This is a genomic window from Kitasatospora sp. NPDC101447 (genome assembly GCF_044767225.1).
GTDB lineage: Bacteria > Actinomycetota > Actinomycetes > Streptomycetales > Streptomycetaceae > Kitasatospora.
The window spans coordinates 103193-149667 of the sequence record NZ_JBIWNL010000011.1 but is presented as its reverse complement, the minus strand read 5'-3'; the positions used below and the strand labels follow the sequence as shown (position 1 = coordinate 149667).

The following is a 46475-nucleotide window of genomic DNA, read 5'->3' as shown; positions in this document are numbered from 1 at the left end:
GCCCCCGCCCGGGCGCTGCGTCCTGCCCTGCCCCCCCGGGGGGGGGGCGGGGCGGGCGGGCCCGCCCCCCCCCCCCCCCCCGCGCGGGGGCCCCCCCCCCCCGGCTCGTTCGGGCGCGCGGGCGCCGGCGCCGGGCGCGGCGGTCCGCCACACGCCGCCCGGCGGGGCCCGAGCCGGTCAGCGCTTGCGGAGCCGGCCGGCGAAGGCCTCCAGGGCCGGGCCCGGGTCGCGCCGGCCGATGCCGAGGCGGAAGCGGTCGGTCGGGGTGGGCGTCAGTTCGGAGCGGAAGGTGCTCGCGGGCAGCAGGATGACGCCCGCCTGCTCGACCAGCCCGGCGCAGAAGTCCTCCACGCCGTCCGCCCCGAGGTAGCGCGGGAAGGCGACGCAGCCGCCGTCCGGGGCCCGCCACTCGAAGAGGTCAGCGAACTCGGCGAAGAAGGCGTCGAAGAGCGGCAGGTTCTCGGCGATGATGCCGCGGTTGCGCGCCAGGATCCGCTCGCGGGCCGTGATCGCGATCCGGGCCAGCACCTCGCTCGGCGCCGAGTTGCAGATCGTGGTGTAGTGCTTGGCCCGTTCCAGGCGGGAGCGCACCTCGCGGTCCCGGCAGGCGATCCAGCCGATCCGCAGGCCGGGCAGGCCGAGCGACTTGGAGGTGACGTTGAGCGAGAGGGCCCGCTCGGAGAGGTCGGCGGCCTGCGGCAGGGTGCGGGCCGGATCCCGCTCCAGGCCGCGGTAGACCTCGTCCGAGAAGAGCCGGATGCCGCGCTCGTCGCAGAGTTCGACGAGCCGGGCGAAGTCGGCGGCGTCGATCAGCGCGCCGGTGGGGTTGTTGGGGAAGTTGACCGACAGCACCCTGGTGTTCGGGCGCAGCGCCGCCTCGACGGCGTCGAGGTCGAGCGCCCAGTCCCTCCGGTCGTCCAGGGCGACGCCGGTGACCTCGCACAGGGAGAGCGGGACGGTCTCGGCGGACTGGTAGCCGGGGGTCACCACCACCGCGTGGTCGCCCGGTTCGAGCAGCACCTGCATGGCGAGGTTGAGCCCCTCCTGGGCCCCGGCGAAGCAGATCAGGTCGTCCTCGTCGACCCGCTCGTACGTCCCGGCGATCGCCCGGCGGAGCCCGGGGTCGCCGAAGGTCTCGGTGTAGCCGAGGGCGAGGGTGTCCCAGGCCTCGCGGTCCTCGGGGCCGGCCAGGGCGAGCAGCTCGGCCATCGTCATGGTCTGGGCGTCGGAGGCGGTGAGGTGGTGGGGTGCGGTGAACTCCCAGCGCGAGAGGTGGGTTTCGAGCCGGAAGTCGGGGAGCTGGGGCATGGGGGCCGTTCCTTCCTGGGGCCTGGGGTGCTGCGGGGCCGTCGGGCCTTGCGGTCCTACGGCCTTACGGGCCGGCGGGGTGCTTGAGCTCGGCGAGCAGGCTGTAGGCGGTCGAGCGGGATATCCGCAGCGCCGTGGCGACGACCGGGACGGCCCGGCGGACGGCGAACACCCCGGCCTGGTCGAGTTCGCGCAGCACGGCCAGCCGGTCCTCGCGGGTGAAGCGCTCCAGCGGGCGCCCCCGGGCGCGGGCGTGGCCGGCGATCACGTCGTTCATCCGCTCCGTCCAGTCGCGTTCGAAGAGCGGCTCGGGGCGCGGTGCGCTGGGGGCGGCGAAGCCGGCGAGGAGGGCGGCGGCCTGCTCCAGCGGGCCCCGGTCGAGGTTGACGCAGAGCACCGCCGAGGGCTGTCCGGCGTCGTCGCGCAGCACGGCGCTGACGGCGGAGAGCCGGCGGCCGTCGGGCAGCGCCTTCTCGTACGGGCCGTAGACGTCGGGGGCGGTGGGGTCGACCTCGTCCAGTTCGCCGAGCATCGACGGGTCGCCCGGGGCGCGGGGGGTCATCGGGTTCCAGATGGCGAGCACCCGGTCGGTGGCGATGTCGTGCAGCACCACCTCGGCGTACGGGCCGAGCAGCAGGGCCACCGCGCGGCAGGCCGGGGCGAAGGTCCGGACGCGCGGGTCGGGGTTCTCCGAGGGCATGTTCGGACTGTACGTCCGGCCCGGACACTTCGTCCAGGACCACCGACGGCGGAGGCCCTGCCGGACGGGCCGGGGGTCCGGCAGGACTCCCGGGTTCCGGCAGGGCCTCCGCGCCGCGGTTCGACGGCGGGTACTGGGTGCAGGCGGGTGCTACGGACAAGGCGGGTGCTACGTGCAGGTGATCGACAGTCCGAGGACGGAGGAGCAGCTGCGGGTGTCCCGGCTGGTGGTGGGCGACGGGTCGGCGGGGGTGCCTGCGGTGCGGGCCACGGTGACGTCCCAGCTGCGGATCAGCGAGAGCACTCCGACCTGGATCGTGAAGTGCCGGGTGACGGTCGCGCCCTTGGCGAGCGGGGCGGCCAGCGTGCAGGTGAGCTTCCCGGCGGCCACGGTGCAGTCGGTGGAGGTGGTGGTCAGGCCGCTGGGCAGGCCGGCGGTGACGGTGGCCGCGGTGATCGGGTCGGGGCCCTGGTTGGTGAGCGTGACCGTGTAGTCGACGCGGCTGGCGAGCAGTTGGGTGACCGGGGTCGCGGTGAGCGCCACGGCCAGGTGGGCGCTGGGCGCGGCGTAGGTGAAGCGGTCGGCGGCGACGGCCGCGCTGGTGCCGCCGGGCGTGGTGACCCGGACGTCCACCGGTCCGGTCACGGCGGTGGCGGGGGCGGTCGCGGTGCAGCTGGTCCTGGTGCAGCTGAACGCGGTGGCCGGGCCGGCCGCGCCGAAGGTCACCGCGGTGGCGCCGTTCAGGTCGGTGCCGGTGATCGTCACCACGGTGCCGCCCGTCCCGGAGCCGCTGCTCGGGGCGATCGCGGTCACGGCCGGTACGGGCAGCGGGAAGTTCAGCACCTGCACGGCGCTGCCGGCGAAGTCGGCCAGGTAGCCGTGCCGCCCGTCGGCGGCCAGCGCCAGGGTGTACGGGCTCGCGCCGACCGGCACGGTCGCGGTGACGGTGCGGGTGGCGGTGTCCACCACGCTCAGCGTGTTGTCGGCGTAGTCGGACACGTACGCGGTCGCACCGTCGGGGGCGACGGTGACGGCGTACGGGCCGGATCCGACCTGGACGGTGCCGAGGAGCGTGTTCGCCGCGGTGTCGATCACGGCGGCCGTGCTGTCGTCGCCGTCGGCCACCCAGAGCCGGCTGCCGTCCGGGGCGAGTGCCAGGCCGAAGGCGCTGTGGCCGACGGGAACGGTGGCGCTCACCGTGCTGCCCACGGTGTCGACGACGTTCACCGCCTTGTCACCGGAGGCCGCGACGTACAGCCGCTTGCCGTCGGGCGAGACGGCCAGCCCGTGCGGCTCGGCGCCGACCGGGACGGTCGCGGTCACGGTGTTCGAGGAGGTGTCCAGCACGCTCACCGTGTTGGCGGAGGCGTTGCTCACGTAGGCGCGCGAGCCGTCCGGGGAGAGGGCGAGGCCCCAGGGCTGGGTGCCGACCGGGACGGTCGCGGTCACCGTGTTCGTCGCGGTGTCCACGACGCTGACCGTGTTGTCCAGGTGGTGCGTCAGGTAGGCGCGGTGCCCGTCCGGCGCGAGGGCGACCGCGTAGGAGCCGGTGCCGGCGGTGAAGCTGCCGGACACCGTGTTGTTCGCGGTGTCCAGGACGCTCACGGTGCCGCTGCTCTGGCTGGTCACGTAGGCGTGGCCGCCGTCCGGCGTCAGGGCGACGCCCGCCGGGTAGGGGGCCACCGGCACCTGGGCGGTGACGGCCGGCGGCGGGGCGGCGGCCCCGGCGGTGGTGGCGGGCAGGGACAGCAGTGCGGCCGTGGCCGCGGCTATCGCGGTCACGGCCGTCGGGGTTCGACGGGGTGCTCGGCGTGTTCTCACGGTCTCTCCGTTCGGTCGGCGGTCGGCGGTCGGGGTGGCGCTCGGTACGGGCGGTGCGGTGCGGCACGGGCCGTGCTGCTCGTACGGGTGGTGCGGTACGGGTGGTGCGGCTGTGCCGTGCGTCACGCGCGGGGCGGGCCCCGGGCCGCACGAAGCGTAGAAGCCGCCCTGACCACCCGTCAGGGAGTGACCGCTAATGTCGCCAACTGTTCAGATTCGACCGGTTCTTCGGGCAGCTTCCGGACCACCCCGGTCGGGGTCGTGCAGAAAATTGGAATTGTGGAGTCGCATTCGATAGCGTTTCGAACGTGAGGCTGACCAAGAGCACCGACATCGCCCTCCGCATCGCCATGCGGCTGGCGGTCCTCGCCGAGGGCGACACCCCGACCACCCGCGAGGTGGCCGAGTCGGTCGGCGTGCCGTACACCCACGCGGCGAAGGTGGTCAGCCGCCTGCAGCACCTCGGGGTGGTGGAGGCCCGGCGCGGTCGCGGCGGCGGGCTGATGATCACCTTCGCCGGGCGGACCGGTTCGCTCGGACTGCTGCTGCGGGAGCTGGAAGGCGTCGGCGACGTGGTCGGCTGCGAGGACGACCCGCCGTGCCCGCTGCGGGCCGCGTGCCGGCTGCGCGGGGTGCTGCGCAACGCCCAGGAGGCGTTCTTCGCCACGCTCGACCCGTACTGCATCGACGACCTGGTGGCCGCCCCCACCGGACCGGTCCTGCTCAGCCTCACGATCCGCCCCACCGACTGACCCGCCCCACCGACCGATCCACCCCACCGACCGGTCCGCGCCCCTGCGGCCGCTCGGTACCGTACGGCCTTAAATACGAATCTCAGATACCAGTTAGGAGCCCGACCGATGCTGTCCGCGAAGTCCGCCGAGGTCATCGAAGCCACCCTGCCCGCCGTGGGCGCCGCCATCGGCGACATCACCCCGCGCTTCTACGACCGGCTGTTCGCCGCCCACCCCGAGCTGCTGCGCGACCTCTTCAACCGCGGCAACCAGGCCAACGGCACCCAGCGTCAGGCGCTGGCCGGCTCGATAGCCACCTTCGCCACCGCGCTGCTCGCCCACCCGGACCAGCGCCCCGACGCGATGCTCGCGCGGATCGCCCACAAGCACGTCTCGGTCGGCATCGCCGACGATCAGTACAAGATCGTCCACGAGCACCTGTTCGCCGCGATCGTGGAGGTCCTCGGCGAGGCCGTCACCCCCGAGGTCGCCGCCGCCTGGGACGAGGTCTACTGGCTGATGGCCAACGCGCTGATCGCCGTCGAGGACCGGCTGCGCACCGAGGCCGCCGCGGGCGGCGACCCGGCCGACCTGTGGCGCCCCTACACCGTGGTCACCCGCTACCAGGAGACCGACAGCGTCACCAGCTACCTCGTCCGCCCGGCCGACGACCGCCCCGTGCCGGCCTCCCGCCCCGGCCAGTACGTCTCCGTGCGCACCGAACTGCCCGACGGCGCCCGGCAGATCCGCCAGTACAGCCTCTCCGGCGGGGCCGACGGCGCGCTGCGCTTCACCGTCAAGCGCGAGGCCGGCGGCGAGGTCTCCGGCCACCTCCAGGACCACCTGCGCACCGGCGACACCGTCGAGCTCTCCGCCCCGATGGGCGACGTCTTCCTCGCCGAGGGCGACGGCCCGGTCCTGCTCGCCTCGGCCGGCATCGGCAACACCCCGATGACCGCGATGCTCGACCACCTCGCCGCCACCGGCTCCACCCGCCGGATCGTCTCGGTGCACGGCGACCGCGACCAGCTCAGCCACGCCTTCCGCGCCGACCTGGAGCAGCTGACCGCCAAGCTGCCGAACGCCACCTCCCACGTCTTCTACGAGCGGCCGCTCGGCGAGTGGCCGGCCGAGCGCACCGGACTGGTGAACCTCGCCTCGGTCGAGATCCCGGCCGGCACCACCGCCTACCTCTGCGGCCCGCTGCCCTTCCTGCGCGCCGTGCGCGAGCAGCTGCTGACCGCCGGAGTCCCGGCGGCGGACATCCACTACGAGGTGTTCGGCCCGGACCTCTGGCTCGGCGCCTGATCCCGGGAACCCCGGCCTGACCGGGCTCCCCGCACCGGCACCGGTCCGCCCGTACGACGACGGGCGGGCCGGTGCCGCAGTGCTGCGGGTTCCCCACGGGCTCCGGGTTCCGTACGGCTGCGGGTTCCGTACCGCTCCGGGTTCCGCACGGCATCAGGCCCTGCCGGGCCGGTTCACGCGGGGGCCGGGGCCGGCCTGAGCTCCAGGGTGCAGCACTTGGCCCCGCCGCCGCCCTTCAGCAGCTCGGAGACGTCCACCGGGATCGGCTCGTAGCCGTGGTCGGCGAGCCGGCCCGCCAGGTTCTTGGCCGTCTCCGGCAGCATCACCCGGCGCCCGTCCGAGACCGCGTTGAGCCCGAACGCCTCGGCGTCCGCGCGGTCGGCGAGGACGGCGTCCGGGTAGAGCGTGCGCAGCGCGGCGCGGCTGTCGGCGTCGAACGCCTCCGGGTAGTACATGACGTGGTCGTCCGCGAGCACGGCCAGCGCGGTGTCCAGGTGGTAGAAGCGCGGGTCGACCAGGGTCAGGCTGACCACCGGGACGCCGAACAGCTCGCCCGCCTCGGCGTGCGCGGCGCGCGAGCTGCGGAAGCCCGTCCCGGCGAGCACCCGGCGGCCCACCACCAGGTGGTCGCCCTCGCCCTCGTTGACCTGCCCGGCGCGGCGCACCTCGCGGTAGCCGCGCGCCCGGAACCAGGCCTGGTAGGCGTCCGACTCGGCGGCGCGCTGCGGGTGGCGGAAGGTCGCCACCAGCACCCGGCCGTCCAGCACGGTCGCGCCGTTGGCGGCGTAGACCATGTCGGGCAGGCCGGGCAGCGGGTCGATCAGCTCGACGGTGTGGCCGAGGCGGCGGTACGTCCAGTACAGCCGCTCCCACTGGCGGAGCGCGAGCGCGGTGTCGGTGGGCTGGGACGGATCCATCCACGGATTGATCGCGTAGTCCACGGTGAAGTGCGTCGGCCTGCACATCAGGTAGCGCCGCGGCCGGGCGGTGCGCTCCGGGGTCTGCGTGGGCATGGCTCAACCGTCCTTGGATCGCGGGGAGCTCGGGGTTCCGCCGGTACGGAACACCTCTCTGTTGCAGAGGCGGCTGCCCCGGCGGCACCGTTCGCACACCAGCGCGGGCGCCCCCGGTGGACGCACGCCCCCGCGCACCCGGCGCGAGCACCGGCGCACGTGTCCTCCGGTGCTACCGGCGGGTCCGCGCGCGGACCGCGGTCGGCGCGGCGGCGCGGGGCCCGTTACCAGCGGCGCCTCGGTGCCCGTACCAGCGGCGCCGCAGGACCCGCACCCTGCCGCGCCCCGGGGCCCGCTACCAGCGGACCGCGGCGAAGTCCACCGGCGCGGACCGCAGCTTGCGGCAGCGCTCGGCCAGCGAGCGCAGCCGGCGGTCCGCCTCCTCGGCGGGCATCCGGCGCCGCTCCCCGTGCCCGGGGAGCAGCCACTCGAAGCGGAGCACGCCCAGGCTGCGCTCCAGCGAGGCCGCCTGCTCCTCGATCGAGTACCAGGTGATGGCCTCGTGCACCTCCACGTCCCCGGTGGTGCGGGACCAGTACAGGCTGTCGCCGCTGAAGCAGTACCGCTCGTCGGCGACGAAGAGCACGCTGCCGCGGGTGTGGCCGGGGAGCGGGTGGGCGACCAGGCCGGGACCGATCTCCACCGGCTCGGTGCCGCGCAGCACCCGGTCCGCGTCGGGGGCGGCGTCGAGGTCGCCCTCGTGGATCCAGAGCCGGGCGCCGAGCCGGTCGGCGTACTCCCGGCCGTGCCGGGCGTGGTCACGGTGGGTCAGCAGGACGTCGGTGACCGGGCCGAGCGCGGCGTAGCGGGCGGCGAGCTCCTCGCTGTAGCGGGGCGTGTCGACCATCACCCAGCCGGTGGGGCGGCGGCAGAGGTAGGAGTTGGCGCCCGCCGTGAGGCGGGAGTTGTGGCCGAGCAGCAGTACGCCGTCGTCGAGGGCGAGCGGGAAGGGGTCGTCGGCCGGGTCGAGCCGGCCGGAGCCGGGGCGGACGGAGCGGGTCGGGCAGGCGTGGGCGGCGGCCAGCAGCTGTCGGCGTTCGGCCTCGTCGCGCGGCTGGTGGACCAGCTCGGAGCGGCCGGCGCGCTCGCGGACCAGGTCGGGGGCGAGCTGGCGGGCGACGTCGCAGTTGGTGCAGCGGTCGTCGATCGACCAGTTCTCGGGCACGTCGGAACGCGGGTTCGTGGCCATGGATGTCTTCCCCCAGATGGACGGCGGCCGGGGCGGCCGCTCCCTCGAAGCATCGGCCGCACGGGCCCGAAAGCGGAAGGGGGTGCGGTTCTTGTGCTTTGCCGGGCACGGCGCTCTGAGCCGCCGCGCGGGGCCGACGAGGGTACGTGGTCCATCTCACGTGCCGCCACGGTCACCTACGGTGGCGTAGGTCACTTGATTAGGTGAACTATCTCTTTCATGCCGAACCTCCAGGAGACCCTCGACCTCAATTCGTACGCCGCCCTCGGGGACAGCTTCACCGAAGGCCTGAACGACCCCGGTGTCGACGGCAGGTTCGCCGGATGGGCCGACCGCCTGGCCGCGATGCTCGCCGACGGGCGTCCGCCGGGCGACTTCCGCTACGCCAACCTCGCGGTGCGCGGCCGGCTGCTGGACCAGATCACGGCCGAGCAGGTGCCGGAGGTCCGTCGCCTCCAGCCCGACCTGGTCACCTTCTGCGCCGGCGGCAACGACATCCTGCGGCCGGGCGCCGACCCGGACGAGGTCGCCGAGCGCTTCGAGGCGGCCGTCGTCCAACTCGCCGAATCCGCCGGGACGGTGCTGATCTGCACCGGCTTCGACACCCGCGACGTTCCGCTGCTGAAGCACCTGCGCGGCAAGATCGCCACCTACAACGGGCACATGCGGGCCGTCGCCGACCGCAACGGCTGCAAGGTGGCCGACCTCTGGTCGCTGCGCGCGGTGCAGGACCGCCGCGCGTGGAGCGAGGACCGCCTGCACCTGTCCCCCGAGGGCCACCAGCGGGTCGCCCTGCTGGCCGCCCGCTCGCTGGGCCTGGCCACCGGGCAGGACCCGGAGGCGCCGTGGCCGGACGCCCCCGTGCTCACCTCCGCCGACCAGCGGCGCGAGAACCTCCAGTGGGCCCGTGAGCACCTGATCCCGTGGGTCGGCCGGCGCCTGCGCGGCGAGTCCTCGGGCGACCACGTCGAGCCCAAGCGGCCCGACCTGATGCCACTCTGACGGATCGTCAGCCCTGTCGGGCCGCTCCACCGGCCGCCGCGGGACGCACGCCCCGCGCCGCCCGGTGGAGCAGCGCGGCACCGGCCGCGCCAACCAGGTACCAGAGCAGGTCCGGCGGGTTGAACGTCGAGCCGAGGACGAGCCGGGCCAGGACGCTGCGGCGGCCCCACGCGTCCGGCAGGCCGGTGAGCTGGAACAGCTCCACCGCCCAGCTCAGCCCGGCCGCCCACGCGGCGGCCCGGACGGGGCGCACCCGCGGCGCGGCGAGCAGGACCAGGCAGTACAGCAGGACGGTGTAGAGCGCGTCCCCCGCGTACTTGGTGACGTCCCCGTCCGCCACCGCCCGCACGCCCAGGCCCGCGGCCACCGTCGCCACTGCTGCCGCGCCTGCGGCCGTACGCGCACGCAGGTTCCCCCGAAGATCGTCCATCCGGCCCACGCTACCGGCCGCCCGGCCGGGCGCCGCACGCACCACCCGACGCGCCCGGGCCCGGCGGAGCGGGCAGAGCAGGCAGATCGGGCAGAGCAGGCAGAGCAGCCGGAACGGGTCGGGTGCGGCCGCCGGTCCGGGGGCGAGACCAACCCCACCCGCCCCGCCGGAACCACCACGCGGCCCCGGACGTCACTCCCCCCGATGAATCACCATCCGCGCAGGTCGCGGGCGGGTAAGGACCGGAAGGGACGGGCGGGGCGCGGTGGCGCGGATGACCGAGGCAGTGGACGGGGCGGAGCCGGGAGCAGCGACGGGGGGCCGGGGCGGGCTGCCGGGCGTCGTGGCGCAGCGCAGTGCGCCCGGTGCGGGCGGCCCGGAGGGGCGGGCCCGGCGCGGGTTCGCGGTGGCCGGGTTCGCCCCGGCCCAGGACGGGCAGGCGCGGGAGCGCGGCAAGGAGCTGCGGGCGCGGATGCCCCGGGAGCGGCACGCGGAGTTCGCCGTCGCCGCCGGGCGGCCGACGGCCGTGGAGGCGCTGGAGGCGTCGAACGCCGGCCGGATCGCCGAGCTGGTGGCGATCCGGGTGGGGCGGATGGCCGCCACGCCGTTCGCCTTCCTGCGCGGATCGGCCGGCCTGATGGCGGCCGACCTCGCGGGCACGCCGGTCACCGGGGTCGGCGCCCAGCTGTGCGGGGACGCGCACGCCGCCAACTTCGGGCTGTACGGTGACGCGCGCGGCCAGCTCGTCATGGACATCAACGACTTCGACGAGACCGTGCACGGCCCCTGGGAGTGGGACCTCAAGCGGCTCGCCGCCAGCCTGGTGCTGGCCGCCCGGGAGACCGGCGCGCGCGAGAGCACCGCACGCGAGGCCGCCGAGCACGCGGCCGGCTCCTACCGCCGGACCATGCGGACGCTGGCCAAGCTGCCCGCCCTGGACGCCTGGAACGCCGTCGCCGACGAGCAGTTGGTGTCCTTCGCCGAGGCGCACGACCTCGCGGACGTGCTGCGCAAGGTCGGCGCCAAGGCGCTCGGCAACACCAGCGCGAAGTTCGCGGCGCGCAGTACCACCCGCACGCCGGACGGCGGTTGGCGCTTCACGGCCGCTCCCCCGGTGCTCACCGAGGTGACCGACGCGACCGCCCGGGCCGTCGCCCACGCGCTCGGCGCGTACGTGGAGACGGTGCCCGCCGAGGTGCGCACGCTGCTGTCCCGGTACCGGGTGCAGGACGTGGCGTTCCGGGTCGTGGGCACCGGCAGCGTGGGCACCCGCTCGTACGTGGTGCTGCTCACCGACCACCGGGACCAGCCGCTGGTGCTGCAGGTGAAGGAGGCCCGCCCGTCCGCGCTGCTGCCGTACCTGCCGCAGGCGGAACAGGACGGCCACGAGGGCCGCCGGGTGGTGCTCGGCCAGAAGCACATGCAGGTGGTCAGCGACACCCTGCTCGGCTGGACGACCGTCGACGGACTCCCCTACCAGGTGCGGCAGTTCCGCAACCGCAAGGGCAGCGTCGACCCGGCCGCGCTGCAGCCCTCGCAGCTGGACGACTACGCGCGGATCACCGGCGCGCTGCTGGCCCGGGCGCACGCCCACACCGCCGACCCCGGTCTGCTGGCCGGGTACTGCGGCAAGGGCGAGGCGCTGGACGAGGCGGTCGCGGCCTTCGCCGTCGCCTACGCGGACCGCACCGAGGCGGACCACGCCGACCTGCTCACGGCGGTGCGCAGCGGGCGGCTGCCCGTCGAGCACGGCGTGTAGCCAACCCGACCGGTCGCAGGGCCGTTCCGGCGGGCCGGGCAGCCGCCCCGAGCGGTCGCACCGGCCGTTCCGGCGGGACGGGTAGCCGCCCCGAGTGGAGGGGGGGGGGGGGGCGCGCGGGGGCCCCCCCGGGGGGGGCCCCCCCCCCCCCCCCCCCCCCCCCCCCCCCCCCCCCCCCCCCCCGCCCCCCGCCCCCCCCCCCCGCGGGGGGGGGGGGGGGGGGGGGGGGGGGGGGGGGGGGGGGGGGCGGGGGGGGGGGGGGGGGCGCGGGGGCGCGGGCGGGGGCCCCCCCCCCCCCCCCCCCCACGCCGGTGGTCACTCCGACAGGAACGGCGCCACCACGGCGACGAACTCCTCGGGCCGGGCACCGTGCACCAGGTGCCCGGCCTCGATCGTGACGAGGCGGCAGTCCGGGATCCGCCGGGCGAGTTCGGCGATCCGCTCCTGGGGGACGTGGCTGGCCGCGCCGCCCGCCACCACCAGGGTGCGGGCGGTGATCCCCGCCAGCCCCTCCCGCCAGGCCGGGTCGGGGTCGTCGAGCTGGGCCCGGACGGCCCGGACCATCGCCCAGTCGAAGTGGACGTCCTCGTCCGGCTCGTCCGGCAGCGCGCTCGCGGGGCGCGGGTACAGGGCGGGGATGTCCTCCAGGACGAGCCGGTGGACGCGCTGCGGCGCGGCCTGGGCGAGGAGGTACGCGACGGCCCCGCCCATCGAGTGGCCGACCAGGTCGACGCGGTCCAGCCCGAGCGCGTCGAGGAAGGCCAGCACGTCGTCGCGCATCTCCGGCAGGCCGTAGGCGCCCGGCCGGCCGCTGTCGCCGTGGCCGCGCAGGTCGAGCGCGTGGACGTGGTGGCCGGGGGCGAGAGCGGGCAGCACCACGTCCCAGTCGGAGGCGCGCTCGCCGAGCGCGTGCAGCAGGACCAGCGGCGGGCCGTCGGCGGGCCCGCTCTCACGGTAGGCGAGCGTCACATCGGGCAGGTCCACGGTCCGTACGTCGGTCATGGCGACCACCGTACGGACCGCGGGCCGGTCAGCGGACCGGCGTTCGCCCCGGGCGCAGCGCGACCGGCTCCTCCCCGTGCCGCTCCTCCCCGTGCTGCTCGTCCTCGTGCCGCTCGTCCTCGTGCCGCTCCCGGGCGGTGGCGCGACCCGCGAGGACCGAGGCCAGCACGGCGACGCCGGCCACCGCCGCGCAGACCGTGCTCGCGGTGAGGTAGGCGGTGCGGTGCCCGCCGCCCCCGGCGGTCTCCCGCAGGTAGACGCCGGACAGCGCCGACACGGCGACGGCCGCCGCGATCCGCTGCGCCATCTGCAGGATCGCCCCGCTCACCCCGGCCGCCTCGGCGGGTGCGTGGCGCAGCACGAAGGCCTGGTTGGTGGAGCCCATCAGGCCGATCGAGGCGCCGCCGAGGAGCTGCAGCAGCGCCAGCAGCCAGGGCAGGACGGCGGCGGACGCCCAGTGCGCGACCAGGCCGCCGGCGAGCATGGCCAGGGCGGAGCCGGCCATGCCGACGGTGACGGTGCGTCGGCCGAAGCGCTGGACGACCCGCCAGGCGAGCGCGGAGGCCACGCCCATCGCGACGGCGGAGGGCAGCGCGACCAGCGCGGCGCCCATCGGGGAGAGTCCGAGGCCGTCCTGGAGGAACATGGTCAGGACCAGTGACGCCGCGAGCGAGGAGCCGAACTGGGCCATCGCCGTCGCCGTGCCGAGCGCGTACGGCGCGGAGCGGGTGAGCGCGGGGTGGATCAGCGGGTGGCCGCCGGAGCGGGCGTAGCGGCGCTGCCACCCGGCGAGCGCGCCGAGCAGGAGGACGGCGGCGGTCGCGAAGGCCGCCCAGCCGGTCCAGCCGGGGGGCCGGACGAACGGCAGCATCAGGGCGAGGGTGAGCGCGCCGACCAGCAGCAGTCCGACCAGGTCGAGATCGGCGTGCCGGGCGCTGGGGCGGGGCCTGGGCAGGTGGCGGGCGGCCAGGGCGACGGTGGCCAGGCCGAACGGCACGTTGAGCAGGAAGGTCAGCCGCCAGCCGTGCTCGGGGCCGACCGCCGCCAGCACCGCGCCGCCGATCGGCGGGCCCAGGGCGAAGGCGAGCCCTCCGGTGACGGCGTACATGCCGAGGGCGCGGGCCCGCAGCTGGCCCTCGAAGACGTCCTGGAGGGTGCCGATCATCTGGGAGTTGACCAGGCCCGCGCCCGCCCCCTGCACCAGCCGGGCGGCGATCAGCACCGCGGGCTCGGTCGCGGTCGCCGAGACCAGGCTGACCAGCGTGAACAGGGCGAGCCCGGAGACGAAGAACCACTTGCGGCCCTTGACGTCGCCGAGCCGCCCGCCGGGGATCAGCGCCAGGCCGAAGGCGAGCGAGTACCCGGCGACGATCCACTGCAGGTCGGCGGGCCCGGCGTGCAGGCTCTCGCGCAGCGCGGGGATGGAGGTGTTGAGCACGGACTGGTCGAGCAGCGTGGTGAAGCCGCCCGCGACGCAGACCAGCAGGACGCGGCGCCCGGCGGCGTCGAAGCGCTGCTCGGCTATCGGGCCGGTGGCGCTCACGGCTCGACCACCACCAGGGCGTACCGGGCGTCGCCGGGGCCGAGGCTGCGGAAGCGGCTGGTGGCGCCGACGTAGCGCAGGCAGTCGCCGGGGGCGAGCAGTTGCGCCGCGCCGTCCACGGTCAGCTCCAACGCCCCCTCGAACAGCCAGAGGTGGTGCTCCCGGCCGGGCGTGCAGGCGCGGTCGTACGCGATGTCGGCGCCGGCGGGCAGCCGCCCCTCGATGATCTCGGCCCGCAGCGAGCCGTGCGGCGGCGAGACCGAACGGCGCACGAAGCCGGTGCTGTCGTCCCGCCACACCTGCTGCTCCCCGGCCCGCACCAGCCCGGCCGGGCCCGCCGCCTCCACCTCGGCGAGCAGCCGCGACATCGACCGCCCGTAGACGGCGCACAGCCGCCCGAGCAACGCCGCCGTCGGGCTGACCTCCGCCCGCTCCACCCGCGACAGCGTCGAGCGGCTGATGTCCGCCAGCCGCGCCAACTCCTCCAACGTCCACCCTCGTTCGAGCCTCAGCTCGGCGAGCCGTTGCGCCAGCCGCTCGTCGACGGCCGTATCGATTCCCATATTCGCGATGCTATCCCGGATATGAGATCCACTCCCCCGGATATCCCGGTCCCGATCGGCGACGCGGCCACGCCGGTCCCGTACTCCCGCCCGTACTCCCGCCCGTCCGACCGGCCCGGGACGCCGCCCATCTTTGTGGCTTCGACCAGTACGGCGCCCTGGCCGGCGTGCGGTTGACTGCCCGCCAGGGGCCGCGACCCGTCCCGACGACGCGGCCGCGACCACGGATCCGACGGAAGGACGACGCGATGGGCGTGCAGCAGTACGACGGGATCGGCGAGGCGTTCGAGGGCTTCAAGTCCCTGCCCCTGATGCGCTTCGGCGAGGTGCCGAGCTTCCTGGGCATGGTCGGGGACGTGCGCGGCAGGTCGGTCCTCGACCTGGCCTGCGGCACCGGCTTCTACAGCCGGGAGTTCAAGCGGCGCGGCGCCGCGGAGGTGTTCGGGGTCGACATCTCCGGCGAGATGATCGCCGCCGCCCGGGGGATCGAGCAGCGCGACCCGCTGGGCGTGGGCTACGAGGTCGGGGACGTCGCCGAACTGCGGCCGCTCGACCGGCGCTTCGACGTCGCCCTGGGCGTGCAGTGCCTCAACTACGCGGGCTCCGTCGCCGAGATGGAGCGGATGTGCCGCAACGTCCACCGGAACCTGGCGCCCGGCGGGGAGTTCTTCCTGCTCGCCCAGAACCCGGACTACCGGTTCGACTGTCCGTCCCTGGAGACGTACGGGTTCCGCTGCGAGCCGCTCGGCGAGGAGAGCGAGACGGGCCCGCGGATCCGGGTCACGGCGCTCCTCGACCCGCGGCCGATCAGCATCGTCGCCACGGCCCCGCGCCGCGAGGTCTACGAGCGGTCGCTGCGGGCCGCCGGGTTCGGCGGGCTGGAGTGGGTGCCGCTGCAGGTGTCCGAGGCCGGACTGCGCGAGTTCGGCGAGGACTTCTGGGCGGACCTCCTCGCGTACCCGCCGCTGGAGATGCTGCGCTGCCGCGCCTGACGACCGCTCGGACCGCCCGGACCGCCGGGAGTACCGGGGCACCGGAGTACCCGGCGAACCCGGAGCTCGCGGAGCTCCCGCCGGCACGATCGTCCCCGCCGGGGAACCGGCCACCCGCTCAGGGGCCTCCTGATCCCCGGGGCTCGGGCCTCGACCGGGGTCGGCCCTCGACCGGGGTCCGGCCTCGTCTCGGGCTCGGCCCAGGCGCGCCGCTGATCATATGATGTGCGGCGAATCGTGGCCGGTCAGCGGCCACAGCGCGAGGGGGACGGGGACGATCGTGTTCGGCATCATCAGACCGTGCAAGCACCGGCTGTCGGAACGGCTGCAGACCTCCTGGATGGCCCACCTGTGCGGGCTCTGCCTCGCACTGCGCGACGACCACGGACAGCTCGCCCGGACCGCCACCAACTACGACGGTCTGATCATCTCCGTCCTGGTCGAGGCCCAGGCCGCCCGGGAGGACTCCTCCTGGCGACGCACGGCCGGGCCGTGCCCGCTGCGCGGCATGCGGACCGCCTCCGTCGCCAAGGGCGAGGGCGCCCGGCTCGCCGCCGCCGTCTCGCTCGCCCTCGCCTCGGTGAAGATCCGCGACCACGTCGAGGACCGCGACGGCGTCTTCGCCCGCCGCCCGGTCGCCGCCGGGGCCCGCGCGGTCACCCGGCGGTGGGACCGGCAGAGCGCCGGCAGTGCCTCGACGGTCGGCTTCGACACCGCCGTCCTGCTCGAAGCGGCTTCCCGGCAGGGCGAGTTGGAGCGCTCGCTGCAGCCCGGCGGGTCCGTCCTGCTGGTCACCGAGCCCACCGAGACGGCCACCGCCGCCGCCTTCGCGCACACGGCCGTGATCGCCGGACGCCCCGGCAACGCCACCCCGCTCGCCGAGGCCGGGCGGCTGTTCGGCCGGCTGGCCCACCTCCTCGACGCCGCCGAGGACCAGGCCGCCGACGCCGCGTCCGGCGCCTGGAACCCGCTCACCGCCACCGGCACCGACCGCGCCGAGGCCGAACGGCTGTGCCGGGACGCCGTCCACGGCATCCGGCTCGCGCTGGGCGAGGTCGAGCTGAGCGACCGGGCACTGGTCCACGTCCTGCTCGCGCACGAGACCGAGCAGGCCGTCGACCGGGTCTTCGGAGCCCGGCACGCGGCGAGCTGCCGCACCAAGGCCGGCGCCGGACACGGCAAGGACCACGGCACCGGGCACGGCCCGGCCGGCGGCGCCGTGGCCGACCACCCGCACCAGGCGCCGCCCCACCAGGCACCGCCCGGCCAGGACCCCGGCGCACCGATGCCGCCGTGGGTGCCGCAGGGTCCCGGCTTCACCCCGCCCGGTTCGAAGCCGCCGCACCCGCGCAACCTGCTCGCCGGGTGCGCGGTGTGGGCACTGATGGCCTGCACGTGCCAACTGCTCTGCTGCGACCACAACGACCCGTTCAGCCGCGAGCGCCGCAAGGGCTTCTGCGAGCGGCACGACTGCTGTGACTGCTGTGACTGCTGCAGCGGGTGCGACGGGTGCGGCGACTGCTGCAGTTGCTGTGACGGTTGCGACGGATGCGACTGCGGCTGCGACTGCTGACCCCCCGTCAGCCGACCTCGGCCGCGGCGCCCGCCGCCCCCTCCTGATCGACCGACGTCGGCCCGGGGTGCCCCCGCAGCACCCCGGGCCGGTCCACGCCCTCGCGTTCCGCCCGCTCACCCCCGCCCTCGCCGCGCCGCCACAGCGGAACCACCGCCACCGGGCGCCACTCGGCGAGCTCAGGCATCGCGCCCCGCCGCCTCCCGGTCCGCCGCCAGCGAGTGCTCCAAACTCGCCAACAACTGCCGGAACCGCTCGGTGTCCTGCTCCGTCATCCGCCCCTCGGGCGCTGCTCCCGGCCACTCGGCCGTTCTGTCGTCCATGCGCCCGAGGCTAGGCGGCGACGATCAATGGCCGATAAACGTCCCCTGGAGCCGGACCCGGCCCCACCCGGGGGCCCGTGGCCCGTTCCGGCCGAGGCGACCGGATCAGCCCGCGAGGGCCGTGTCCAGCAGCAGCCGGGCGGCCTCCTTGGCGTCGGCGGCGGCCGTCGGGTCGCCGTGGACGGCCGCGGTGGTGATGGCCCCCTCGGCGAGCAGGGTGAGGTGCACGGCGGTGGCGGGCGGGGCGCCGGCGGCCTCGGCCAGACCGGCGAGATAGCCGGCGAACTCCTCCTTGTGGTGCCGTGCGACGGCCGCCACCACGGGCGTGGTGGCACCCAGTTCGCCGAAGGAGTTGACGAACGCGCAACCGCGGAAGTCGGGTTCGGCGAACCACTGGCCGAGCCAGTCGAAGACCGCGAGCAGCCGGTCCCGGGGCGGTCCGCCGGTGCGGGAGACGTACGCGGCGAGGCTTTCCCGCCAGCGGCCGTCGCGGCGCAGCAGGTAGGCCTCGACCAGGTCGTTCTTGGACGGGAAGTGCTGGTACAGGCGGCGCATCGTCATGCCGGAGGCGGTCCGGACGGCGTCCATGCCGACCGCCTGGATGCCCTGCCCGTAGAACAGCTCCTCGGCCGCGTCGAGGATGCGGGTCCGCGGGTCTTCGTGCTCCATCTGCCGTGCCCTTTGCGCGAGAACGATAGTTCTCCTATCGTAACCACTGACGCGAGAACGATCGTTCTCACTCGTCGAGTACCCGTCCCGTGGAGTACCCGTCCCGAGGAGTTCACGCATGGCCGACCAGCACGACGGGCAGCGCCCGCCCCTGCCCCCGTTCACCGAGGAGACCGCCCGGCAGAAGGTCCGGGCCGCCGAGGACGCCTGGAACACCCGCGACCCGCAGCGCGTCGCCCTCGCCTACACACCCGACAGCCGCTGGCGCAACCGCGCCGAGTTCCTCACCGGCCGCGAGCGGATCGCCGCGTTCCTCACCCGCAAGTGGCAGCGCGAGCTCGACTACCGGCTGATCAAGGAGCTCTGGGCGTACGACGGCGACCGCATCGCCGTCCGCTTCGCCTACGAGTGGCACGACGACGCCGGGCAGTGGTACCGCTCCTACGGCAACGAGAACTGGGAGTTCGCCCCGGACGGACTGATGGCGCACCGCCACGCCTCCATCAACGACCTGCCGATCACGCCCGAGGAGCGCCTGTTCCACTGGCCGCCCGGCCGCCGCCCCGACGACCACCCGGGCCTCACGGCGCTCGGCCTCTGAGGCGCACACCCGGGCCCTGACGGCCCTGACGGGCCCTCGGCCGGGGGCTGCTGACGCCGCGTCGGCGGCCCGGCGCAGCAGCCCCGGCAGGGCATCGGGGCGGCACGGCGCAACAGGGCGTCAGGGCCTCCGGCCACACTGTTCCACGGCTGTGACACACCGCGAACCGGTCATTGACCTGGCCCTGGGACGCTTCCTTCTCGTAAGCGAACAGCACCCGAGGGGGACCTGGAATGTCCGTGCGCAACAGATTCGGCACCGCCGCCGCGATCGCCCTGATGACCACCGTCGGCGCGGTCCTGCTCTCCGCCTGCGGGCCCGACAGCTCGGACTCCGGTCCCACCGCGGCCCCGACCGGCGCCGTCCCCGGTTCGGCGGCGCCGGGGACGGCTTCGCCCGGGACGGGCTCCCACCCCGGCAGCCCCGCGCCGGGCGGCAAGGAGGTCAACGGCACCTCCGCCGCCAACCACCTCACCATCAGCACGGGCACCCAGACCGTCGCGATGAACGGCGCCACCGTCGACTTCGGCACCACCGTCCGCGACCTCGCGTGGTCCCCCGACGGCAAGAAGGCCGCGTTCGTCAACGGCAACGGCGACCTGGTGACCGCCAACCCGGACGGCACCGGGAAGGTGACCCTCGCCAAGAACCCCGGTGGGGAGACCTGGTCCCACCCCACCTGGCAGCACGCCACCACGGACCCCGGCGTCACCACCGTCCCCGGCGCCCTCGACCGCTTCGACACCATCGTCTTCGCGAGCAGCAAGGGCGGCGCGCTGAAGCTGGAGAAGGTCCCCACCAAGACCCCCGGCGCCACCCCCGAGGTGCTCACCCCGCACAACTCCGAGGGCGGCTCCGAGGACATGCCGCAGCCGCCGCAGACCGGCAACACCTGGGCCAACGCGGGCGGCCACCGCGGCGAGATCGCCTACGCCAACACCCCGGCCGGCGAGGTGTACATCTACGACGACTACATCCGGCCCTCGACCCGCGACCTGGGCAAGGGCTCCCAGCCCGCCCTCTCCCCCGACGGCGAGCACCTGGTCTTCGTCCGCTCGGTGAACGGGCACGACCACCTGTTCACCCGCTCCACCCAGTTCGACCAGAAGGCCGAGAAGGACCTCACCCCCTCGGCCACGACCGACTACACCGAGCCCGCCTGGTCCCCCGACGGCAAGACCATCGCGGCCCGCACCCCGGACGGCGTCAGCACGCTGCCCGCCGACGGCTCCGCCGCGCCGACCCAGGTCTCCACCATCAAGGGCCTGCCCGCCTTCCGGCCGTGAGCCGGGCCCGGCCGCGAGCGGGAGCGGGCAGCGGCGATCACCCGGTCGCCGGCCCCGCTCCCGGCTGCCGCACCCGGCCGGGCTGCGCCAACTCGGCGCGCAGCTCGGCCAGGTGCTCGTCGGCCGACTCGTGCGGCAGGTACTCGACCAGGTCGAGGAAGCGGAACAGCACCCGGCTCTCGGTGACGGCGTACTCGTAGTCGCCGAACCCGACCACCGCGCCCAGCCCGCCGCGCGCCGCCCCGCGGACGGCGGCCGACGTCAGCGCGTCGGCCGTGTCCTCGGCGGTCACCTGCCGGCGGGCGTTCGGGCGCGCCAGGTAGGGGCAGACCATCGACGCGTAGAGCATGCAGGCGCGGTGCCCGGGGCCTTCCATGGTCGGCGCGAGGTTCCGGTACGGGCGCCCGTCCGCCAGCGCCCCGGCGATCGCGGCGCTCTCGGCGGGCCCCACGACCCGCCACACCGGTCCGCGCTCCATGAACCCGCCGCACACCGAACAGCGGCGCTCCAGCGCACAGTTGGCGCTGCGCCCGTGGTCGGTCAGCGCGAACTGGGGCTCACCCCCGTGCCACGGCGTGATCGCCGGCACCGGGTACCCCCGCCCGTCCCGGGGCCGCGCCCCCACACCGTCCGGCATCGGCACAAGTTCGAATCGCACGGCCCTATCGATACCAGGCCCGGGCCCGCCGGGTCGACCCCCGGGCCGGGACCGGCGCAGGGACCGAAGCCGAGCCGGGGCCGGCGCGGCGGGCCCTAACCCTCCCCCGCCTCCTCCTGGACCAGCATCACCTTCCGCAGCAGGTCCGCCAGCGTGCGCCGCTCGTCGGCGGAGAGCACGCCGAGCAGTCGGCGCTCCTCCCGCCCGACCACGTCGAGGGCCTCGTGCCAGGCGGCGCGACCGGCGTCCGTCAGCTCGATGTCGACCTTCCGGCGGTCCGCCGTCGAGGGCGTGCGCACGACGAAGCCCCGCCGTTCCAGGGTCTCCAGGCGGCCGGTGATCGACGCCGGGGCGAGGTTGAGGTCGGCGCGGAGGTCGGAGGGGGCGGCGTGGCCGCCGAGGCCGGCGAGGACGTGCAGGGTGTCGAACTCGTGCTTGTGCAGGCCGTAGTCGGCGACGCCCTGTTCGCGGACCCGGCCGAGGTGACGGGTGAGCCGCGACATCCGGGTGACGGCGGCCTCGATGTCCGGGTCGAGGTCGGGCAGCACCGGCTGCCAGCGGTCGACGTGGCCGTCCGTCCAGTCGCGGGGCGGGGTGTCGTGCTGGTGGAGGTGTTCGGCCATGTCAGGAGTCTACAAACCCTCAGGCAACGAGCAGGCACCGAAATATTCGTTGCCAAAATTTCGGTACCGAAATACAGTGCGCCGCGTGATCGAACACCCCTTGCGCCTGCCCGGCTTCCGCCTGCTCTTCCTCGGCCGCACGATCTCCACCCTCGGCGACGCCGTCGTCCCCGCCGCCCTCGCCATCGCCGTCACCCGGGCCACCGGATCCTCGGCCGCGCTCGCCGTGGTGCTGGGCTGCGCGATGGTGCCGCGACTGTTCCTGCTGCCGTTCGGCGGCGTGGCCGGCGACCGCTTCGACCCGCGCCTCGTCGCGCTCACCACCGACCTGGTGCGGGCCGTCGCCCAGCTTCTCGTCGGCCTGGAACTGCTCGGCGGGCACCCGAGCCTGCCGCACATCGCGATCGCCTCCGCCGTCGGCGGCGCCGCCTCCGCCTTCGCCATGCCCACCGCCTCGCCGCTGGTCGCGGCCACCGTCCCGGGCGAGCACCGGCTGCGGGCCAACGCCCTGCTCGGCACCGCGAGCGGCGCCGCCCGCCTGGCCGGCCCGGCCCTCGCCGGGGTGCTGGTGTACACCGCGGGGCCCGGCTGGGCGTTCCTGCTGGACGGCGCCTCCTTCGTGCTCAGCGCCGCACTGCTCACCCGGCTCACCGTCGAACCCGCCGGCGCGGCCGACGAGACCGACCGCACCCCGGGCGGACCGCGCTCGCTGCGCCGGGACCTTGCCGAGGGCTGGAGCGAGGTGCGCGCCCGGGACTGGTACTGGACCAGCCTGATCGCCCACGGGATCTGGAACGGCGCCAGCGCCGTACTGCTCACCCTCGGCCCGCTGATCGCCGCCACCCGCCTCGGCGGCGACGGCGCCTGGGTGGCGGTGACCCAGGCCGGGGCGGTGGGCCTGCTGGTGGGCTCGCTGATCGCCGGACGGCTCCGCCCGCGGCGCCCGGTGCTGGCCGGCAACCTCGCCCTCGCGCTGTACGGGCTGCCGCTGCTCGCGCTCGCCGTCCCGACGCCGGCGCCCGTCGTGGTGGCCGCGCAGGCGGTGGCGATGGCCGGGCTGGGCTTCCTCAACCCGGTGTGGTCGACGGTGGTGCAGCAGGACTTCCCGGCCGCGACCCTGGCCCGGGTCACCTCGTACGACTGGCTGCTCTCGCTGGGCGCAGCCCCGGTCGGGTACGTCCTGGCACCGCTGGCCGCCGACGCCTGGGGCAGCCGGGTGCCGCTGCTGGCGGCCGCGGCGCTGGTGACGCTGGTCTGCGCGGGCACGGCCGCCGTGCCGGGGGTCCGCCGGCACGGCACACGGCCCGCGGCCGAGCCCGCATCCGGGAACGGCAACGGGAACGCAGCCGGGAACGGCAATGCGGCCGCAACCGCGCCCGGGCCGGCGGCCGAACAGCCACCGGCCCGGGTTCAGGATCAGGAACGGGAGCGCGGTCAGGAACGGGATCGGGATCGGGCACAGGCCCGGATCACGCCCTGACCGCCGCCGCTCAGTTCCAGATGCCGGTGATGTCGCTCGCGGAGGCCGCGTTGCCCGCGTGGCTGCCGGTGCCGGCCAGGTCCTCCAGGGTGCGCAGCACGTTGTAGTGGTTGTAGGTGGTGGCGGAGCTGCTGCCGGGGGTGACGTGGGCGCCGTAGACCACGGTCGGGATCCGGTTGCCGGAGAGGCTGTTGTCCTCGTCGAAGGTGACGACCAGCAGGCTGTTGTGGGTCTGCGCCCAGGTGGCGTAGGCGCCGAGGTTGTTCTTGATCCAGGTGTCGCCGGTGCTGACCGAGCAGTCGTGCATGTCGCTGCAGAGGTTCGGCACCACGAAGGAGACGTTCGGCAGGGTGCTGTAGTCGGTCGGGAACTGCGCGAAGGTCTTGGCGCTGCTGAGCGGGACGTTGCCGAAGCCGAACCACGGGTTGTGCTTCTGCGCGTACTTGCCGCTACTGCAGACTGTGCTGCCCTGGCTGGGCAGGGTCTCGTTGTAGCTGGCCCAGGTCTTGCCGGCGGCGATGACCTCGGAGGCCAGGTTGGCGCTCTGGAAGCCTCCGACCGTCACGCAGCTGTCGTCGACGCGGCCCTGGGTGGAGCCGGAGAACAGCGCGTAGTAGTTCGGCTCGCTCGGGTGGGTGATGCCGAAGGACTGGGTGAGGTTGGCGCCGCCCGCCTTCAGGGAGTTGAGGTACGGGGCGCTGCTGCTCCCGATGACCTGGGTGTAGGCGTGGTTCTCCATCACCACGACGATGATGTGGTCGGGCGTGGGCAGGGCGGCCGCCTGCGCGGTGGTGGCGGTCGCGGCCCACAGGCCGGCGGAGGCGGCGACCAGGGCGACGGCGGAGCCGATCGCGGTGGCGGTGCGGCGGGAGCGGGGGCTCTTGGGCTTTGTGGACGAAGTCATGACAATCCTTGGGTGAGGAGCGGCCCGGCGAGCCGCTCGGCCTGGGGGGTGGGAACGTCTCCCGTACGGCGGGTGCGCGCATCGCTGCCGGCGCAACCGCCCGCGTGAGGACGGCTGGTGACGGCTAGTACGGCGTGCCGTTCGCGAAGTCGCGGGCGACGGTCGACTCGATGGTGTCGAGCACCCCGGAGTCCGTGGTGATCAGGCCCAGCTCGCGGTTGTGGTTCAGCGAGTTGTCGGAGAAGTTCTCCGAGCCCGCGAACACCTTGGCCGAGGCCGTGCCGTAGTCGGCGACGATCGCCTTGGCGTGGACGTACAGGCCGGTGGTCGACGAGTAGGTGACGACCGCGCCGCCCGCCGCGGCCACCTGGTCGAAGTCGTCGGCGTACGAGCTCGGGTTCATGCCGACCACGCGCACCCTGACGCCGCGCGCGGCGGCCGCGGCGACGGCGTCCACCAGGGCAGGGTCGCCGAACTCCAGCTGCTCCAGGTCGAGGCTGGTCCGCGCGCCGTTGATCAGGGCCAGCAGCCGGGACTGCGAGTCGGTGGGCGACCAGACCAGGTTGTCGCCGTCGGCCGGGGTGACGGCGGTCTTGGCGTAGTCGGCGGCGAAGACCCGCTCGATCGCGGCGACGTCGTTGGCGTCGGTGTCGACGACGCCGTAGTCGCGGTCGTTCGCGTAGTAGGTGGAGTCCAGGTTGCCCGTCATGATCAACGACGTGGCGCCGTCCACCGTCACGGTCTTCTGGTGGGTGTAGACGAAGGCCGTGGAGGAGTACGTCACGCCGACCCCGGCGGCCCGCAGGGCCGAGAAGGCGGAGCCGTTGACGGAGGTGTGCGCGCCGTCCAGGATCACCCGGACCTTCACCCCGGCCCGCTGACGGGCGATCAGGGCGTTGACGGCGGTGGTGTCGCGCAGCTCGTACATGGTGACGTCGACGGACCGGGTCGCCGAGTTGACGAGGTTGTCGACCACGGTGTGGTCCTGGTCGGGGAAGACGATCGCGGTGAACCCGGCGGAGGCCGTGGTGGCCGCGTGGGCGTTGCCGGACAGCGGTATCAGACCGGCGGTGGCGAGCAGCAGGGCGCCGGCGCGGCGCGCCAGGGAGGACAGGGGCATGGGGAAGCTCCGTGGTCGGCGAGGGGCTGGCGAGCGGAAGCTGGGGCGGGGCAGGGCGGCGCTGGGGCGGGGCGTCGGGTGAGGGGTTCCGGCGGGCAGGGGGCCGGCGCGGGGAGCGCACCGGAACGCGCGTCAGGCGCCCGAACAGCATGATGTGCAGCCGTCAACGCGGGTAGACGACAGCAGGTGAAACCTTGGCCCCGGAGCGGGAAACGAACGGTGCGGCCGACACGCCGGTGTCCGTAACGGGCGATGCGGGCGAACCGGTTCACGTTGCCTTCGACCGTCCCGGCCGGTGATAGTGATCTTCGATCGGCGCGGCCCGACGCCGCGTCAGCTGACGAGAGAACCGAGGAACATGGCGAAGACCAGCCTTCTGCGTCCCCTCGCGGTGGCCGCCACCGCTGCCGTCCTGGTGGCGACCGGTGCCGCCCACGCCGTGGCCGCCGACCGGGGCACCGCCGACGCGCCCGCCTCCGACGTCCCCGGCGTGCTCGCCGCCCTCCAGGCCACCACCGGGGCCGGCGCCCCGGGTGCCTTCGCGGTGATCCGCGACCACGGCGACAAGGAGAGCACCCGCTCGGTGTCGGTCGGCAAGGCCGACCTGGACGGGACTCCGATGAACTCCTCGTGGAGGTTCCGGGTCGGCAGCAACAGCAAGATGTTCACCGCCGTTCTCGTGATGCAGCTGGCGGAGGAGGGCCGGATCGACCTCGACAAGCCGCTGCGCGACTACCTGCCCGAGGGCACCCTGCCGGAGGGCTGGACCATGACCGGCCGTCAGGTGATGGAGCACCGGGCGGGCATCTACGACCACACCAACGACCTGCTGGAGCAGGCCGGTGAGGAGACCACCAGCGCGTTCGAGGCGCGCATCCGCACCAAGGAGTACGACCCGCGCGAGCTGGTGGCGATGTCGGTCAAGCACGGCCCGCAGTACACCCCCGGCAGCCGCTACTCCTACTCCAACACCGACTTCGTGCTGATGGGCCTGGCGGTCGAGCACCTCACCGGGCAGCCGTACGCCGAGGTGCTGAACGAGCGGATCATCCAGCCGCTCCACCTGCGCAAGACCTCCTTCGTGGTGCCCGACCAGCGGATCCAGGGAGCCCACGTCACCGGCTACCTGACCAACGACGACCGCAGCAAGCCGCTGCTGGACTCCACCGAGCAGAACGGCTCCTGGGTCTGGAGCGCCGGCGCCGTCATCTCCGACGCCGGGGACCTCGACCGCTTCCTCACCGCGCTGCTGGCCGGCGGCGCGGGAGGGCTGGTCTCGGACGACTCGGTGCGCCAGATGACCGCCGCCCTGCCGACGCCCACCGCGAAGATCTCCTACGGCCTGGGCCTGCGCCGCATCTCGCTGTCCTGCGGGGACGTGTACGGCCACGGCGGCATCGTGCAGGGCTTCCAGACCCAGTCCTTCGTGACCCAGGACGGGCGGCGCAGCGTGGTGGTCTTCGCCAACGCCTCCAACAACGGCGCGGTGACGCAGGGGCTGATGAACACGCTGGAGCCGGCCTTCTGCGGCAAGAAGCCGGCGGTCGCACCGCGGACGGCCTTCGCGCCGCGTGCCGACCTCCCGAGTGCCGACCTCCCGGCTGCCGACGCCAACGGTGCCGGTGCTCCGGGCAGCGCCCCGGTGGCGCAGCTGCCCGTGGTGGAGGACACCCGGATCTGACCCCGGATCCGACCCCGGCTGACGAGGCGGCCCGATCCCCCGGGTGCCCGTTCCCTCCGACTGCGGGCAGGGAACGGGCGCTCGGGGTCAGTGCCGGGGCGGCGCCGGCCGCGGGCCGTCCGCGCTCAGGTCGGTGAGCGCCTCGGTGAGCAGTTCCCGGGCCTCCTCGGGGCGGCCCTGTTCGATCAGCGCGGTGCCGAGCTCGGTCAGCGTCTTGGTCATGCTGTCCGGCCGCCCGACGGCCTCGTAGTGCACCAGGGCCTGCCGGTAGGCCTTCTCGGCGGCCGGCCAGCGCTTCAACGCCGCGCGGTCCAGGCCCAGTTCGTGGGCGGTCATGGCCGCCAGCAGGTTCATCAGCGGCGCGGACCAGCGCTCCACCAGCTCCAGCGCACCGGCCAGCGCCCGCCTGCGGACGTCCACCGCCTCCTCGGCCCGGCCGGAGTCCCGCAGGCAGTTGGCGGCGCCACGCAGGGTGACCAGCCGGCCGATCATCGCCGCGCGGCTGTCGAGCTCGGCGAAGGCGTCCGCCGCCCGGTGGAAGGCGTCGGTCGCCTCGCGGTGCCGCCGCAGGTAGCGCAGGCCGGAGGCCAGGTAGGTGAGCGCCCACCCCTGCTGCTCCCGGTCACCCGACTCCTGGGCCAGCTCCAGCCCCTCGGCGGCCAGTTCGATGCCGCGCTGGTAGCGGTGCAGACAGGTGACGTACGTCCAGGCCAGGTAGTTGACGTGCACCCCCTCGGCGCGCCGGTCGCCGAGCGCGCGGGCGGCGTCCACCGAGAGCTGGAACACCTCCGCCCAGATGCCCCAGCTGAGCAGCCGGTCGGAGAACCAGTGCATGGCCTCGGCGGTGTCGACCACCTCCCGGTACCGGCCGGCCTGCTCCGCCTGGTACAGCGCGGCCAGCCACTCCGCGTGCTCGTCCTCCAGCCAGCGGGCGGCCTCGGTGAGGTGCGCGGAACCGGCGGTCGCGGCTGCGGCCCCGCCGTGCTCGGGGTCGAAGCGCAGCCCGTAGCCGGCGGCCCGGTCGAGGATCCAGCGCCCGGCCCGGGTACGGGCCTCGGCCAGCTCCCCGGCCGTCTCGTCGACGGCCAGCCGCTCACTCGCGTAGAGCCGCACCAGGTCGTGCAGGCGGTAGCGGTCCGGGGTGGCCGGCTGCACCAGCCCGGCATCGACCAGCTGCTCCAGCACCAGCTCGGTGCGGCCCGGCGCCCGGCCGGCGTAGGCCGCGGCGACAACCGCCGTGAAGTCCGGGCCCGCGGTCAGCGCGCAGCGCCGCAGGACCAGCCGGGACTCGGCGGGCAGGCGGCGGTAGGACAGCTCGAAGGCCGGGCGGACCGCCAGGTCCCCGGTCTCCAGCAGGTCCAGGCGGTTCTCCTCGACGGCCAGCTGGCGCACCAGATGGGCGACCGGCTGCTGCGGCCGGGCGACCAGCCGCTGCCCGGCGATCCGCAGCGCCAGCGGCAGGTAGCCGCAGAGCCGGGCCAGTTCGGCAGTGGCGTCGGGCGCGGCCTCGATCCGCTCCCGGCCGGCGATCCGGGCCAGCAGGCCGGCCGCCTCGGCCGGGGCGAGCACGTCCAGGCCCAGCCGGTGCACCGACTCCAGGCCGGGCAGCGCGTTGCGGCTGGTCACGATGGTCACGGCCGGTCCGGAGCCGGGCAGCAGCGGGCGCACCTGGCTCTCGTCGGCGGCGTCGTCCAGCACCAGGACCAACCGCCGCTCACGCACCAGCGCCCGGTAGAGGCCGGCCCGCTCCTCCGTCCCCGCTGGCACCGCCGCATCCTCGACGCCGAGGGCGCGCAGCACCTGGCCGAGGGCGTCGCGGGCGGACAGCGGCTGCGCGGACATGCCGCCGAGGTCGAGGGAGAGCTGGCCGTCCGGGAAGCGCCCGGCCAGGACGTGGGCGGCGTGCAGCGCGAAGGCCGTCTTGCCGAGGCCGGGCTGACCGCTGACCAGCACCACCCGGGGGTGGGCGGGCCGGTCGTCCGAGGCGAGGCCGACGAGGGCGGCCAGGGCGCCCTCGCGGGCGGTGAAGTCGGCGATGTCGCGGGGCAGGGCGAGGGCGCTCTGGCCCGCAACGCCGGGTGACGCCCGGTGGACCGGCTCCCGGGGCGCGGCCTGGGCCGGGACGCCCGCCCGGCCCGGCCGGACCCCGCGCGGGCGCCCGGACTGCGCGGCACGGTCCAGCTCCTGCGCCTGCCCGCCGTCCAGCCCGAGGGCGACGGCCAGGGCCTGCACGGTGCGCCGCTGCGGCCCGCGGGTACGGCCGCGCTCCATGTCCCCGAGGGCGCGCAGGCTGACCCCGGCCGCCGCGGCCAGCTCCTCCTGGGTCAGGCCGGCCGCCACCCGGTGCCCGGCCAGCAGGCGGCTGAACCCGCCCACGTCGGTGCCCGTCCCGTCGACCCCGGTCGCCATGCCCGCCACCTCACTCACTCGGTCCTGCCGGTCCTGCCGGTTCCGCACGTCCGCGCGTTCGCCCGTCCGTGCGTCCGCGCGTTCGTACGTTCGCCCGTTCACGCGTCCGCGCGTTTCGCACTTCCGCCTGGCCCCCGCGCCCGACGGGAACCGCCGGGCAGAAGTACGGCCGGGCGGCAGAAATCCTCGCACCCGATCGTTCGTCGGCGTCCCACGCCGGTCCGGGCGCACTGCCCGGGGGCCGGACGGCCCGGTGCGCGGGCGGCTCCACCCGCCGGAACTGCCGGTAGTTCCGCCTGTGGTTCCGCTCCTTGGACAACGGCTCGACGGCGGGGCGCGGTTCACTCCGGGTTCCCGTTCCCCGCCGCCGGGCTGCTCTCCGGGCTGTCCGTCAGCTGCCGCCCGCCGTCGGCGGCTCGGCACGGCGCCGGGTCTCGGCCCCCTCCGCGCTGCGGCCCAGCTCGTCCAGCAGGTCCGCGAGCAGGCCGTACGAGCGGGCCTCCAGCGCGGGATCGCCCACGGTGCGGCCGAGGGCGACGGCGAGCCGGGCCGAGGAGAGCGCGGCGTCGCGACGGCCGAGCGCGTGCAGGGCGCGCGCGCGGCTGTGGGTGGCGAGGACGGCCGGGGCGCCGCCGGAGCGGGCGGTGGCCGCCCGGACGGCTTCGTCCGCGTGGGCGAGGGCCGGGCCGGGGTCGCCCGCCAGGACCAGGGCGTCGGCGAGGCCGGTGAGCGAGGGGACCAGCAGATGGTCGGTGGCCGGGGTCCGGGCGGCGGCCACCAGGTCGGTGAGCAGGGGCAGCGCCCGCTCGTAGCGGCCGGCCCGCAGCAGTGCGGCGGCCACCCGGCTCCGGCAGTGGTGGCGCAGCGCCGGGTCGCCGGCCCGATCGGCCGCGGCGACGGCGAGGTCCAGCTGCTCGGCGGCCGTGCGGTGGGCGGCGCGGGCGATGTGCAGGACGGCGAGGTCGGTGCCGAGCCGGGCCACGGCCGACTCGTCCCCGTCGGCGTGCGCGGCGCTCAGCCCGGCCTCGACGACGGCCCGCCAGTGCCTCGGCTCGTGACCGGTGGTCTCGTACAACAGCGAGATGCGGTGGGCGAGTTGCCAGGATCCGGTGGTCCGCCCGTACTGCTCGGCGCTGACCACGACGGCGCGCAGGGCGCTCTCCTCGCGGCGGAACCAGGCCGCCGCCCGCTCACCGGCGCCGGCCGTCGGGCACCCCGCCGACGTGCACCCGGCCGTCCGGTCTGCAGTCACGTCCAGGTAGTGGGCGATCAGCCGGTCGAGCGCCACGAACCTTTCATCGCAGGTGAGTTCGGCGGCCTGCCGGGCGGCGTGGCGGCGCACCAGCTCGCGCCGGGCGTAGCGGCCGGGGGCCGTCTCCTCCAGCAGGTGGACAGCGTCCAGCCCGGCCAGCAGGGTGCGGGTGGCGGCGGGCGGGAGGTCGGCGAGGGCGGCGGCGGTGTCGGTGTCGATCACCGCGCCGGGGTGCAGGCCGAGCAGGGTGAACAGCCGGGCGGCGTCGGGCGGCAGGGTCCGGCACGTCCGGTCCAGGGCGGCGATGAGGCCGATCGGGCCGCGCGCGGAGATGGCGCCGGTGCCCGCGAGCGTGGCCAACCAGGTTTCCTCACCGGCGAGTTCACGGGCGAGGTCGCCCGGGGACCAGTCGGGCCGGGCGGCCAGCCGGGCGGCCGCCAGGCGCAGCGCGAGCGGCAGGCGGTCGCAGTGCTCGGCCAGTTCGGCGAGTTCCGCGGCGGTGTCCGGGTCGTCCCCAGTCCGCTCCGGTCCGAGCGTGCGGGCGAGCAGCGCGGTGGCGTCCTCGCAGGTGAGCGGGCCCAGCGGCAGCGGAAGGCCGCCCTCGCGGACGAGCAGCCGCAGCAGGCGGCCACGGCTGGTGACAACGGCGACGGGCCCGGGACCCCCGCCCTCGCGATCCGGATCCCCGGCGCCGAGCCCTGGCCTCCCGCGCCCGGGGTCCGTCGGCGGTGGCGGGTCGGGCAGCAGCGGGGCGAGCTGCTCGTAGGAAGCGGCGTCGTCCAGCAGGATCGCCATCCGCCGACCGGCGACCAACTCGCGGTACCGGCGGGAGCGTTCGGCGGTCGACGCGGGGAGGGCGTCCTGGGCGACACCCAGGATGGTGAGGAACTCGCCCAGCACGTCGGCGGGTTCGCGCGGCCCGTCCGGGTCGAAGCCGCGCAGCTCGGCCCGGAGGACACCGTCCGGGAACTGCCCGGCGCCGTGCCGCGCCGCCCACTGCCGGACCAGGGCGGTCTTGCCGACCCCGGCCGGGCCGGTGACCAGGATCGGGCGGCCGGCCCGGGCGGCGGGCAGGGCCTCGTCCAGCCGGGCGAGCTCGGCGCCCCGGCCGACGAAGCGGCGGTCGACCGGGTCCGGCCGGGCCCCGAACGGCTCACCGGCGCGGCGCAGTTCCGGCCCGGGCGGGCCGGACAGCCGGGCCAGCGCGCGCTCGTACCGCTCGCGGGCCTCCGCGCGCCGACCGTCCTGCTCCAGGCAGCGGATCAGCCGGGCGGTCAGCGTCTGCCGGTGCGGGTGGGCGTCGGCAGCCTCGGCCAGTTCGGCGGCCGACTCGCCGCCGCGGCCCGCCCGCAGGCGCCCGTCGGCCAGCCGTTCCAGGGCGCGCAGCCGCAGGTCGGTGAGGTGCGGGAGGGCCCGCTCGCGCAGCCGGACGGAGCCGCAGTCGGCGAGCGCCGGGCCGCGCCACAGGTCCAGGGCGGCGCGCAGCAGGGGCAGCACCGGGTCCTCCGCGCCCGGTTCCCCGGGGGTTCCGGGCCCGGGCAGCAGCACGTCGGCCTCCTCGCAGAGGCGGACGAAGCGCAGCGCGTCGACCCGCTCCGGATCACCGGCCAGTAGGTACCCGGAGCCCCGGGTGTCCAGCACCAGCGCCGGGTCGTCCAGCAGGTGGCGCAGCGCCGCGACGTGCCCCTGCAGTGCGGCCCGCGCGGTGGGCGGCGCCGCGCCGTCCCAGACCAGCTCGATCAGTTCCTCGGTGGCCACCGTCTGGTTCAGCCGTACGGCCAGCGCGCTCAGCAGGGCCCGCCGCTTGGGGGCCGAGGGCGTCACCGCCGTCCCGTCCTCCCGCCGCACGAGCATCGGCCCGAGCAGATCGATGTGCACGCGTCCCTCCCCTCCCCCACCTGCGGACTCCGGTCCGAGGATAGGCCCGACGGCCGGCCCCGGCCGTTCATGATCCTGCGGACCGCTCCGCCCCGCCGGGCGGGGCCCGGTGCTCCGACCAGGCCGGCCACACGTCCGACTCCGGGCCCGGCTCCGGCCCGGCGAGGACCCGCACCGTGAACGGTACGAACTCGTCGGCGGTGTCCCGGGCGGTGAAGCCGGCCGCGGACAGGATCGCGGTGATCGCGGTGATCGCGGCGGCCATCGCGCTACCCGCTGCGCCAGGTACTCGAACCGGGCGCGTGGGTCCGTGCTCCGTGGTTCCACCATGGCCGCACGGTACCCGGCCGGTCCGACACGAACGGTCCGGGCCGGGACCGGCGTCCCTCGTGAGCCCGGGGCCGGCGTGGGCCGAGGAGTGGCGCCCCTCGGCGACCGACGCAACCGGTCCGGGCCCCGACCACGTCAACCGGGGGCAGGAGCGACGACCTGCCGCGGACCGGACCGGTTCGCGCACTACACTGCTCCACCCCGAGCCCACTCCGGGTGGGGTGAGCGGCGATCGTGGGGGTACCTGGTGCGGATTCGGCTGCTCGGCCCGGTGGAGTTGCGGGCCGGGGCGGACGGCTTCACCACGTTGGCGGGGGCCCAGCGCCGGGCCGTCCTCGCACTGTTGGCGCTGGGGCTCGGACGCGTCGTCACCGTGGACCGGTTCTGCGAGGCGCTGTGGGGCGAGCGGCCGCCGGCCAGCGCGCGGGCGGCGGTGCAGGGGCACGTCGCCGCGCTGCGCAAGGTGCTCGCCGACACGCCGTTCGAGCTGCACACCCGGGCGTCCGGCTACCTGCTGACCGGGCCGGCCGACGAGGTGGACGCGCTGCGCTTCGAGTCGCTGACCGCCCTGGCCGCCGATCACGCCGATCACGCCGGGCACGCCGATGCCTTCGACCTCGCCGGAGCCACCGGCACCGTCTCCGGCGACGCCGAGGCGATCGCCCTGCTGGAGGAGGCGCTGCGGCTGTGGCGCGGCGAGGCCCTGGCCGACCTGCCCGACACCCCGCTGCGCACCGCCGCGGTGGACCACCTGAAGCAGTCCGGCACCGCCGCCCTGCTGCGCTGGGCCTCGCTGCGGCTGCGCCAGGGCATGGGCGCCGCGGCGGTGCCGGTGCTGGAGCAGCACGTCCGGACGAACGAGCTGCGCGAGGAGCTGGTGGCGCTGCTGATGCGCTGCCTGCACCAGGCGGGACGCCCCGCGGACGCGCTGGCCGCCTACCACCAGGCGCGGCTGCGGCTCGACCGCGAGTTGGGGATCCGGCCCGGTCCGGCCCTGCAGGCGGCCCTGGCCGAGGTGCTGGCCGACGACGGGCCGGCCCCGGCTCCCCTGCCGCCGACGGCTGCCGCCGCCCGCGTCCCGGAGCAACTCCCCCGCCGCATGGTGGACTTCGTCGGACGGCAGGCCGAGCTCGACCGGCTCGACGAGGCCTGCGCCCCGGACCGCGCCGCGGACGGCCCGGTGCTGGTGGTCGGCCCCGCCGGCGTCGGGAAGAGCGCGCTGGTCACCGCCTGGGCCCACCGGGCCGGTGACCGGTTCCCCGACGGCCGGCTGCACGCCGATCTGCGCGGCCTCGCCCCGGCCGGCCCGGCGCGCCCCGACGCCGTCCTCGCCGACTTCCTGCACGCGCTCGGCGTCCCCACCGACGCCCTGCCCGCCGACCGCGCCGGACGCGCCGCGCTCTTCCGCGAACACACCAGGGACCGACGGCTGCTGGTGGTCCTGGACGACGCCGCCGACCCGGACCAGGTCGCCGACCTGCTGCCCGAGGGGACCGGCTGCGCCGCCGTCGTCACCAGCCGGGGATCGCTGGAGGCCCTGGTCGCCCTCGACGGGGCCACCCTGCTGCGGCTGGCCGCACTGCCCGAAGGCGACGCCCGGCACCTCCTGGAACGCGCCCTGACGCCCGCGCGGGTGCGCGCCGAGCCGGACGCCGCCGCCCACCTCGTCCGCCGCTGCGACCGGCTGCCGCTCGCCCTGCGGATCGCCGCCGCCCGCCTGGCCGCCCAGCCGGAGTGGACGATCGCCGGGCTGGTCGCCGAACTCGACGACGAACAGCGCCGGCTGGCCGTCCTGGATGCCGGCGACGGCCTCGGCATCGGCCCGCAGCTCGATCTGACGCATCGTCAACTCTCCTCGTCCGCCGCAGAACTGCTCACCGCCCTGGCCGTCCACCCCGGCGACGAGGTGGACGCCCTGGCGAGCGCCGCCCTGCTCCGCACCGACCCCGCCACCGCCCACCGGGCGCTCGGCGAACTGGCCGCCCACCACCTGCTCACCGGCACCGCCCCGGCCCGCTACGGCCGCACCGACCTGGTCCGCCTGTACGGCGTCGGACTGCTCGCCGAGCTGCCCGAGGCGCGCCGACGCCTGCTCCGCGAACGCCTCGCGGACTACTACCTCGCCGCCCTCCAGCGCTGCGGCCTCCTCCTCGACCCCGGCCAGGAGGACGCCGAGCCGCCCGTCCACGCACCGCAGGCCCTCCCGTCCGTCGGCGACATCCGGACCGCGCTCGACTGGTTCCGCGCCGAGGAACCCGCCGTCCGCGCGCTGGTCGACGCCACCGCCGTCACCGACCCCGCCCGCGCCTGGCGGCTCGCCCTGACCAGCGGCTCGCTCTACTACGGCGCCAGCCGCTTCGCCGACTGGCTCGCCCGCGCCGTCGTGGGCCAGGAGGCCGCCGAGCGGTGCGGGGACCCGGTCGCGGTCGCGCTGCTGCACAACTGCCGGGCGCAGGCCCTCGTCGCGCTCGAACGGCGACACGAGTCGGCCGAGGCGGCCCGGAAGGCGGTGGCCGCCACCGACGCCATCGGTTCCATCGACTCCGCCGACTCCAACGAGTCCACCGACTCCGCCGACGGGCCGCGGGCCGCGTCCGCGCGCGTCCGCTCGCTCGCCACCCTCGCTCTGGTCACCGCCATGCTCGGCAGCTCCGCCGAGGCCGAGCGGCTGGCGGCCTCCGCCACCACCCTCGCCCTCGCCTCGGGCAACCGCCGGCGGCTCGTCGACGCCAAGGTCCACCAGGGCTGGGTGAGCCTGGCGACCGGCGACCGGGACGGCGCGCAGCGCCACTCCCGGGAGGCCCGCGAACTGCTGCCGCCCACCCCCGTCACCCAGGTCCACCTCTGGTCGCTGCTGACCGAGGCCCAGGCCCTCCCGCCGACCGTCCGCGACGAGACCGCCGACCTCGCCTGGCACCGGCTGCTCGCCGCCTGCGAGGAGGCCGGCCTGCTCTACCTGCACGCGCTCGCCGAACAGTCCTACGCCGCCCACCTGTTGGCCCGCGGCCGGCAGCGGGAGGTGAGCGGCCGGCTGCGCACCGCGCTGGACCGCTTCCGCTCCCACGACCGGCAGGCGGGCTACCGGAGCGAGTTCACCGCCGCCCTGGAGGAGCTCAACCTCCGCTCGGCGGACTGGTCACCGGGGCGCTGAGACGCCGGACGGTCACCGGCCCGCCGAGACCGCCGGGCGCCGCCGGGAGGCCGAGGCGCCCCGGCGTCACCGGGCCGCCGAGGCGGCGCCGCTCTCCGCCGACGACGACGGGCTCCCGGCCGGGGCGTACCCGTGCTCCGCCGCCAGGACCGGGCGCAGCGCCCGGATCGCGTAGAAGTTGCGGGACTTGACCGTGCCCGGCGGCACCCCCAGCTTGGCCGAGGCCTCCAGCACCGACCGGTCCTTCAGGTGGAGCTCGACCAGCACCTCGCGGTGGTGCTTCTGCACCCGGCGCAGCGCCAGCGCGATGTCCCGCGCGGCCACGACCTGCTCGTACGGGTCCTCGGCGAGCGGGCGGTCCTCCAGCGGCTCGCCGATCACCTCCTTGGCGCGGGCGGCGGCCATCCGGTAGTGGTCGATCGCGATCCGCCGGGCCACCGTGAACAGCCAGGGCCGGCTCTGCTCCGGGCCGTTGCTCAGCGCCTCCGGGTGCTGCCAGGCCCGCAGCAGGGTCTCCTGCAGGATGTCCTCGGCCTTGCCGCGGTCCCCGCCGGTGGCCCGCAGCAGCGAGCGCAGCAGGTAGCCGCCGTGCAGCCGGTGGATCTCGGCGAGCGTGTCCGGGTCGAGGGTCGGACGGTCCTGGCGGTCCTGGCGGGCGCGGCGGTCCCGGCCGTCCTGGCGCGCCTGGTCTGTGGCAGCCGCCGCCGCGTCCGACGGGCCCGCGGCGGGCTCGGTGACGGGCATGGGCTGAGCAACGAACGGCTTCGACACGCGCTACCTCTCAGGTCGGGCAGGGGGGCGCGGTACGGGCAGGGCACCGCTGGGCGCCGACCGGACGGGCCCGGCGGCGACTGCAACAGCACACTGCCGGACCCCGCCAAGTCCTCGCCAACGATCCGCCAACGCCCCGCCCACGGCACCCGCGCCGCCCGCCGGTGCCGCGTGGGGCGGTGGCACGGGGGGCACGGAGCGAGGGGCAGGGTGCTGCCCTCGGAGGGCGCGTCCGTCAGGCGAGGCCGCCGATCCGATCGGTCGGGATGTCCGTCGGCAGCAGGAGGCCGAGTTCGTCCAGGTCCACCACGTCCACGCGGGACAGCCGGCCGGCCTGCCGGGTGATCATCGCCTCCAGCACCTGCCGGGCGAACCGGCCGTTGCCGAAGGAGCGGTCGCGCCGGGCGCCCCGGAACAGCGTGCCGAGCGCCGTGAGGGTCTCCGGGGTGCAGTCGTAGCCGGCCGCCTCGGCCTGCCGCCGGACGATGGTGACGAGTTCGTCGTCCGCGTAGTGGTCGAAGGTGATCTCGCGGGAGAAGCGGGAGGCGAGGCCGGGGTTGGAGGCGAGGAAGCCCTGCATCTCCTCCCGGTAGCCGGCCGCGATCACCACGACCTCGTCGCGGTGGTCCTCCATCAGTTTCATCAGGGTGTCGACGGCCTCCTGGCCGAAGTCGCCGGCGGCGCCGTGGCGGGGGGTCAGCGTGTAGGCCTCGTCGATGAACAGCACGCCGCCGCGGGCGCGTTCGAAGGCGTCCCGGGTGAGCTGCGCGGTGTGGCCGATGTAGCGCCCGACGAGGTCGGCGCGGGCGACCTCCACGAGCCGGCCGCCGGGCAGGACGCCGAGTTCGGCCAGGAGTTCGCCGTACAGCCGGGCGACGGTGGTCTTGCCGGTGCCTGGCGGGCCGGCGAAGACCAGGTGGTGGCCGATGGCGGCGGCGGGCAGCCCGGCGTCGGTGCGACGGCGGACCTGCCGGGTGAGGTTGAGCAGGTCTTCGACCTGTTCCTTGGCGGCGGCGAGGCCGACCATGGCGCGCAGCCGGTCGAGCAGACCGGGCTCCCCGGGCCCGGCCGCCCGGGCCCCGGCCGCGGCGGCCGGCCCGCCGACGTCGGCGGGCAGCAGCCGGGTGAGTGCGGCGTTGTCGAAGTGCTCCAGCCCGGCGAGGCGGGAAGCCTGCCGGTCGACCATCCCCTCGAACACCCTGCGGGCCGCCCGGCCGTTGCCGGAGGCGGCACCCCTGGGCAACCGCTCGAAGTGCACGGCGATCGCCGCACGGGTGCCCTCGGCGAGTTCGTAGCCGTGGCCGGCGGCGGCGTGCTCGACGATCGTGGTGAGCTCGTCGACGCTGTAGTCGCGGAACTCGACGGTGCGGCTGAACCGGGAGGCCAGGCCGGGGTTGGCGGCGAGAAACCCGCGGATCTCGGCCTCGTGCCCGGCGACGATCACCACCAGGTCCTCGCGGTGGTCCTCCATCAGTTTGACCAGGGTGTCGATGGCCTCGCGGCCGAAGTCGGGGCCGGTGCCGACGCCGCCGGAGCCGGTGCCGCCGGAGAGGGTGTGCGCCTCGTCGACGAACAGCACGCCGCCGAGGGCCGCCCTGACCGCCTCGGTGGTCTTCAGGGCGGTCCCGCCGATGACCGGGGCGACCAGATCGGCGCGGGCGACCTCGACCAGGTGGCCGCTGCGCAGCACGCCCAGTTCGGCGAGGAGTTCGCCGTACAGCCGGGCGACGGTGGTCTTGCCGGTGCCGGGCGGCCCGGCGAAGACCAGGTGCCGGCTCATCGGGAGGGCCGGCAGGCCGGCCTGTTCGCGGCGCCGGGTCAGCTTGTTGAGGTTGACCAGGGTGGCGACCTGCTCCTTGACGCCCTCCAGGCCGACCAGGGTCTGCAGGACGGCCTGCGGCCCCCGCGAACCCTGCAACCCCTGCTGCAGCCCCTGCGGCCCCTGCGAACCCTGCGCCCCCGGTGCCCCCCGCGGCCCCGGGTCAGCGGCGGCATCGGGAACAGCAGCTGCCCCGGGAACCGCGGTGGCCCCGGGCGCACCACCGACCCCGGCGACCACCACCGGGCCGACGGCGTCGGGCGACCCGTTGTCCCGGCTGTCGAGGTCCTCGACCGCGAGCCGGTCGGTCGGCCCGGTCTGCCGCAGGCCCGCGCCCCGGTTCCCGGCGGCCAGACAGCCGGTGAGCCGGACGGGCTCCGCCGAGTCGCAGCGCAGCCCGTCCACGGTGTTGCCGGTGAGCCGGCAGGCCGTCAGCGCGGCGCGGGCGCCCGCCGCCAGGTGCAGCCCGTGGCGGCGATTGGCCCGCAGCACGGTGCGGGTGGCGGTCAGTTCGCCGCCGCGTTCGACGCTCGCGCCGTCGAGGGCGTTGTCGGCGCTCTCGACGTCGCTCAGGGTGGCGGCGCCCTCGGCGCCGACCGAGATGCCGCAGGCCCCGCTGCCGTGCACCCGGCTGCCGGCGAGGTGGGTGTCGGCGCCGTCGGCGATGCGGACGCCGTGTCTGCCGGAGTCGAGCACGATGGCGTCCTCGATCCGGCCGCGCCCGTCGCGCAGCACCTCGATCCCGTGGCCGCCCGCGGCGGTGACGGCGGTGCGGCGCAGCAGCGGGTCGGCGCCGTCGCGCACCACGATGCCGGTGCCCGCCGGGTCCCGGACCTCCAGCCGGTCGAACTCGGCGGCGCTGTCCCCGGTGAGTTCGACGCCGTCGGCCTCGGCGTTGCGCACCACCGTCCGGACCAGGACGGGACGGGCCGACTCGCCGACGTGGATGCCGGCCCCGGCGGGGGAGCTCACCTCGCAGTCCTCCAGGGTGCCCCGGGAGCGGCCCGCGATGTGCAGGCCGTGGCCCTGGGGGCGTACGGCGCGGCAGCGGCGCAGCAGCGGGTCGGTCCCGTCGGCGAGCACGTAGCCGTGGCCGCGGACGGCGGTGACGGTGCAGTCCTCCAGCACGACCCGGGCGGTGGACCCGACGTACACGCCCAGGGCGCTGTCGCGGATCTCGGTGCGCAGCAGGCGGGTGGTGCTCCGCTCCTCCAGGGCCACGGCGGGCCGGTCGGTGGCGGAGATCTCGCAGTCCTCGACGGTGCCGCGGGCCTCGCCGTTGGCGCACACGCCGTTGCCCCGGGCGTCGCGCAGCACGCAGCGCCGTACGGTCGGGTCGGCCCGCTCGCCGATCACCAGGGCGGAGGTGCCGAGGTGTTCGATGACGCTGTCCTCGATGACGCTGCCACCGGTGGAGGTCTCGACCAGCCCGGCGCCGACCGGGTTGACCACCCGGCAGGCGTGCATGGCGAGTTCGCCCTGCTCGCGGGTGAGCACGGCGGCCCAGGCGTTGCCGGTCACGTCGCAGTCCTGCAGGGCGAGCCGGCCGCGCGGGACGTCCACGGCGGGCAGCTCGTCGTCCTGCCCGTGCAGCACCAGCCCGGTCAGCCGGACGTCGTCGGTGAGCACGTGGACCACCGAGCCGTGCCGCGGACCGATCCGCACGCTGCCCCGGCCGCCCTCGGCGGTGACGGTGACCGCCTTGGTGAGCACCAGGTTCTCGTCGTAGTGGCCGGGGCGTACCGAGATCACCGCGCCGCTGCGGGCGGCCTGGAGGGCTGCGCCGATCGTGCGGTGGGAGCCGGGCTCCCGCTGCTCCGCGCAGACCGTCAGCACCGGGCGCGACATGCCTGGGGTTCCCTTCGTCGTGGGGCGGGGTGGGCCCGGTCGGGGGACGCACCGGCGGCGCGTCCTCTCCGGTGCTACGGCCGCCCGGGCCGGGCCGGTTCACGGGGGTGTCCGCCCGGCGGGAGCCCGCGCGCCGGCACGCCGTCACCGGGGCGGGTTCCGCCCGGGAGCGGACGGACCGTCAGTCACTCTCGGACGAGACGCAGTGCTCTCGGCGGCAAACACCCGCGCACACCCGGTCCTAGCGTGGGTGGCCCGGCGCAGCCCGCACGCTGTGCCGGCAGACATCGGCACCAAGAGCACGCAAGAGAGAAGGCCCCCCCATGCCGTTCATCACCGTCGGCCAGGAGAACACCACGCCCGTCGACCTCTACTACGAGGACCACGGCACCGGTCAGCCGGTCGTGCTGATCCACGGGTTCCCGCTGGACGGACGCTCCTGGGAGCGGCAGAGCGCCGCGCTGCTCGACGCCGGCTACCGGGTGATCACCTACGACCGCCGCGGCTTCGGCCAGTCCTCGCACCCGACCACCGGCTACGACTACGACACCTTCGCCGCCGACCTGAACACCGTGCTGGAGACCCTGGACCTGCGGGACGCCGTGCTGGTCGGCTTCTCGATGGGCACCGGCGAGGTCGCCCGCTACGTGTCCTCGTACGGCTCGGAGCGGGTCGCCAAGGTCGCCTTCCTTGCCTCCCTGGAGCCGTTCCTGCTCAAGACCGACGACAACCCGGACGGCGCCGCCCCGCAGGAGTTCTTCGACGGCATCGTCGCCGCGGTGAAGGCCGACCGGTTCGCCTTCTACACCGGTTTCTTCAACGACTTCTACAACCTGGACGAGAACCTCGGCACCCGGATCAGCGAGGAGGCCGTCCGCAACAGCTGGAACACCGCGGCCTCCGGCGGCTCCTTCGCCGCCTCGGCCGCACCGACCACCTGGTACACCGACTTCCGCGCCGACATCCCCCGCATCGACGTGCCCGCCCTGATCCTGCACGGCACCGGCGACCGCACCCTGCCCATCGAGAACACCGCCCGCGTCTTCCACCGGGCCCTGCCCTCCGCCGAGTACGTGGAGATCGAGGGTGCGCCGCACGGCCTGCTGTGGACCCACGCCGAGGAGGTGAACGCGGCGCTGCTGGCCTTCCTCGCGAAGTGACCGACGCGTCGTGACCCGGGGGCGGCCCGTCCGCCCCGGTACCGAGCCCCGGGCCTCCCCCCGTCCCACCGGACGGGGGGAGGCCCGGGGCTCTTCCGTCGTCCCCGCGACCCCGCTCCACCTGCCCCGCCCGGTGCCCGCCCGGCCGGTTCACTGGCGGACCGGAGACGGTGCACTGTGCGCCAACTACCCATCCCACCTGCGACTTAACGTTCTTTCAGGCGATCGGAGCGGAGCCGGGCCGGTGAGTCCGGCCCCGCCCGGACGCCCCTCCGCCGCCCGAACCGGGGCGGCGGTCCGAACCCTCACAGGAGGCTGGAGCGGTGCCTGCAATGCCGGTCGGCGGGCTGGTCCCCCGCGCCGTCGAGAACGCTGCCGACGTCGTCGTCCGCAACGCGAAGATCCACACCGGGGACGCCCGCCGCCCACAGGCCGGCGCCCTCGCCATCCGCGACGGCCTGATCACGGCCGTGGGGGACGACGCGGACGTCGCCCCGCTCATCGGGCCCGCCACCACCGTGGTGGACGCCCTCGGCCGGCGGGTGGTGCCCGGCCTCAACGACTCGCACCTGCACGTGATCCGGGGCGGCCTGAACTACGTCCTGGAGCTGCGCTGGGACGGTGTGACCTCGCTGCGCGAGGGCCTGGCGATGCTGCGGGAGCAGGCCGCCCGGACCCCGAAGGGGCAGTGGGTGCGGGTCGTCGGCGGCTGGTCGGCGGAGCAGTTCGCCGAGCGGCGGCTGCCCACGCCCGCCGAACTGAACGAGGCCGCGCCGGACACCCCGGTGTTCGTGCTCCACCTCTACCAGTCGGCGGTCCTCAACCGCGCCGCGCTGCAGGCCGTCGGCTACACCCGGGACACCCCCGACCCGAAGGGCGGCCAGATCGTCCGGGGCCGCGGCGGGGAGCCCAACGGCATGCTGCTGGCCGCACCCAGCGCGCTGATCCTCTACTCCACCCTCGCCAAGGCGCCGACCCTGGCGCCCGAGGAGCGCAAGTCGTCCACCCGGCACTTCCTGCGCGAGCTGAACCGCTTCGGGCTGACCTCCGCGATCGACGCCGCCGGCGGCTTCCAGAACTTCCCGGAGAACTACGCGACGGTGACCGAGCTCGCCCGGGAGGGCCTGCTCTCCCTGCGCATCGCCTACCACCTGTTCCCGCAGACCCCGGGCCAGGAACTCGACGACCTCACCCGCTGGATCGAGTCGGTCCGCCCCGGGGACGGCGACGAGTGGCTGCGGCTGAACGGCGCCGGCGAGAACCTCACCTGGGCCGCCGCCGACTTCGAGAACTTCGCCGAGCCGCGTCCGGAACTCGGCGGCTACGAGGGCGAGTTCGAGAAGGCCGTCCGGATGCTCACGGAGCACGGCTGGGGCTTCCGGCTGCACGCGACGTACGACGAGACGATCCGGCGGGACCTCGCGGTGTTCGAGAAGCTCGCCGCCGAGGGGCTCTTCCCGGCCGGGAACCGCTGGCTCTTCGACCACGCGGAGACCGTCTCCCGGGACAGCCTCGACCGGATCGCGGCGCTCGGCGGCGCGCTGTCCGTGCAGAACCGGCTCTCCTTCCAGGGCGAGGTGTTCACCCGCCGGTACGGCTTCGGCGCCGCCGCCGAGGCGCCGCCGATCCGCGCGATGCTGGACCGCGGGCTGACCGTGGCCGCCGGCACCGACGCCACCCGGGTGTCCTCGTACAACCCGTGGGTCGCGCTGCACTGGCTGGTCTCCGGCCGCACGGTCGGCGGGCCGGCGATCCGGCCCCCGCAGAACCGGGTGGACCGGGCCACCGCGCTCGCGATGTACACCACGGCGGGCGCTGTGCTCACTGGCGAGCAGGACGTCAAGGGCGTGCTGCGGACGGGCTGTTACGGCGACCTCGCGGTGCTGTCCGACGACTTCTTCACGGTGCCCGAGCACGAGATCCCGCACATCGAGTCCCTGCTGACCGTGGTCGGCGGCCGGATCGTGCACGCCGCGGCGGAGTACGAGGGCCTGGACGAGGAGCTTCCCGCGGTCAGCCCGGCGTGGAGTCCGGTCGCCCGCTTCGGCGGCTACCGGTCCCACCGGAGCGGGGGCACCGGCGCCCGCCAGGCCGAACTGCTCGGCGAGGTCGTCGCCGAGTCCGAGCTGCACCGCCGCTGGCGCGTCGGCCGCGGCCTGGCGACGGAGCAGGCCCAGCCGTTCGACCCCTGCTTCCTGCTCTGACGCGCCCCACCGGGTGCTCCGGCGGGCCGCCCGCCGGACACCCAGGTCGGGCCACCGGACACCCACCGCACCACCCACCCGACTTCCTCCGCGGATCACCGCGCGAAGGATCCACCGAAAGAACCCGAAGGGAACCCTCATGGTCGACGTCTCCCAGGTCAGCGCCACCCCCAGCCCCGACCTGCTGACCCCCGACAACGCCGTGGTGCTGTTCGTGGACCACCAGCCGCAGATGTTCTTCGGCACCGGCAGCGGCGACCGCACCGCCATCATCAACGCCACCGTCGGCCTCGCCAAGGCCGCCAAGGCCTTCGACGTCCCGACCGTGCTGACCACCGTCGCCGCCGAGTCCTTCTCCGGCCCGCTGCTGCCGCAGCTGGCCGCGGTCTTCCCGAAGGCCGAGGTCCTCGACCGCACCTCGATGAACGCCTGGGAGGACGAGGCGGTCGTCGAGGCCGTCAAGGCCACCGGTCGCGGCAAGGTCGTCATCGCCGGCCTGTGGACCGAGGTCTGCCTGGTCCTGCCCGTGCTGTCCATGATCGACCAGGGCTACGAGGTCTACGTCGTCACCGACGCCTCCGGCGGCGTCTCCCCGCAGGCCCACGAGCACGCCGTCCAGCGGATGATGCACTCCGGCGCGGTGCCGGTCACCTGGGTCCAGGTGCTGCTGGAGCTCCAGCGCGACTGGGCGCGCCAGGAGACCTACGGCGCCGTCATGGAGATCGTCAAGGAGCACGCCGGTGCGTACGGCCTCGGGGTCGTCTACGCGCAGGCCGTCATCGGCGAGCACGCCGCCGGCTGAGCCGGCGCACACCGACTCGGCATCAGCTACAGCGACCAGGGACAGGAACAGGAACGATGGACACCGGACTGCTGATCCTCCGTGTGGTGGTGGGCCTGCTCGTCGCCGGGCACGGCGTACAGAAGGTGAGTTTCCGGCTGGGCGGCAACGGCCTCGCGGGCGGGACGGAGGAGTTCCGGCACGACGGCTTCCGCGGCGGGACGCTCACCGCGCTCGCGGCGGGCGCCGGGCAGGTCGGTTCGGGCCTGTTCCTGGCCCTCGGCGCGCTCACCCCGCTCGCGGCCATGGTCGCCATGGGCGTGATGACGGTGGCGCTGACGGTCAAGCTGCCGCACGGGCTCTGGGTGCAGAACGACGGCTACGAGTACCCGCTGGTGCTGGTGGTCGTCTCGGGGGCGCTCGCCCTCACCGGGCCGGGCCGGTGGTCCGCGGACCACGCCGTCGGCCTGACCGGCTGGCCGCTCTGGCTGTCGGTCGCGGCCCTGGTGCTCGGCCCGGCGAGCGGCCTGCTCACCCGGGCGGTCCTGCACCGCGCGCCCGCGCCGCGGGAGGAGGCGGCCGGTGCGCACCCTGCTGGCTGACGCCGGGCGGACGCTGGTCCCGCCGCGCGCGGACCGGCACGGCCCGCTGCCGCCGCTGATGCTCCTGCTGACGGTGGCCACGGGCCTGGTGGACGCGGTGAGCTACCTCGGCCTCGGCCACGTGTTCGTGGCGAACATGACCGGCAACGTGGTCTTCCTGGGGTTCGCCCTGGCGGGGGCCCCGGGGCTGTCGGCCACGGCCTCGCTGGTCTCGCTGGGGTCGTTCCTGGCCGGTGCGCTCGTCGGCGGACGGCTGGGCAGCCGGACGTCGGCCCACCGCGGGCGCCTGCTGGCCCTGGCGGCCGGCGCCCAGACGGTCCTGACGGCCGCGGCGGCCGCCACCGCCGCGGCCGGCGGGGCCGACCACGCCCTGATCGTCCTGCTGGGGCTGGGCATGGGCCTGCAGAACGCGGCGGCCCGGCGGCTCGGCGTGCCCGACCTGACCACCACCGTGCTGACCCTCACCCTGACCGGCCTGGCCGCCGACTCCACGGCGGCCGGCGGCGCGGCACCGCGCCCGGGACGCCGGATCCTCTCCGCGCTGGCGATGCTGCTCGGCGGCCTCGCGGGGGCGGCCCTGGTCCTGCACGGGCAGACCGCCACCGCCCTTGCCCTGGCCGCCCTGCTGCTCCTGGCCACGGCGGTGACCGCCCACCGGATCTCGGCCCCGGACGCCCACTGGGCGCCGCCGGTGGCCTGACCCGCACTCCTCCACCGACTCGATCGACCATCACGAACCCCGCACGCGCCCGGCCCCGCTCAGCGGGCGCCGGGCGCGCCGACGACCGGGAGGTCCCCGATGAACCGACGCTTCCTGCGACGCGTCGTCCCGCTGGTGGCGGCGATCGCCGCCCTGACCGCGGTCCCCGCCGCCTCGGTGGCCCAGACCACCCAGACCACCCAGACCACACAAGCCGCTCAGGCCGACCAGGCCGCCCCAACGTACGCCCACCGGCAGTTCGCCGTCGGCCCGCAGTACGACTCCACCCACGTCTACGTCGAACCGGGCACCGAGCAGGCGTTCGTCGCCTCCTGGGTGGCCACCTTCGGCGGGACGACGATCGGGCCCAACGCCACCCAGGTGACGCCCACGCCGAGCCGGACGCTCTCCGAGCTGGTGCTCTCCCCGGTCGGCACCCTGTCGGTGTTCGACTACACCACCCCCGTCCCGTCCCCGTTCGGCACCGAGCGCACCGGCTGGCTGGTGACCGACCTCGACCAGGCGGTCCGCGCCGCCCGGGCCGACGGCGCGGCCGTGACGGTGGCGCCGTTCGCCGACCCGATCGGGCGCGACGCCGTCGTGCAGTTCCCCGGCGGGATCAGCGCCCAGCTCTACGTGCACACCACCGCGCCGTCCTACCCCGCCCTGGCGAGCGTGCCGGAGAACCGGCTCTACCTCTCCCCCGACGCGGTCGGCGGGTTCCTGCGCAGCTACCTCGCCTTCACCCGGGGCCGGATCGTCTCCGACGACCGGCGGGCCGACGGCGCCGCGATCGGCCTGCCCGCCACGACGTACCGGCTGCTGACGCTCACCTCCGGCTTCGGCACCACCACCGTCGCCGTGACGGACGGCCACCTGCCCCACCCCTTCGGCCGGGAGCTCACCGGCTACGGCGTGCCGGACCTCGGGGCGACGCTGGAGCGGGCGAAGGCCGCCGGCGCGTCGGTGCTGTCGGGTCCGGTCACGGCGGGCGGCCGGGACAGCGCGATGGTGCGCTTCCCCGGCGGCTACGTCGCGGAGGTCCACACGGCCCGATGAGCGACGCCCGATGAGCGACGCCTGGTGAGCGACGCCCGGCGAGGCGTCACCGGCACGGCGTCACCGGCACGGCGTGAACCGTGGCGAACGACCGGCCGTCCCGGTCGACCCTCCGGGGGGGGGGGGGGGGGGCGCCCCCCCCCCCCCCGCCCGCCCGGGGCGCGCGCGCGCGCCGCGCGCCCCCCGGCGCCCCCCGCGGCCCCCCGGGCGGCCCCGCCCGGGGGGGGGC

38 protein-coding genes are annotated in these 46475 nt (G+C 75.5%); 17 read left to right on the top strand and 21 right to left on the bottom strand.

Translation table 11 applies throughout. From position 1 onward, the window contains the following. Nucleotides 1-177: 177 nt before the first annotated feature. The 3 genes from ACIRST_RS18150 to ACIRST_RS18140 all read right to left on the bottom strand — a co-directional run bounded on the left by ACIRST_RS18150 (nt 178) and on the right by ACIRST_RS18140 (nt 3790). The gene (locus ACIRST_RS18150; RefSeq protein ID WP_402803102.1) at nt 178-1308 is read right to left on the bottom strand and encodes an aminotransferase class I/II-fold pyridoxal phosphate-dependent enzyme; all 1131 of its coding nucleotides are present in this window, start codon (nt 1306-1308) and stop codon (nt 178-180) included. Nucleotides 1309-1372: 64 nt separating this feature from the next. Continuing rightward, nucleotides 1373-2008 (bottom strand): PAS domain-containing protein, encoded by a 636-nt coding sequence (locus tag ACIRST_RS18145; protein ID WP_350520958.1) that lies wholly within the window; start codon nt 2006-2008, stop codon nt 1373-1375. 168 nt (nt 2009-2176) lie between these two features. Then, on the bottom strand, nt 2177-3790 hold the full coding sequence (locus tag ACIRST_RS18140; RefSeq protein ID WP_402803101.1) for a beta-propeller fold lactonase family protein: 1614 nt from the start codon (nt 3788-3790) through the stop codon (nt 2177-2179). A 347-nt stretch (nt 3791-4137) separates the two neighbouring features. Here ACIRST_RS18140 and ACIRST_RS18135 point away from each other — a divergent pair, with 347 nt between their 5' ends. Next, the gene (locus ACIRST_RS18135) at nt 4138-4581 is read left to right on the top strand and encodes an Rrf2 family transcriptional regulator (protein WP_350520960.1); all 444 of its coding nucleotides are present in this window, start codon (nt 4138-4140) and stop codon (nt 4579-4581) included. 108 nt (nt 4582-4689) lie between these two features. Continuing rightward, on the top strand, nt 4690-5871 hold the full coding sequence (locus ACIRST_RS18130) for a globin domain-containing protein (protein WP_350520961.1): 1182 nt from the start codon (nt 4690-4692) through the stop codon (nt 5869-5871). A 173-nt stretch (nt 5872-6044) separates the two neighbouring features. On the opposite strand, the gene ddaH is transcribed toward ACIRST_RS18130, so the two are convergent. Both ddaH and ACIRST_RS18120 read right to left on the bottom strand, forming a co-directional pair. After that, nucleotides 6045-6884 carry a dimethylargininase gene (gene ddaH, locus ACIRST_RS18125; protein WP_402803100.1) on the bottom strand — a complete coding sequence of 280 codons (840 nt, stop codon included), beginning with the start codon at nt 6882-6884 and terminating at the stop codon, nt 6045-6047. A gap of 295 nt (nt 6885-7179) precedes the next feature. Beyond that, nucleotides 7180-8073, bottom strand: coding sequence for an MBL fold metallo-hydrolase (locus tag ACIRST_RS18120; protein WP_402803099.1), 894 nt, complete (start codon nt 8071-8073; stop codon nt 7180-7182). A gap of 219 nt (nt 8074-8292) precedes the next feature. Between ACIRST_RS18120 and ACIRST_RS18115 the strand changes: the two genes are divergently transcribed. After that, nucleotides 8293-9075 (top strand): SGNH/GDSL hydrolase family protein, encoded by a 783-nt coding sequence (locus ACIRST_RS18115; protein ID WP_350520964.1) that lies wholly within the window; start codon nt 8293-8295, stop codon nt 9073-9075. A gap of 7 nt (nt 9076-9082) precedes the next feature. Here the strand turns inward: ACIRST_RS18115 and ACIRST_RS18110 are convergent, their stop codons facing one another. After that, complete coding sequence (locus tag ACIRST_RS18110) at nt 9083-9505, bottom strand: DUF2809 domain-containing protein (protein WP_350520965.1); 423 nt, start codon at nt 9503-9505, stop codon at nt 9083-9085. 274 nt (nt 9506-9779) lie between these two features. Here ACIRST_RS18110 and ACIRST_RS18105 point away from each other — a divergent pair, with 274 nt between their 5' ends. Next, nucleotides 9780-11264 carry a DUF2252 domain-containing protein gene (locus ACIRST_RS18105; RefSeq protein WP_402803098.1) on the top strand — a complete coding sequence of 495 codons (1485 nt, stop codon included), beginning with the start codon at nt 9780-9782 and terminating at the stop codon, nt 11262-11264. Nucleotides 11265-11579: 315 nt separating this feature from the next. Here the strand turns inward: ACIRST_RS18105 and ACIRST_RS18100 are convergent, their stop codons facing one another. The 3 genes from ACIRST_RS18100 to ACIRST_RS18090 are packed head-to-tail and all read right to left on the bottom strand — an operon-like array spanning nt 11580 to nt 14372. Then, nucleotides 11580-12266 carry an alpha/beta fold hydrolase gene (locus ACIRST_RS18100; RefSeq protein WP_402803097.1) on the bottom strand — a complete coding sequence of 229 codons (687 nt, stop codon included), beginning with the start codon at nt 12264-12266 and terminating at the stop codon, nt 11580-11582. 28 nt (nt 12267-12294) lie between these two features. Next, the gene (locus ACIRST_RS18095) at nt 12295-13809 is read right to left on the bottom strand and encodes an MFS transporter (protein WP_402803096.1); all 1515 of its coding nucleotides are present in this window, start codon (nt 13807-13809) and stop codon (nt 12295-12297) included. Then, the gene (locus tag ACIRST_RS18090; protein ID WP_396546210.1) at nt 13806-14372 is read right to left on the bottom strand and encodes a helix-turn-helix domain-containing protein; all 567 of its coding nucleotides are present in this window, start codon (nt 14370-14372) and stop codon (nt 13806-13808) included. The genes ACIRST_RS18095 and ACIRST_RS18090 overlap by 4 nt, the downstream gene beginning before the upstream one ends. Nucleotides 14373-14620: 248 nt before the next feature. Here ACIRST_RS18090 and ACIRST_RS18085 point away from each other — a divergent pair, with 248 nt between their 5' ends. Together ACIRST_RS18085 and ACIRST_RS18080 are read left to right on the top strand one after the other, a co-directional pair. Continuing rightward, nucleotides 14621-15364, top strand: coding sequence for a class I SAM-dependent methyltransferase (locus tag ACIRST_RS18085; RefSeq protein ID WP_402803095.1), 744 nt, complete (start codon nt 14621-14623; stop codon nt 15362-15364). Nucleotides 15365-15644: 280 nt separating this feature from the next. Further along, the gene (locus tag ACIRST_RS18080) at nt 15645-16937 is read left to right on the top strand and encodes a DUF5685 family protein (RefSeq protein WP_402803094.1); all 1293 of its coding nucleotides are present in this window, start codon (nt 15645-15647) and stop codon (nt 16935-16937) included. 7 nt (nt 16938-16944) lie between these two features. Here the strand turns inward: ACIRST_RS18080 and ACIRST_RS18075 are convergent, their stop codons facing one another. The 3 genes from ACIRST_RS18075 to ACIRST_RS18065 all read right to left on the bottom strand — a co-directional run bounded on the left by ACIRST_RS18075 (nt 16945) and on the right by ACIRST_RS18065 (nt 17929). Next, complete coding sequence (locus tag ACIRST_RS18075) at nt 16945-17124, bottom strand: hypothetical protein (RefSeq protein ID WP_396546207.1); 180 nt, start codon at nt 17122-17124, stop codon at nt 16945-16947. Continuing rightward, nucleotides 17117-17260, bottom strand: a complete 144-nt coding sequence (locus ACIRST_RS18070; protein WP_396546206.1) for a hypothetical protein — start codon at nt 17258-17260, stop codon at nt 17117-17119. The genes ACIRST_RS18075 and ACIRST_RS18070 overlap by 8 nt, the downstream gene beginning before the upstream one ends. Nucleotides 17261-17365: 105 nt before the next feature. Next, complete coding sequence (locus ACIRST_RS18065) at nt 17366-17929, bottom strand: TetR/AcrR family transcriptional regulator (RefSeq protein ID WP_402803093.1); 564 nt, start codon at nt 17927-17929, stop codon at nt 17366-17368. A 118-nt stretch (nt 17930-18047) separates the two neighbouring features. Between ACIRST_RS18065 and ACIRST_RS18060 the strand changes: the two genes are divergently transcribed. Further along, complete coding sequence (locus ACIRST_RS18060; protein ID WP_350520975.1) at nt 18048-18530, top strand: nuclear transport factor 2 family protein; 483 nt, start codon at nt 18048-18050, stop codon at nt 18528-18530. A 233-nt stretch (nt 18531-18763) separates the two neighbouring features. Next, a complete protein-coding gene (locus ACIRST_RS18055; protein WP_402803092.1) occupies nt 18764-19816 on the top strand; it encodes a hypothetical protein in 1053 nt (350 codons plus the stop codon). Nucleotides 19817-19853: 37 nt separating this feature from the next. On the opposite strand, the gene ACIRST_RS18050 is transcribed toward ACIRST_RS18055, so the two are convergent. Next, on the bottom strand, nt 19854-20474 hold the full coding sequence (locus ACIRST_RS18050) for a hypothetical protein (RefSeq protein WP_350520977.1): 621 nt from the start codon (nt 20472-20474) through the stop codon (nt 19854-19856). Between the two features lie 95 nt (nt 20475-20569). Continuing rightward, nucleotides 20570-21097 (bottom strand): MarR family transcriptional regulator, encoded by a 528-nt coding sequence (locus ACIRST_RS18045; RefSeq protein WP_350520978.1) that lies wholly within the window; start codon nt 21095-21097, stop codon nt 20570-20572. Nucleotides 21098-21185: 88 nt separating this feature from the next. On the opposite strand from ACIRST_RS18045, the gene ACIRST_RS18040 reads away from it, so the two are divergent. Then, nucleotides 21186-22577, top strand: coding sequence for an MFS transporter (locus tag ACIRST_RS18040; protein WP_402803161.1), 1392 nt, complete (start codon nt 21186-21188; stop codon nt 22575-22577). Nucleotides 22578-22587: 10 nt separating this feature from the next. On the opposite strand, the gene ACIRST_RS18035 is transcribed toward ACIRST_RS18040, so the two are convergent. Next, on the bottom strand, nt 22588-23481 hold the full coding sequence (locus tag ACIRST_RS18035) for an alkaline phosphatase family protein (RefSeq protein WP_402803091.1): 894 nt from the start codon (nt 23479-23481) through the stop codon (nt 22588-22590). Between the two features lie 124 nt (nt 23482-23605). Next, complete coding sequence (locus ACIRST_RS18030; protein ID WP_402803090.1) at nt 23606-24601, bottom strand: phospholipase D-like domain-containing protein; 996 nt, start codon at nt 24599-24601, stop codon at nt 23606-23608. A gap of 358 nt (nt 24602-24959) precedes the next feature. On the opposite strand from ACIRST_RS18030, the gene ACIRST_RS18025 reads away from it, so the two are divergent. After that, entirely contained in the window at nt 24960-26282 is a 1323-nt protein-coding gene (locus ACIRST_RS18025) for a serine hydrolase domain-containing protein (RefSeq protein ID WP_350520981.1), read from the top strand. Between the two features lie 87 nt (nt 26283-26369). Here ACIRST_RS18025 and ACIRST_RS18020 read toward each other — a convergent pair whose 3' ends face one another. The 3 genes from ACIRST_RS18020 to ACIRST_RS18010 form a co-directional block, all read right to left on the bottom strand. Beyond that, nucleotides 26370-28691: an ATP-binding protein gene (locus ACIRST_RS18020; protein ID WP_402803089.1), complete on the bottom strand. Its 2322-nt coding sequence runs from the start codon at nt 28689-28691 to the stop codon at nt 26370-26372. Between the two features lie 391 nt (nt 28692-29082). Next, nucleotides 29083-31821, bottom strand: coding sequence for a BTAD domain-containing putative transcriptional regulator (locus ACIRST_RS18015; RefSeq protein WP_402803088.1), 2739 nt, complete (start codon nt 31819-31821; stop codon nt 29083-29085). A gap of 67 nt (nt 31822-31888) precedes the next feature. Then, complete coding sequence (locus ACIRST_RS18010) at nt 31889-32086, bottom strand: hypothetical protein (protein WP_402803087.1); 198 nt, start codon at nt 32084-32086, stop codon at nt 31889-31891. 312 nt (nt 32087-32398) lie between these two features. Between ACIRST_RS18010 and ACIRST_RS18005 the strand changes: the two genes are divergently transcribed. Beyond that, nucleotides 32399-35302 (top strand): BTAD domain-containing putative transcriptional regulator, encoded by a 2904-nt coding sequence (locus tag ACIRST_RS18005; protein ID WP_402803086.1) that lies wholly within the window; start codon nt 32399-32401, stop codon nt 35300-35302. 66 nt (nt 35303-35368) lie between these two features. Here ACIRST_RS18005 and ACIRST_RS18000 read toward each other — a convergent pair whose 3' ends face one another. Both ACIRST_RS18000 and ACIRST_RS17995 read right to left on the bottom strand, forming a co-directional pair. Beyond that, nucleotides 35369-36046, bottom strand: a complete 678-nt coding sequence (locus tag ACIRST_RS18000; protein WP_402803085.1) for a sigma-70 family RNA polymerase sigma factor — start codon at nt 36044-36046, stop codon at nt 35369-35371. A 262-nt stretch (nt 36047-36308) separates the two neighbouring features. Then, on the bottom strand, nt 36309-39740 hold the full coding sequence (locus ACIRST_RS17995; RefSeq protein ID WP_402803084.1) for a right-handed parallel beta-helix repeat-containing protein: 3432 nt from the start codon (nt 39738-39740) through the stop codon (nt 36309-36311). Nucleotides 39741-40063: 323 nt separating this feature from the next. Between ACIRST_RS17995 and ACIRST_RS17990 the strand changes: the two genes are divergently transcribed. From ACIRST_RS17990 to ACIRST_RS17965, 6 genes are all read left to right on the top strand, one after another. Continuing rightward, nucleotides 40064-40900 carry an alpha/beta fold hydrolase gene (locus ACIRST_RS17990; RefSeq protein ID WP_402803083.1) on the top strand — a complete coding sequence of 279 codons (837 nt, stop codon included), beginning with the start codon at nt 40064-40066 and terminating at the stop codon, nt 40898-40900. A 332-nt stretch (nt 40901-41232) separates the two neighbouring features. After that, nucleotides 41233-43104, top strand: a complete 1872-nt coding sequence (locus ACIRST_RS17985; protein ID WP_402803160.1) for an amidohydrolase — start codon at nt 41233-41235, stop codon at nt 43102-43104. Between the two features lie 139 nt (nt 43105-43243). Beyond that, nucleotides 43244-43906, top strand: coding sequence for a hydrolase (locus tag ACIRST_RS17980; RefSeq protein ID WP_350520989.1), 663 nt, complete (start codon nt 43244-43246; stop codon nt 43904-43906). 56 nt (nt 43907-43962) lie between these two features. After that, nucleotides 43963-44487: a DoxX family protein gene (locus ACIRST_RS17975; protein ID WP_350520990.1), complete on the top strand. Its 525-nt coding sequence runs from the start codon at nt 43963-43965 to the stop codon at nt 44485-44487. Beyond that, nucleotides 44468-45187, top strand: coding sequence for a YoaK family protein (locus ACIRST_RS17970; RefSeq protein WP_350520991.1), 720 nt, complete (start codon nt 44468-44470; stop codon nt 45185-45187). The genes ACIRST_RS17975 and ACIRST_RS17970 overlap by 20 nt, the downstream gene beginning before the upstream one ends. Before the next feature lie 99 nt (nt 45188-45286). Continuing rightward, complete coding sequence (locus ACIRST_RS17965) at nt 45287-46246, top strand: VOC family protein (protein ID WP_402803082.1); 960 nt, start codon at nt 45287-45289, stop codon at nt 46244-46246. The last annotated feature ends 229 nt before the right edge of the window (nt 46247-46475 follow it).

Coding starts and splice junctions, on each gene's coding strand:
- ACIRST_RS18150 (WP_402803102.1), bottom strand. CDS start 1,308: ATGCCCCAGCTCCCCGACTTCCGGCTCGAAACCCACCTCTCGCGCTGG.
- ACIRST_RS18145 (WP_350520958.1), bottom strand. CDS start 2,008: ATGCCCTCGGAGAACCCCGACCCGCGCGTCCGGACCTTCGCCCCGGCC.
- ACIRST_RS18130 (WP_350520961.1), top strand. CDS start 4,690: ATGCTGTCCGCGAAGTCCGCCGAGGTCATCGAAGCCACCCTGCCCGCC.
- ddaH (WP_402803100.1), bottom strand. CDS start 6,884: ATGCCCACGCAGACCCCGGAGCGCACCGCCCGGCCGCGGCGCTACCTG.
- ACIRST_RS18120 (WP_402803099.1), bottom strand. CDS start 8,073: ATGGCCACGAACCCGCGTTCCGACGTGCCCGAGAACTGGTCGATCGAC.
- ACIRST_RS18115 (WP_350520964.1), top strand. CDS start 8,293: ATGCCGAACCTCCAGGAGACCCTCGACCTCAATTCGTACGCCGCCCTC.
- ACIRST_RS18110 (WP_350520965.1), bottom strand. CDS start 9,505: ATGGACGATCTTCGGGGGAACCTGCGTGCGCGTACGGCCGCAGGCGCG.
- ACIRST_RS18105 (WP_402803098.1), top strand. CDS start 9,780: ATGACCGAGGCAGTGGACGGGGCGGAGCCGGGAGCAGCGACGGGGGGC.
- ACIRST_RS18100 (WP_402803097.1), bottom strand. CDS start 12,266: ATGACCGACGTACGGACCGTGGACCTGCCCGATGTGACGCTCGCCTAC.
- ACIRST_RS18090 (WP_396546210.1), bottom strand. CDS start 14,372: ATGGGAATCGATACGGCCGTCGACGAGCGGCTGGCGCAACGGCTCGCC.
- ACIRST_RS18085 (WP_402803095.1), top strand. CDS start 14,621: ATGGGCGTGCAGCAGTACGACGGGATCGGCGAGGCGTTCGAGGGCTTC.
- ACIRST_RS18075 (WP_396546207.1), bottom strand. CDS start 17,124: ATGCCTGAGCTCGCCGAGTGGCGCCCGGTGGCGGTGGTTCCGCTGTGG.
- ACIRST_RS18070 (WP_396546206.1), bottom strand. CDS start 17,260: ATGGACGACAGAACGGCCGAGTGGCCGGGAGCAGCGCCCGAGGGGCGG.
- ACIRST_RS18065 (WP_402803093.1), bottom strand. CDS start 17,929: ATGGAGCACGAAGACCCGCGGACCCGCATCCTCGACGCGGCCGAGGAG.
- ACIRST_RS18060 (WP_350520975.1), top strand. CDS start 18,048: ATGGCCGACCAGCACGACGGGCAGCGCCCGCCCCTGCCCCCGTTCACC.
- ACIRST_RS18055 (WP_402803092.1), top strand. CDS start 18,764: ATGTCCGTGCGCAACAGATTCGGCACCGCCGCCGCGATCGCCCTGATG.
- ACIRST_RS18045 (WP_350520978.1), bottom strand. CDS start 21,097: ATGGCCGAACACCTCCACCAGCACGACACCCCGCCCCGCGACTGGACG.
- ACIRST_RS18035 (WP_402803091.1), bottom strand. CDS start 23,481: ATGACTTCGTCCACAAAGCCCAAGAGCCCCCGCTCCCGCCGCACCGCC.
- ACIRST_RS18030 (WP_402803090.1), bottom strand. CDS start 24,601: ATGCCCCTGTCCTCCCTGGCGCGCCGCGCCGGCGCCCTGCTGCTCGCC.
- ACIRST_RS18025 (WP_350520981.1), top strand. CDS start 24,960: ATGGCGAAGACCAGCCTTCTGCGTCCCCTCGCGGTGGCCGCCACCGCT.
- ACIRST_RS18020 (WP_402803089.1), bottom strand. CDS start 28,691: ATGGCGACCGGGGTCGACGGGACGGGCACCGACGTGGGCGGGTTCAGC.
- ACIRST_RS18010 (WP_402803087.1), bottom strand. CDS start 32,086: ATGGCCGCCGCGATCACCGCGATCACCGCGATCCTGTCCGCGGCCGGC.
- ACIRST_RS18000 (WP_402803085.1), bottom strand. CDS start 36,046: ATGCCCGTCACCGAGCCCGCCGCGGGCCCGTCGGACGCGGCGGCGGCT.
- ACIRST_RS17995 (WP_402803084.1), bottom strand. CDS start 39,740: ATGTCGCGCCCGGTGCTGACGGTCTGCGCGGAGCAGCGGGAGCCCGGC.
- ACIRST_RS17990 (WP_402803083.1), top strand. CDS start 40,064: ATGCCGTTCATCACCGTCGGCCAGGAGAACACCACGCCCGTCGACCTC.
- ACIRST_RS17985 (WP_402803160.1), top strand. CDS start 41,233: ATGCCGGTCGGCGGGCTGGTCCCCCGCGCCGTCGAGAACGCTGCCGAC.
- ACIRST_RS17980 (WP_350520989.1), top strand. CDS start 43,244: ATGGTCGACGTCTCCCAGGTCAGCGCCACCCCCAGCCCCGACCTGCTG.
- ACIRST_RS17975 (WP_350520990.1), top strand. CDS start 43,963: ATGGACACCGGACTGCTGATCCTCCGTGTGGTGGTGGGCCTGCTCGTC.
- ACIRST_RS17965 (WP_402803082.1), top strand. CDS start 45,287: ATGAACCGACGCTTCCTGCGACGCGTCGTCCCGCTGGTGGCGGCGATC.